Source organism: Mesotoga sp. Brook.08.105.5.1 (assembly GCF_002752635.1).
Lineage (GTDB): Bacteria > Thermotogota > Thermotogae > Petrotogales > Kosmotogaceae > Mesotoga.
Genome location: NZ_AYTW01000023.1, coordinates 1 through 48447, shown reverse-complemented (window position 1 = coordinate 48447; position 48447 = coordinate 1). Strand labels below are relative to the sequence as shown.

General features: G+C 46.7%; 41 protein-coding genes and 2 pseudogenes. 30 read left to right on the top strand and 13 right to left on the bottom strand.

Going from position 1 to position 48447, the window contains the following annotated elements; genetic code table 11:
* On the top strand, positions 1–800 hold an 800-nt coding region (locus V512_RS09145; RefSeq protein ID WP_243392347.1), incomplete at its 5' end, for a reverse transcriptase domain-containing protein.
* Positions 801–955: 155 nt separating this feature from the next.
* Positions 956–1264: a VOC family protein gene (locus V512_RS09140; protein ID WP_243392346.1), complete on the top strand. Its 309-nt coding sequence runs from the start codon at positions 956–958 to the stop codon at positions 1262–1264.
* Between the two features lie 109 nt (positions 1265–1373).
* On the opposite strand, the gene V512_RS15055 is transcribed toward V512_RS09140, so the two are convergent.
* Entirely contained in the window at positions 1374–3479 is a 2106-nt protein-coding gene (locus V512_RS15055) for an InlB B-repeat-containing protein (protein WP_243392345.1), read from the bottom strand.
* A gap of 1004 nt (positions 3480–4483) precedes the next feature.
* Between V512_RS15055 and V512_RS09130 the strand changes: the two genes are divergently transcribed.
* Positions 4484–6577: an SIR2 family protein gene (locus V512_RS09130; protein ID WP_099830174.1), complete on the top strand. Its 2094-nt coding sequence runs from the start codon at positions 4484–4486 to the stop codon at positions 6575–6577.
* Between the two features lie 284 nt (positions 6578–6861).
* Here V512_RS09130 and V512_RS14630 read toward each other — a convergent pair whose 3' ends face one another.
* Positions 6862–7032: a hypothetical protein gene (locus tag V512_RS14630; RefSeq protein ID WP_165775378.1), complete on the bottom strand. Its 171-nt coding sequence runs from the start codon at positions 7030–7032 to the stop codon at positions 6862–6864.
* Between the two features lie 228 nt (positions 7033–7260).
* On the opposite strand from V512_RS14630, the gene V512_RS09125 reads away from it, so the two are divergent.
* Positions 7261–8337, top strand: a complete 1077-nt coding sequence (locus tag V512_RS09125; protein WP_099830173.1) for a hypothetical protein — start codon at positions 7261–7263, stop codon at positions 8335–8337.
* 152 nt (positions 8338–8489) lie between these two features.
* Positions 8490–10103, top strand: coding sequence for a hypothetical protein (locus tag V512_RS09120; RefSeq protein WP_099830172.1), 1614 nt, complete (start codon positions 8490–8492; stop codon positions 10101–10103).
* Between the two features lie 257 nt (positions 10104–10360).
* On the opposite strand, the gene V512_RS09115 is transcribed toward V512_RS09120, so the two are convergent.
* On the bottom strand, positions 10361–11314 hold the full coding sequence (locus V512_RS09115) for a right-handed parallel beta-helix repeat-containing protein (RefSeq protein WP_099830171.1): 954 nt from the start codon (positions 11312–11314) through the stop codon (positions 10361–10363).
* 484 nt (positions 11315–11798) lie between these two features.
* Here V512_RS09115 and V512_RS09105 point away from each other — a divergent pair, with 484 nt between their 5' ends.
* Positions 11799–12224 (top strand): hypothetical protein, encoded by a 426-nt coding sequence (locus tag V512_RS09105; protein WP_099830169.1) that lies wholly within the window; start codon positions 11799–11801, stop codon positions 12222–12224.
* 850 nt (positions 12225–13074) lie between these two features.
* On the opposite strand, the gene V512_RS09095 is transcribed toward V512_RS09105, so the two are convergent.
* Complete coding sequence (locus V512_RS09095) at positions 13075–13692, bottom strand: fibronectin type III domain-containing protein (protein ID WP_099830167.1); 618 nt, start codon at positions 13690–13692, stop codon at positions 13075–13077.
* Positions 13693–14064: 372 nt separating this feature from the next.
* Between V512_RS09095 and V512_RS09090 the strand changes: the two genes are divergently transcribed.
* From V512_RS09090 to V512_RS09020, 14 genes and pseudogenes are all read left to right on the top strand, one after another.
* Positions 14065–15120 carry a tyrosine-protein phosphatase gene (locus V512_RS09090; protein WP_099830166.1) on the top strand — a complete coding sequence of 352 codons (1056 nt, stop codon included), beginning with the start codon at positions 14065–14067 and terminating at the stop codon, positions 15118–15120.
* A gap of 74 nt (positions 15121–15194) precedes the next feature.
* Positions 15195–15764: a phosphatase PAP2 family protein gene (locus V512_RS09085; protein WP_099830165.1), complete on the top strand. Its 570-nt coding sequence runs from the start codon at positions 15195–15197 to the stop codon at positions 15762–15764.
* Between the two features lie 428 nt (positions 15765–16192).
* A complete protein-coding gene (locus tag V512_RS09075; protein WP_099830163.1) occupies positions 16193–17290 on the top strand; it encodes an aminotransferase class I/II-fold pyridoxal phosphate-dependent enzyme in 1098 nt (365 codons plus the stop codon).
* A gap of 12 nt (positions 17291–17302) precedes the next feature.
* Positions 17303–18703 carry a dipeptidase PepV gene (gene pepV, locus V512_RS09070; RefSeq protein WP_099830162.1) on the top strand — a complete coding sequence of 467 codons (1401 nt, stop codon included), beginning with the start codon at positions 17303–17305 and terminating at the stop codon, positions 18701–18703.
* A gap of 1378 nt (positions 18704–20081) precedes the next feature.
* On the top strand, positions 20082–22112 hold the full coding sequence (locus V512_RS09065; RefSeq protein WP_099830161.1) for a 5'-nucleotidase C-terminal domain-containing protein: 2031 nt from the start codon (positions 20082–20084) through the stop codon (positions 22110–22112).
* A gap of 329 nt (positions 22113–22441) precedes the next feature.
* Positions 22442–24760 carry a penicillin acylase family protein gene (locus V512_RS09060; RefSeq protein WP_099830160.1) on the top strand — a complete coding sequence of 773 codons (2319 nt, stop codon included), beginning with the start codon at positions 22442–22444 and terminating at the stop codon, positions 24758–24760.
* Positions 24761–24762: 2 nt separating this feature from the next.
* Complete coding sequence (lipB, locus tag V512_RS09055) at positions 24763–25470, top strand: lipoyl(octanoyl) transferase LipB (protein WP_207759753.1); 708 nt, start codon at positions 24763–24765, stop codon at positions 25468–25470.
* Positions 25445–26302, top strand: coding sequence for a lipoyl synthase (gene lipA, locus V512_RS09050; protein WP_099830159.1), 858 nt, complete (start codon positions 25445–25447; stop codon positions 26300–26302). The genes lipB and lipA overlap by 26 nt, the downstream gene beginning before the upstream one ends.
* A gap of 229 nt (positions 26303–26531) precedes the next feature.
* Positions 26532–26975, top strand: coding sequence for a nuclear transport factor 2 family protein (locus V512_RS09045; protein ID WP_099830158.1), 444 nt, complete (start codon positions 26532–26534; stop codon positions 26973–26975).
* A gap of 9 nt (positions 26976–26984) precedes the next feature.
* Positions 26985–27956, top strand: coding sequence for an SDR family NAD(P)-dependent oxidoreductase (locus V512_RS09040; RefSeq protein WP_099830157.1), 972 nt, complete (start codon positions 26985–26987; stop codon positions 27954–27956).
* Positions 27943–29556 (top strand): NAD(P)/FAD-dependent oxidoreductase, encoded by a 1614-nt coding sequence (locus V512_RS09035; RefSeq protein ID WP_243392344.1) that lies wholly within the window; start codon positions 27943–27945, stop codon positions 29554–29556. The genes V512_RS09040 and V512_RS09035 overlap by 14 nt, the downstream gene beginning before the upstream one ends.
* 128 nt (positions 29557–29684) lie before the next feature.
* Positions 29685–30302, top strand: coding sequence for an NUDIX domain-containing protein (locus V512_RS09030; protein ID WP_243392343.1), 618 nt, complete (start codon positions 29685–29687; stop codon positions 30300–30302).
* Positions 30292–30839: pseudogene (locus V512_RS09025) on the top strand (peptide deformylase). Before V512_RS09030 ends, V512_RS09025 begins: the two are co-directional and overlap by 11 nt.
* Positions 30840–31140: 301 nt before the next feature.
* Positions 31141–31536, top strand: coding sequence for an IS4 family transposase (locus V512_RS09020; RefSeq protein WP_165775377.1), 396 nt, complete (start codon positions 31141–31143; stop codon positions 31534–31536).
* 284 nt (positions 31537–31820) lie between these two features.
* Here the strand turns inward: V512_RS09020 and V512_RS09015 are convergent, their stop codons facing one another.
* From V512_RS09015 to V512_RS09005, 3 genes are all read right to left on the bottom strand, one after another.
* On the bottom strand, positions 31821–32483 hold the full coding sequence (locus tag V512_RS09015; RefSeq protein ID WP_099830153.1) for a GDSL-type esterase/lipase family protein: 663 nt from the start codon (positions 32481–32483) through the stop codon (positions 31821–31823).
* Between the two features lie 192 nt (positions 32484–32675).
* Entirely contained in the window at positions 32676–33569 is an 894-nt protein-coding gene (locus V512_RS09010) for a carbohydrate kinase family protein (RefSeq protein WP_099830152.1), read from the bottom strand.
* 283 nt (positions 33570–33852) lie between these two features.
* The gene (locus tag V512_RS09005; RefSeq protein ID WP_099830151.1) at positions 33853–34056 is read right to left on the bottom strand and encodes a hypothetical protein; all 204 of its coding nucleotides are present in this window, start codon (positions 34054–34056) and stop codon (positions 33853–33855) included.
* Between the two features lie 204 nt (positions 34057–34260).
* Here V512_RS09005 and V512_RS09000 point away from each other — a divergent pair, with 204 nt between their 5' ends.
* From V512_RS09000 to V512_RS08985, 4 genes are all read left to right on the top strand, one after another.
* Positions 34261–35352 carry a glycerol dehydrogenase gene (locus V512_RS09000; RefSeq protein ID WP_099830150.1) on the top strand — a complete coding sequence of 364 codons (1092 nt, stop codon included), beginning with the start codon at positions 34261–34263 and terminating at the stop codon, positions 35350–35352.
* Between the two features lie 112 nt (positions 35353–35464).
* Positions 35465–35695: a hypothetical protein gene (locus V512_RS08995; protein WP_099830149.1), complete on the top strand. Its 231-nt coding sequence runs from the start codon at positions 35465–35467 to the stop codon at positions 35693–35695.
* A gap of 66 nt (positions 35696–35761) precedes the next feature.
* Positions 35762–36391 (top strand): GNAT family N-acetyltransferase, encoded by a 630-nt coding sequence (locus tag V512_RS08990; RefSeq protein ID WP_099830148.1) that lies wholly within the window; start codon positions 35762–35764, stop codon positions 36389–36391.
* A gap of 174 nt (positions 36392–36565) precedes the next feature.
* Positions 36566–38485 carry a bifunctional 2',3'-cyclic-nucleotide 2'-phosphodiesterase/3'-nucleotidase gene (locus V512_RS08985; protein WP_099830147.1) on the top strand — a complete coding sequence of 640 codons (1920 nt, stop codon included), beginning with the start codon at positions 36566–36568 and terminating at the stop codon, positions 38483–38485.
* Between the two features lie 103 nt (positions 38486–38588).
* On the opposite strand, the gene V512_RS08980 is transcribed toward V512_RS08985, so the two are convergent.
* Complete coding sequence (locus V512_RS08980; protein WP_099830146.1) at positions 38589–39050, bottom strand: hypothetical protein; 462 nt, start codon at positions 39048–39050, stop codon at positions 38589–38591.
* Positions 39051–39401: 351 nt separating this feature from the next.
* Positions 39402–40010: a DUF6305 family protein gene (locus tag V512_RS08975; protein ID WP_099830145.1), complete on the bottom strand. Its 609-nt coding sequence runs from the start codon at positions 40008–40010 to the stop codon at positions 39402–39404.
* A gap of 395 nt (positions 40011–40405) precedes the next feature.
* On the opposite strand from V512_RS08975, the gene V512_RS14625 reads away from it, so the two are divergent.
* The 3 genes from V512_RS14625 (at position 40406) to V512_RS08960 (ending at position 41896) form a co-directional block, all read left to right on the top strand.
* The gene (locus tag V512_RS14625; protein WP_165775374.1) at positions 40406–40609 is read left to right on the top strand and encodes a hypothetical protein; all 204 of its coding nucleotides are present in this window, start codon (positions 40406–40408) and stop codon (positions 40607–40609) included.
* Positions 40610–41047: 438 nt separating this feature from the next.
* Positions 41048–41488 (top strand): hypothetical protein, encoded by a 441-nt coding sequence (locus tag V512_RS08965; protein ID WP_099830144.1) that lies wholly within the window; start codon positions 41048–41050, stop codon positions 41486–41488.
* A 222-nt stretch (positions 41489–41710) separates the two neighbouring features.
* The gene (locus V512_RS08960) at positions 41711–41896 is read left to right on the top strand and encodes a transcription initiation factor TFIIIB (protein WP_099830143.1); all 186 of its coding nucleotides are present in this window, start codon (positions 41711–41713) and stop codon (positions 41894–41896) included.
* A gap of 54 nt (positions 41897–41950) precedes the next feature.
* Here V512_RS08960 and V512_RS08955 read toward each other — a convergent pair whose 3' ends face one another.
* From V512_RS08955 to V512_RS14620, 3 genes are all read right to left on the bottom strand, one after another.
* Positions 41951–43195 carry a hypothetical protein gene (locus V512_RS08955; protein WP_099830142.1) on the bottom strand — a complete coding sequence of 415 codons (1245 nt, stop codon included), beginning with the start codon at positions 43193–43195 and terminating at the stop codon, positions 41951–41953.
* 256 nt (positions 43196–43451) lie between these two features.
* Positions 43452–43664, bottom strand: a complete 213-nt coding sequence (locus V512_RS08950; RefSeq protein WP_099830141.1) for a hypothetical protein — start codon at positions 43662–43664, stop codon at positions 43452–43454.
* Positions 43665–44891: 1227 nt separating this feature from the next.
* On the bottom strand, positions 44892–45029 hold the full coding sequence (locus V512_RS14620) for a hypothetical protein (protein ID WP_165775376.1): 138 nt from the start codon (positions 45027–45029) through the stop codon (positions 44892–44894).
* 257 nt (positions 45030–45286) lie between these two features.
* On the opposite strand from V512_RS14620, the gene V512_RS08935 reads away from it, so the two are divergent.
* A complete protein-coding gene (locus V512_RS08935; protein WP_133117336.1) occupies positions 45287–46045 on the top strand; it encodes a class I SAM-dependent methyltransferase in 759 nt (252 codons plus the stop codon).
* Between the two features lie 216 nt (positions 46046–46261).
* Positions 46262–47356, top strand: coding sequence for a hypothetical protein (locus V512_RS08930; protein ID WP_099830138.1), 1095 nt, complete (start codon positions 46262–46264; stop codon positions 47354–47356).
* A 52-nt stretch (positions 47357–47408) separates the two neighbouring features.
* On the opposite strand, the gene V512_RS14615 is transcribed toward V512_RS08930, so the two are convergent.
* Positions 47409–47717: a citrate transporter gene (locus tag V512_RS14615; RefSeq protein WP_099830137.1), complete on the bottom strand. Its 309-nt coding sequence runs from the start codon at positions 47715–47717 to the stop codon at positions 47409–47411.
* Positions 47718–48070: 353 nt separating this feature from the next.
* Here V512_RS14615 and V512_RS08920 point away from each other — a divergent pair.
* Positions 48071–48447, top strand: a pseudogene (locus V512_RS08920) (IS1634 family transposase); the annotation flags it as partial.

The window sequence follows — 48447 nt, the reverse complement described above, 5'->3', positions numbered from 1 at the left end:
AACTACTAATGAGGGCAGTCAAGAAACATGTGAAGATTCCATGGCTAAAACTCTACATAGAGAGATGGCTGAAAGCACCCTTTCAGAAACCTAATGGAAGAGTCGAAGAGAGGAGCAAGGGAACGCCACAGGGAGGGGTAATAAGCCCTGTACTGGCTAACCTCTTCATGCATTACGCCTTCGACAAGTGGATGGAGAGGACTCATCCGGATAAGCCCTTTGCCAGATATGCAGATGATGGAGTGATACACTGTAGAACTCTGGAGGAAGCCCAGCTTCTTCTTGAAAGTCTCAAAGAAAGAATGGAAGAATGCAAACTGGAGCTTCATCCAGAGAAGACCCGTATTGTCTACTGCAAAGACGATAAGAGGAAGGACGAGTATCCAAATACAAGCTTTGACTTTCTAGGATACACCTTCAGAGTTCGTAGCTGCAAAGACAGAAATGGGAGGATCTTCTACAGCTTCACCCCTGCAGTGAGTGAACAGGCAAAGAAGGCGATGAGACAGAAGATCCGGAGAATGAGACTTCAAACCAAGTCATACCTGAGTATTGAAGAACTCTCAGAAAGGATCAACCCGGTAATAAGAGGTTGGATAAACTACTACGGACACTTTCGCAGATTTGAAATGTATACAGTACTGAGTCGGCTAAACAAAGCCTTAGTTCAGTGGGTAAGAAACAAGTACAAGAAAAGGAGAGGTCTTACAAAAGCGGGTAAATGGCTAGAAGCTCTTGCTCGCAGAGAGCCTCATCTATTTGTACACTGGACAATGGGGATATTCTATATGGCTGGATAATGGGAGCCGGATGAATCGAGAGGTTCAAGTCCGGTTCTGAGAGAGCCTGGGGGTGAAATCCCCCTGGGCTACTCACCAGAGACTAGTTCTTCTCTGAATCTTCCAGAGCGAGGATCTGTTCTTCTTGGTTGAGGCCAAAAATCAGGAGTGGGATGATGATTCTGGGTTCTTCATACCTCTATCCTCATACCTCTAAACTCTTCAGCGCCCACCACGCCAGGTGGCAGTCCTATAAACTCGATGGAACGGCCGGCTTTGGGATAATCGAAACTCCGGGATTGAAAAGAAACGGCAATTCAGACATCTTGAACTTCCGAATCACCGGTATCGAAGAGCTTTGGAACAGAATCAAAGACTCTGTGGAGATCGATACTCCACTTGAAACGACTCCTTATGGAATCCTGAAATTCGTAATCAAAGACCCAGAAGGTTTCAGAATCGGTTTTGTAGAGAAGAAAGCCTGAGGATTCGTTCCACAGGCTTTCTCAATTATCCGATACTCCTGTCTTCAGTTTATATGTCACGCTTCTCAAAATGAATCAACAAAGCTTCGCTTTCACGCGCAGAGAGGTTCTAGTTAAGCGGATGGAATGATGCAAACAGGCTAATGTTTTCCTGCAGATTGCTTATAGTAAGAGTCTGACTCTCACTGAAGACGCTCCCGCATGGATCGTAGCACCAGACACTAAATCCATATCCAGGATTCGGCATCGCACTTATAACCGTGCTCGACCCCTTTGGAAATTGACCTCCTCCGCTAACTTGACCACCTTCCGGTGGTTCAGATCTCAAGTTCACAGTAATTGTGTCGGGCACATCCAGGTCGAAATTGCCAACTATGGTAAATTCAGTGCAGCCGATACAAGTCGATCTAGCAAGGAAGAAGGTGGAATTCCCTTCCCATAATGGGTTATCGCTGAACTCAGCTCCCTCGAAAGTCCAGTTCCTGAATACGTAATTGTCATTAGGAACCGCACCCAGCGTCATCGGATCGCCGTATATGAATACACCACTTTCCATAACTTCCCCGCCTTCGGGAGGATTTGCAACTACGTTGAAATGATAGAAGACCGGCGGGAACCAAGCGACTATTGGAAGGGTATCGGTCACACCCTGTGTCGGCAGCCACTCCGATGTGTTAAATGTGTATGGAAGATCCTCACTCAACATTTCTCCGTCAGTGTACCAACCTCCGAAATCAAAGTGCTCAATCGGCGTTGCTCCAAGCGTGACATCTTCTCCATACGAATATTTGCCTGCGCCGCTCACCTCGCCTTTGTCCGTAGGTGAAGCATCGATCGTAATCAGTAGCCATCCCGGTGGCGGGGTCTGAGGTTGGAACTTCGCCGTAAAGATGAAGGTGTTTTCTGTACTGGTTACGGGAAGCGTATGAGTATCCAGAAAGCTGGCGGTGTCAAGGGTGAAGCTCGGGGATCCACTCATGTTTTCCTCACCGTAGTACCAACCCTCAAATGTGTACGACTCATTTGGTACGGCCAGGAATGAAACGTTGTCTCCATAAGCGGCAGTTCCTCCACCGGTTGCCGTTCCGCCTTCAGGAGGTTCTGCAACCGCATAGAATGAATATTGTATATCTTCAAATACTCCCTGTAAGGGAAGCGGGGTGTATGTGGCACCCTCAGTGTACCAGTAATTTGCCGGGAACGTGTAAGTAGCGCCTTCACTTAGCTGTACCCCGTCAAAGTACCACCCATCGAAATTGAAATGGTCTGAAGGTGTAGCCCCGACAGTTACGTAACTTCCGTAAGAATACAGTCCCGAACCCCAGGTTTCACCGCCATAAACCGGAGTCGCCTCAATCGTAACGTTGAGATGCCACTGTGGGGCCGAAGGATCGAATCTACCCTCTACTGTGAATTCCGTACAGGTTATGCATTCAGTATGCTCGAGGATTTCGATGGTGTTAACCATGTCAACGGCTTGATCACTAAACATATAGCTGTCAATCCACCATCCTGCAAAGCCATAGCCTTCATTAGACCATGCGCTCAGATTTAGAGAATCCCCATAATCTACAGCTCCTCCGCCGGCCACTTCTCCACCTTCAGGGGGAACAGGCACAAGATTGAAGGTATACTGCATTGGATTGAATCCTACCATCAGGCTAACATCCTTCAGAGCCTGAAAAGAAACAACTGGTTCAGTGTAAATAGGATCGTCACCGCTTTCCTCAAAACTCGCTTCTTCAGGTTCGTCGAGATACCAACCACTGAAAGTGTTATGAATGGATGGCGTGGCCATTATCGTAACGAGATCTCCGTAGATGTACTCGCCGTCTCCACTGAACTCTCCCCCATTTGGAGGATCTGCCGTGATTGAGATCACAACCTTAACTGTAAAGAAGATGCTATAGGTTAAACTCTCCTTTCCGTTAAGAGAGGTGACCAGTACCGTTGCAGTTCCTGGAAGGGTCTCGGCATCCGCTATAACTATATTCACTCCTTCAACTGCAGGAACGGCAGTAACGGTCGGCGGTTCAGTAGTGCCTGCCGGAAGCACAATCGAATAGTCAGTTTTCTTCGCGCTGAATTCCGGAACTTCAACTCCGTTGTACAAAAGCTCTTTAAGAGTCGCATCGGCCGCTTTCCAGAAAGCGGGACAACCGGTGATCATAACAAGAAGCAATGCAACGACAAGATACACATAAGCTCTTTTCATCTTCATCCCTCCTCCATGAACAACATTTGGTAATCCTTCACAAGATTCTATGAAACTTCCAATAGCCAGTTCATAAACTATCCAAGGAGCCTGAATGTGTAGAGAGAGTATGAGTGAGGAACAGAGAAGGGCGTATTTCTTTCTTTAATTCAGTCTAGCATCAGCGGAATGAAAAGCACTCGAACTCCAAGGGTTTAGAAATTGAGATTTCATGGTCATTTCATATCATTTCTCATCGATGAACTGTATACTTTTAGACACTGATCTCATAATCCGCCTCTGGAGAATTTTTTAGTGAGATTGCTTGCATTGATGACTCTCTGAAGGGACTTCGACAAAGCATTTCAATCCGACTCATTGCCGCAAAAGTTACATTATGTGTTGAATGCCAGATCTACCAAGGAAAAACAAAGTATATTTAGAATCCATATTAGTAATTTCGCATATATGTGACCATAACGCATACTCTCATTAACTTTCGAAAGCTTCCCGCACTTCTGAGGCCCTTTCCCCGGCAAACCGTTGGCCACTGACAGATGAGGATTATCTTCATGGGAACGTTCATTGTGCCCAGAATTGCCCAGCAGTGCAACAGTGCTTTTGTCGAACTGGGGAATGGGGAAAGCTTTTTATTCGAGTTCGGCTAAGGCGTTTGTCAAATTAAGTCGTCGGCATCCCACCCTAACGTTTGGACAAGGTGTTTTTGCTCATATGCATGGAGACCCTGTCGGGAATCCTATTACTCTTTATTGTTTTGGCCCGCCTCAAAATCGGAAGCCTCCGCTGTAACTCTATGGGCCCTCCGGCGATGCGTACTCTCTTTTCGAGCGGCTTAGGCAGGACTGCCTTCTTCGTCAGCTTCAGAGCAAGGCTTCTTCTCAGAAGCCACATATGAAACGCAGTCAGCTGAGAAGTAGTATCATTGCATCATAGAGATGTCTTGTGGAGGCAGATTCCGCGCCTTTGAAAAGTCGATCACATCGTGGAAGAAAGAGGGAAAGATCATGTTCATAACAGATAATGTGAACGTCCCCACCGAGCTTATCAGGGCCCAGGAGGAAGGCAGGCTCGTCGTCTTTGCTGGAGCCGGCGTTTCGATGGCCTCCCCCTCGAACATTCCCGGCTTTGTTGACCTTGCGAAAGCCGTCGCGAAGCGATACAAGCAGAAGTATTACGCGAGGCAGCAGAGAGTCCAGCCGCCCGACGTCTTTCTCGGAAGCCTGAACCCGAAACGGGAAGAAGAGGGCGTCCACGAAATCGTCAGGCAGATCATGAGTGAAGAGAGTTCCAAGCCATCGGAGCTTCACAGGCTGATCCCACTTCTATTCAAAGGGCCTCACGACCTGAAGATCGTTACGACCAACTACGATGCTCACTTTCTCACAACCATCAGGGAATACAAAGATAGATATGCGGGTTTTGAAACCTTCAGAGCTCCCGCACTTCCAAGAGGCGACGATTTCAGGGGAATCGTCTATTTGCACGGAAACGTAGAGCAGGACGCAAGATGGTTGGTAGTTACCAACAGAGACTTCGGAAGGGCATATCTCACAGAGGGCTGGGCTAGAGACTTCTTGCGCGATCTCTATCTCTCCGACTACACGATTTTGTTTATAGGTTACAGTCACAGGGACACCATTGTCGATTATCTGGCCAGAGGTTTGGACATAAGGCAGTCAAACAGATACGCTCTCGTCAGCGCTAGCGATGCAGAGAGATGGAAGGAAATCAACGTAATCCCCGTTTCATACCCACTCGTGCCCGAAGAAGCAACTGCCCATCTCGAGCTTCAAAAGGCACTCGAGAAGTGGACCTCTCTCGCAAGTTCTGACCTGAACTGTCATACCGAGAGAATCGGCAGGTTCGCATCCAAGAAGCCCGGCCAAGATAGGAAAGCAGACAGCTACCTGACATACTGCCTCAATCGTGAGGATCTCACGAGGGTCTTCTGCCGTTTTGCAAATGACTTCGACTGGGTGCGGTGGCTCGATTCAAGGGGACTTCTCGACAGCCTCTTCAATGAAGACGGCCCACTTGACGAGATTGAGAGAAACCTTGCCGACTGGTTCGTTAAGACAGCCTTCGAAAGTTCAGATCAGGAGCACCTTACCTTTCTGGTCTCAAGAAACTCTCTGCTGCACCCATATCTGGTCTCCTCAATCGTCCAGTATCTCGCTAATAATGAGATAGAGAAACCGGGCGACTGTCTGGCGGAATGGCTCAACCTGATTCTCAACAACTGGCACAAACGCGACACACCCGATCAAGCTATGCTCGAAGCTCTGAAGAAGGTCGAAATAACTGAAAGTCCCTGGATAATAACGAAGACAATTCAGAACTTCTTTTCTTTATCCCAGACGGGAAGAGAGGCGACGCTTTCTCTCTTCCACAGACAATACGACCTTGAACCCCTTGTAACGACTGATTGCCTGAAGAGGCTCTGGTCGGAACTGCTCGAACCGAACCTCGCCATCCTTTATGAAGACATACTGTCGATCCTTACCTCCCAGCTTATGAAAGCGGTCGCCGACATGTCTGTTTTGAACAGTACCTTGAGAGAGCACGACAGCATATGCGGCGCTAGGAAAGTAATCGAGGAGAGCGAAGGAGAGGCGGGGCCCGAATGGCTCCACATATTCATAGATATGATGAGAGACACTATCCTCTTCCTTATAAAAACCGATGACAAGAGCAGGGAGTTCTATTACGAATGGTGGCGGAGATCTAAAGCTCCCATCTTGTGGAGAATCCTGTTGTACGCCATATCGGAAGATCCATCATGCTCGGACGACTACCGTATCGGGGTCATTCTAGACAACGGGTGGCTGACTAATCCGGTACTGCGAGTGGAAATTGTAAAGATCATCAGAAACTCGCTTCGAGCAACTTCTATATCTCTCAAGAAAATGGTCGTTGAAACCATCGAAGCCGAAGCAAACAAAGTGAACAAAGGATCGGAACATATTGCTGGCCTGAGATTAAATCCTGTCATCGAAGAGATGCTTTCAATCGTTGAAGAGTCGGCAGTCGACTCCCCCGAAATAAGAAGGCTGATCGAAGCGCTTGAAGAGAAAAACAACGATCCCACCAGACAGTAATACGATAGCGCACTAACTGCAGCTTGAAACAAAATCCGACGAAGTATGAGGCATCAACTCCAAGCACAATCTGATGCCTGAGTTCTTTGTCGACGAGAGCGATAGTGAGGGTGACCGTTATGATGTACCCAACAGTACTTTGCAGACAGCCTCGGAAATCCTGAAAACATTGAAATTGAGGAGTTGAAACGCTTGTTGTCTGACTTCCGAATTACTGCGGAATCGAACGCGAAGAATAATCAGCCCGGAGAATACTCCCCGGGCCGGCAATCGACTGAGAACAGCTAGGTCTTCTTGCCCTTGTCCATATAAGCGACAAGGATCATTGCGGCGCCGCCGATCCACTTGAAGATGACGTGCCAGACGGGCTCTACAACGGTCGAGATGTTTAGTGAAGCTAGCAGAGCCATGACCAGTACCACAACACCGGCGAGCATCAATACCGTTCTTGACATAATGATCACCCCTCCTGTTTACAGGTATCTGGTAAAATCTTGACTCCATCTGCTATCGTGATTTTATCACAACTTCGCGCAAGAAAGACCGTTTCCGTAGAGAACATCTCTCTTTCGCTTTCCGGATAACGATTATAGGTGCCCATTCACTTGTATCTGTCACTTTCAGTGCTAAGATCTAGATCAGAGTATGCCAAGAAGGCTCTTGCCATTTTTTGGAGGCGAATCATGGAAGAGACTATAGAATGGCTCCTTGAAGGTTCTGCATGGGTTGAGTACAAGACCAGACTGGATCTCCTTATTAAGGATAAAGAGAACGAAGATGTCATTGAATCACGAAAGAGAATGCTCCACTGTCCGGAGATAAAATCGTTGATCGCCGAGCTACAAGACTGGCCAGGCTCTGTCCTAACTAGCCACAAGAATGCCGGACATTTGATTCACAAATTGACATTTCTAGCCGATCTTGGGATAAGAAACGATGCTCCTGGAGTTGGAGAAATTATCGGGAAGATATTTCGGCATCGCTCTCCGCAAGGTCCTTTCCAGGTCCTCATGAATATCCCTTCGAAATTCGGCGGTTTGGGAACGGATCAGTTTGCATGGGCGCTTTGTGATGCTCCGGTAACACTTTATTCGCTAGCAAGAATGGGATTTCAAGAGGATGCACGAGTGCTGATGGCTGTAGAATACCTTGCAAAACTGGTAAGAGACAACGGCTGGCCATGTGCCGCATCACCAGAACTCGGAAGCTTTCGCGGACCTGGAAGAAAGGAAGATCCTTGTCCCTACGCCACTCTCATAATGACAAAGCTCCTTCTCGAAATCCCCGAGTTCAGAAAAAGCAGTAATGTCTCACTCGGTGTGGAGTCTCTTCTTTCGCTCTGGGAAAGGAGAATAGATTATCATCCATACATATTCTACATGGGTACCGACTTCTCGAAGTTGAAGTGTCCGGAAGTCTGGTTCGATATACTCCATGTACTCGATGTTGTCTCAAGGTCATCCACAAAAGTTAATGACCATCGCATCAATGAAATGATAGAAATAGTGGAGTCAAAACGTACCTCTTCTGGGAGATTCATACCCGAATCAGTCTGGATGGCCTGGAAGAACTGGGATTTCGGTCAAAAAAAGGAACCTTCTCGCTGGCTTACACTCAAGGTACTCAAGATACTCGGGAGGTACAGAGCTGGTGGCCCGGATTTCTCACGCATATTGACGGACAACGATGAGGGCGGCTCAGCCGTTTCCGTCTTCCTCAATTTCGGCGAAATTCACCCTTTTGCAGTCATCTTTCCTTAGCTTTTGTTTGTTCAGTTACGATCTTCAATCCCCTTGCGAAAACCACCTCTCTTGTATGACCACCCACGGTGAATCACCTCTCTTGCAAACCGGAAAAACCGACTAACCCTTGGTGCTATACTCAGACGTATGACTTCAAAGGAGGTGTAAGCATGTTCAGAAAGATCCTGATTGCGGTAATCGTTTTGTCATCGGTATTGGTCTTTTCTACTCAGTTCAAGCGTACGGTAGAGGACAAAATCGTAATCGAACCAGGTGGTAACGCGGTAATTACCCGTACTGAATATGTCCCATCCTCTGATCTGGCAAAAGTATACATTAAGCACAGTGAAGCCCTTTCCGATCGCGAAGTGCGTGAAGAGGTTTTCAGTAACTTCTATGACGAAATCTCCAAGGGCTACTTCTTTCTCTACGCATCCGTACCTAACTTTGGAGACAGAGACATAGACATATCGGTCGATAAGAGTGGCAACTACAAGAGTGTTATTACTATGAAGGTAAGCGGGCTAATCAAGCAATCGAAGGAGTTCCCGGGAAGTTACGAGTTCTCGAGCAAGAATTTCTCTGAAGAGAAGATAATGCTCAAGTACTTCGAAGACCTGATAGACGGTAAAGCATTTGAAACTGCCTTCCTAGGCTCCTCCAAGAACTCGCTCGTTACTACAAAGACAACTATAATCGTTCTTCCGGAGGGATCGGAGATCTTCGAGTTACTATCCCCTCACGGCGACAAACCTCTAAAAGATTGGTCAATAGATCTGGGTGGGGGCACGAAGTTCAAGGCAAGTCTTACCTACGACAAAAATACGGTTACCATTAAGGAAGAGACCACTACCGGAGGCGGTTCGCCAAGCAACCTAGTAAAATCCGACAACGAAGATCTTATGGAGAAGCTGAGAGATTATGCTGCCTTCACCGTTGTTTTCAAGAGTTTGAAAACTCGGTCGTTGACCGAACCGAAACCTTATGACTTCAAAGAAGATTATTCCGGTTCGTGGAGCTTCTATGTTTCCCATACATTCTCGAACGAGTTCTCGTACCAAACCTTGACAGTCGAGCCCGGATTGACCGTCAGCTTAACATTCGGCGCATCACTTCTGTGGGAGCACGAATGGAAGAAAGTCAGCTGGTGGAAATACAAATACGTCTTGAAGAAATTCCAGACGACTGTAAGCTTAAGCCCTTCATTGACGCCGTTCATTGAGGTCTCATCCGGAGCGACGATCACAAAGAATTGGACAAAGAACATAACAACCAAGACCAAGTGGATAACCTTCTGGGTATCTTGTGTTCCGGTAACACTCGTCATGGAAGTCAAGTTCGATGCGAACGCTGAAGCTGGTATTTCCGGTGTAATAGGCTTCAATGCGTCGACAACACTCTCGGCAAACACAATGCTAACGGTCACGTATCAGAACGGTTGGAGCAAGAGCGTTTCGTACTCGGCAAACTACTCTGGCCTCCAATTCGACGCGAACGCAAAAGTGAATGCCTGGGCCAAAGGCTCTATCCCGCTAACTCTATCGGCATATGTCTACTATATCGCCGGTCCTTTTGTCCAGTTTGTTCCGTGGTTGAAAGGTGAAACCATTGCCTCGGCTGGAAGCACAACACAGGTAGGCTACAAAGTTACGGCAGGGTTCGACGTAAATGGCGGAGTGCACATGGCAGGCTGGTTGAAGGACCTCTGTGACGGGATTCCAGACGTAAGTTACACATTCTGGAACAAGAGCTGGACTATTGCCAATTCGACCATCACCTTCTAACTGAGAGTTGGCAAATAGGGGACATTCAAGATTCGAGAAGCGAAAGAGGCAGTACGCCGATGGTCTTTATTTCGCCAGTAACTCAACTTTGACAGCAACGAATCTGAAAGCAGCTAAACAAGGGGAAAAATGAAAAGAAAAACAGACGTACCACCACAGTGGTCACTTATGCAATCTCTTTGAGTAGATCCGGGGTCTTATTTTGAGTGCTTTGAAAGCGTCGTAAGCATTGCCGATGTCCTGGGGGTTTGTCGGGTTCAGTCTTCGTCCTCGCTCTTTCCCAGATCCTCGTCGAAACTGTAGAAGGTTTCGTCCCAGTAGTCGATCGGGCAGATCTCGTCTTCGGACTTGAATACATTCCCCGATCCAACGACCGTGCCGTTGAATTCTTCGCCCCCACACTCGCACTCGGTACATCTGTTGAGGTAAAGATCGAGTCCGTGCCAGATGTTGTCGTAGAAGAGGTTGTCTTTGAGTGTGGTTGTGGAAGATGAGTTTATCAGTATTCCGTTTTCGACGTTTTTCGTGACTATGTTTCCCACAAGAGAACCGGTTGCGTCTCCACCGAGCGAAACTCCTATCGTGTTTCCTGTGAATGTACAGTTCTGGATCTGGTACTTGATATCGTTGGTTAGGCTCATCCCTACTCCGTTTCTTTCGAATACGGAGTTCTCTGCAATCACTGTTGCGCTGCCATATGCGTAGATTCCTGCGAGTCTGGTTTCGAGATGATCTTCATTGTCCATTCCGAGATAGCAGGTTATATGTGAGTCGATTACTTCAAGGGTCATTCCGGTGCCGCTGAAAGAGATTCCGAATCTTCCGCCCGCAATGAAGGAGTCTACTATCTTGCCCGAGGATCTCGATACGTTGATTGCCGCGCCGCTCGAAATGACAGTGATGCTCTCGATCGAGAAATTTGCAGCGCCCCTGACAAATATCCCGAGATCCTTTCCTTCTTCGGGTGTTATTATAACCTCGTCTCTGGACGACCCTATAAGCTTGATCTCCTTGCTTACAGTCAGACCCTCTCTGTATGTTCCGGGGAGAATCATCACCGTATCTCCGGCCTTCGCGTCATCTATTGCTGCCTGTATGGTTGAGTACTGGCCGTCCGGGTCGCCGACCACCAAGATGCCGGCCGCGCCTTGTCCAAGGCTGATCGAGCTTATTACAAAGCATATTAGCAACACAAAGAGAAGCTTCTTCATGGTAACACCTCCGTCTACTTCTTATCTTTAGTCTAAACCATCCACATGAAATAAGAGAGAACTGTTACTAATAGGGTGTTAAGCATTGCTATCGAGGCGTGGGGTCTTCATCGAAGCGGTGTGTCGGAAAAGGGAATGAGTCCTTCCCGCGAGCCGATTTCGACAATGCAGGTGCTAGAATTTCTTGTCCTCTTCAATGCATGGATGAAGAAAGACTTTCGCTCCATTGTATTTGGGAGGAGAGCAGCGAACTGGAGATGGGGGTGCATCTCGCTCAGAACAGTCATCTGTGAGATCTAATGACATTACAGCGATAGGAGCTCTTCTCGTTGACTGGAACGCTTTGATGAGAGCATGGTTGCAGACGGGCATTCTTTCTAAAGCAAGGATCGAGATGAAACTTAAGCAAGGGACGAAAGTGAGAGGACAGGAGTTTCATGGAATGTGCTTCGGATGAAAGTTATTTTGCAGAGGGGGCGAAGAGATGAAAAAGATAATTCTGTCAATATTATCTTTGGTCGTTGTGTTGCTGTTGCTTTCGGGTTGTTTCATTTTAGGCCCGACGATCAAGGTGAGTGGACTTGTGAGCGATTTCGAGAAGTATTGGGAAGCGGAGAACTCTGTAGAGCTTGCGGGGCTGTACACAAATCCGGCCATAATAAACACGGCAACCAAATCGTACTCTCAGATCATCGATGCTTATTCAAGCAGATTTGAAGGAAGGAACGTCATTCACTTCGACAGGACGAGCAACGTTGACGTTGATTTCAACGAGGGAGTCACGGAAGCCAGAGTGGAATTCAGCGTAGAAATCAAATGGAATTCCGGACCGATTGACTACAGGACTTACATCTGGAGGATTAAGAACGAATCTGGCAAATGGCTCATTTCCAGATCCAACGAGTATTGATTTCGGCTTTCAAGAGAAACGTCCTTCTATAAGAGCCGCTTAACGCTGGAAAGAGCAAAATACGTTAACCGTCAGCGGTCCTCCGCTCTCCGATGGAGCCAGAGAAGACGCTTTGAGTTTTAGAAGAAGCTTCGCGCTAAGAGCCGTTATTGGTGATACGTAGTTGGTGGTTGGCCAAGAGCAAAGAGCTAAAGTTCCTATCGAGCAAAGAATGGTGGAATCTGGTTTGTCAAAACCAGCTCAGTTCGTCGGCCTGACAATTTCCTGGTCTGGGTGTGCCATGCTTAGGCAATATGACCTTGACCAAGAACAAAGAACAGATCCTCGCTCTGCTCTGGAACGAAGAACAGATCTTTCCTCTTGGACACCCAACGGAGAACTTCTTCTCTTCCAAGCGATAAGCGAACAGCGGTTCTTTGGAGCGTTCACCGGCTTTTAGCCCGCGAAGCGGACATTGCGTCCTGGCGCGATCTTTGCCAGCATTGCGACTTGGGATGTTCTTCCCAGCCTTGCGTCCGCCGATGCTTTCCGGCGCCTTGCGTCTTATTTCGCTCTTTCCTACAACCAACCTCTAGCCTCGTTTTTTGTTCTCACAACTCACAACTTGCAACCGATCCTTTGCTCTTTCCAGCGCACAGCGTCTTCTAGCAAGCGGATCTTTCAGCGTTCAGCGAAAAGCGGCTCTTACATTCGAGATCCCGATCAGTTGCATATCGGGATGACAAATGTTCTTTTTCGTGATTCTTACATGATCCCGGTCAGAATCTTGGTCTTCCCGTGAGCACAGCGAACATCTCGATTTTGGGGATTCTCCCCCTATATACAGTTTCATATTGCCCCTCGCTGGATTTCATTTCTTTGTTGTGAAGCTCCATATTGGGCCGGCTACGCCAGACGACCCCTCGTTTCTTGCAACTATCTTCCAGTAGTATGTTGTGTTGGGCGAGAGACCGCTCTTGGTATAGCTGTTGGTAGTTCGATTCGATATGAAAAGAGTGGGATTGTGAGCTGTAGAGAGGTAGAGATCATATAGTACCGGATCTCCGTCGGGGTCTCCGCCTTCCCAGGACAGGGTCACCTCGAAGTTCGTATCCTTTGCACCATTTGCCGGGAAAGGACTTGACGGGACGTTGGGGAACGACTTGACCGTTATCGTGAATGTCTTGTCAGTAGACAATCCCTTTTCATCCTCCGCCCTTACTATCACTGTGATGTTGCCGAGAGGCCCGCTGACTGTCCACTCGTAAAGGCTCCCTGTAACGGTTCCTGGTCCTCCTATTAGCTTGTACGATATAAGATGACCGTCCGGGTCTGAGCTGTACTCGGCAAGGTTGATCTGAAAGTGCTCTCCAATATTCTTGACAATCGTTTCTATAACTCCCCACTCTGGCTTGCCATTCTTGATAGGACAGCCTGTAAGAAAGAAAAAAACAAGTGCCAAAACCACTATCAGGCGAACATTCTTCATCTCATTCTCCTCCACGATCCGAATTAGGAGATGAAATCAATAGTTCGTCCGAAAAGTGAGTACTTATCTGCCAAACATCTCCCTATTGATTCTAGAACGGAGCTGGTCGATTCAGTCTCTAGCGGCCAGAGTCTCTTCTTGAGAATTCTTCGGAAAAGAGTGCGAACACTTCTTTGTTCGTTTCTGTACGTCTCCATGTGTGGTATAAACGGAGTAGCGGGAGTCGTAGTGCGTGACAACAGAACTATTCGGTTGTCTGATAATCGTATCATGCGGATAATGATGATTGGTCTCTTCGTGATTAAAAGTCGCTGGTGATATAATTATGGTGCAAATATCTTAACGTCTAAATAGGATAGGTGGAGGTGTTTTATGCTTAAGAAAGGGTTGTTACTGGGTGTTTTTGTGGTTCTGTCAGCTTTGATGCTTGCCGGAATCGTTGGTGCAGTAGCCGAGATTGATAAGTACGGTAACGTTCATACGAATATTCCGATGGAAGCAGTTGTTTATGCCGCCATTGAAGCTGGAGATCTTGTTTACGTGACTATGGGCACTACAACGATCATGGTTCCATTCGTAACTACATACGGCGATGTCGACAGGGGACAGCCGCTGGCAAGGTATTCCGGCGACCATGTTCTTCTTGCCATCAACTATGGCAATTTCGCTCAGACGTACGGACTTGCCGTTGGAGATCTTCTTAATATGGGGCTTATCGAGAAGGGGGCCTATAGGGACGAATTGGAGATCAGACACCTTGTAAGAACGGATGTAAGGGATGATTATGCTAGCGATGAGATCTTTGCAAACTTCAGGGAAGTAACGATGGGAGAGATCGCACCCGGTAAGCTATACAGATGTTCCCATCCTTCAATCAGCGATCCCAGGTCGCCTTACGCATCGGCCCTAATAGAGCAAGCGGGAATCAGGACTGTAATCAATCTCTCCGATTCAGACGAAGAGCTTGCATCGAACTGGGAGTACTCGGAGTATTACAAGGCAATCGGTGAAGCCGGAAACCTGATAAACCTAAATATGGGAGTAGATCCTCTTGCTGAAGATTTCGCGAAGAAACTTGGAGAGGGCCTGAGGTTCATGATCTCTCACGAGCCGCCGTATCTTATCCACTGCGTTGAAGGCAAGGACAGGGCCGGAATCGCCTCCGCTCTGCTTGGAGCGATTATGAACGCAAAGACCAACGAGATCTACGCGGACTATGTCAAATCCTATGAGAACTACTACAATGTGAAGCAGGGAACGGCAGCCTACGATGCAGTGAAGAAGATTATCGCCGATCTCTTTGTTCTTATGAACAATGGCAATCCAGTTGACGATGTCAACGTCAAGAGCGTTGCGCTTGACTACCTGACGAAGAGGGCCGGTCTCACTTACACAGAGATCGCCGCTATTCAAGATATTCTAAGATAATCGGATACTGAAGGTGTTATTATCAAGAGGCGGTGTTGAGCCGCCTCTTTTGATAGGATTTTGGTGGTGGCTGTATGTGGGATGCGTTGAATGAATTTGAGCTTTCGTTAATGAATTCGCTGAACTCGGCAATATCTGGAGAGGTAATGGATCTGTTCCTTTCTTTTATGCTGTTTCTCGAAAGGGGGGCCCTCGTATGGATACTACTGACGGTCCTTCTCCTCTTCGACAAGAGGTTCCGCAGGGCCGGCTACATGACTTCGCTTGGGCTAGCGATAAGTCTGCTTGTTGCCTTCGTTATCCTTAAGCCCATCTTCGGGAGGTTGAGGCCACTCGAGTTCATCGAGGGGTACGCGATAATCTTTCCGACTCCCGAAACTTACTCATTCCCATCTTCTCCGGTTACTATTGCATTTGCCTACACAGCCGTTCTCTGGAACAACGTCAAGATGCTCAGAGTTCCCCTTGTCCTTCTCTCTGCTTTCATAGCGCTTGCCGAAATATACGTCTATTTCAGTTACTTCTCGGACGTTATCACCGGGATTGTACTCGGAGCGCTATGCGGCATCATTACCGTCCGGCTTTTCGAGAAGTATACAATTATCAAACCTGAGAATAACGACAAATCCGGAAACTTGCAGTAGTCACTCCACTCTTTCATCGATGCTTACCATTCGACTATGGCTCTAAATAGGTCATTGTCGCCTGGAGCCAATCTCATCAGAGTGCCATGAAAGGTAAAAGCACAGGAAACGGCGACAACCTTGCCTCCGTTAACACTGGAAGCGGCGACGAGCGGAATCGGGGCTGGCGCCTGTAAAACAGGAACCTGTTCCTCCCCGGCCGGAATATACGTTGTGAAAATCGCTGTCGTTTCTGCCCACATTACAACAGAAGCATTGTCCCTCCACGGTTAGCTTCGTTGAGTTCATCATCGCGATTTTCTGTGAAAGCGAAGAAGAAGAAATAGAATGAGCGGCGAAGTTGTCTGAGGGTATCATGAGTTTGTTTCCGCCGAGGTTATTGACGGTATCCGTTACAAGCCCCCATACGAAGCTTTGCCGGTGCCGAGATGGACTTCAAGACCGCTCCGGCAATAATCGACGCCCTTGTAAAACGAGCGAAGATTGGGTTTATGGGATTCACTCTTGCCGATGATAAGTATCTCTCCAGCATACGCTGGTGGATGAAGAACATGCGAGACTGGGAGATAGAGAAAGACTGGATAGTGCCTACCTACGGCACGATTCACTCAGTCGCAACGACAATAAGGGCATTCACAGAAGAGGGAGACGGCGTTATCGTACAGCCTCCTGTCTACAACAGGTATGAACAGGCAGTCAGAAGGACGAATCGAGAGATAGTAAGCAATCCTCTGATCTACAAAGACGGAAAGTACTCGATGGATTTCGACGACCTTGAGAGATGCATGAAGGTTGATAAGAACAGGCTTTTCGTATTGTGCAATCCTCACAACCCCATTGCGAAAGTGTGGCGGCCTTCAGATCTAGAGATAATCTCCTCACTTGCTCAAAGATATAACGTCCTTGTCTTCAGTGACGAGATATTCGGAGAGATAACCTTCAACGGCAATTCGGCAGTTCCTTACGCTAAGGTCGCTGGAAACGAAAGCCACTCGATAGTTGCGACCTCGCTGGGAAAGGTCTTCAATTTCACGGGCGTTAACAATGCAAATATGATTATCCCCGATTCCGAAACAAGAGATAAGTTCAGGGTTCAGCGGGATGCCGATCATTACGGAAGCATTGATCCTTTGACCCACGCGGCGGTATGTGCCGGATACGGACCGAAAGGCTCTGACTGGGTACGGGAGATGAAGAAATATGTTGCTGAGAACATAAACATGATCAGGAATTTCTTTAGAAGCAACATTCCAGATGTTAGAGCATCCGAAGTAGAAGGGTCCTTCGTGATATGGATAGATTGGCGTGGCCTTCGGTTAGATGATGACGAGCTGCAATCCTTTCTGCTTAATGAGGCATACCTCGACCTAGACCGTGGTATAAACTATGGAATAGGGGGAAAGGGATTCACACGGATGAACGTTGCTGCACCTAGAGGCAAGATAGAGGAATCACTAGGTTACCTTTTCGATGCAGCTGCAAGACGCGGATACGCATTATCTGAGACTTATAACAGGTGGAGGTGAAGACTAATTCTTATGAAGAAACTGATTGAAGACTACTTCGAGCAAAACAAAGGACTCATGATAAGAGACATTATGAGACTGGTAAGAATAAAGAGCGACAGGGAAGAAGCGAAAGAGGGTAGACCGTATGGCGATGGACCGGCGGAAGTACTGGCTGCAGCTCTGGAAATGGCATCGAAAATGGGTTTTAAAACCAAAAACTACGACAACTACGTTGGTGCTGTCGATTTCAATGAACTTGAAAACAAGCTGGACATCCTGGCCCATCTCGATGTAGTACCTGGGGGAGACGGCTGGTCTGTTACGGAGCCTTTCGACCCAGTCGTCAAGGACGGAAAGCTTTACGGTCGCGGAACGATCGACGACAAAGGTCCTGCAGTAGCTGCTCTATACGCCATGAAGGCTGTAAGGGATCTTGACATCCCCCTGAAAGCCGGCGTCAGACTTATTTTAGGAACAGATGAGGAGTGTGGATCATCCGACATACGCTACTACTATGGAATCGAAAAGGAGGCTCCTGTGACCTTCTCGCCGGATGCGAGTTTCCCGGTTGTGAATATAGAAAAGGGAGGGCTCCAGGGAAAGTTCGAATCCAGGTTTGAAGAGTCAACCGAGACTCCAAGGGTCGTAAGCTTCAAGGCAGGCATCAAGAGCAATGTCGTTCCCGGAGAAGCATCTGCGGTGGTCGAAGGAATCGATCCTGAAGAGATCAGAGATTACTGTGATGCCGTAAGCGAACTGAGTGGCATCTCGTTCAACTTAACCACTGAGGGGGAAAAGACTTCAATCACGGCTAAAGGACTTCAAGGCCATGCTTCGACTCCAGATAAGGGGATAAATGCTTTGACGGGTTTGCTGGAGGTCATCTCAAGACTCCCGGTTTCTCATAGTACCGGCTTTGAACGGCTGAAAGCTCTGAACTCAGTATTTCCTCACGGAGATTGGCTAGGTGAGGCTGCTGGCGTTGCGATGAGCGATGAACTCTCCGGCAAGCTTACAATAAGCCTTAATATGATGGATTACGATGGTTCAAGCCTCAACGGGACTTTCGATTGCAGGGCTCCTTTATGCGCAATGAAAGAGAACCTCCTTGACGTAATTAAGGCAAAACTGGCCGAGTATGGCATAGTTCTGCAAAACGATGATATAAAACCTCCTCACCACGTTCCAGGTGACTCGGAATTCGTCAAGACACTTCTTAGATGTTACGAAAGCTACACCGGAAAGAAGGGATACTGCATCTCGATGGGAGGTGGAACGTACGTTCATCGACTGAAGAACGGTGTGGCATTTGGTTGTACTATGCCTGGAAGCGAGAACAATATGCACGGCCCCGATGAATTTGCAGTGATTGAAGATCTGCTGACCAGTGCGAAGATATTCACACAGGCGATAATCGAGCTTTGCGGGTGAAGAGCAAAGGATCGGTTCCAAGTTGCAAGTTGTGAGAACAAAAAACGAGGTTAGAGGTTGGCTGCAGGAAAGAGCGGAATAAGACGCAAGGCTGGCTTCGCCAGGAAGTGATGCTGCTTCGCAGGAGGCCTTCTCAGGTCCACCGTCAGCGGTTCTCCGTCCTTAGAGAAGACCAAGACCAAGAGCAGAAGTAATGCTGCTTCGCAGGAGGCCTTCTCAGGTCCACCGTCAGCGGTTCTCCGTCCTTAGAGAAGACCAAGACCAAGAGCAGAAGTAATGCTGCTGCGCAGTAATTGATGCCGCTTTCAGCGGGAGAAATTCAGAAGCCAGTCTTTGCTTCGCAAAGCCCAGTTCCGACTTCGCCGGGCGGAAGAGCCTAGTATAGGAACGGGTTAAGAAATTCGGGTTCTTAGGGGCGGTTTATCAGAAACGGGTTATGAAGATCGGGTGTATTAAGTGCAAAGGCTAGTTCCGGCTTCGTGGGCTAAGATCCGCTGAAAGCTAGGCGAGAGAGATCGATGAGACGAAACCCAGATCCCGTGCAAAACCATCACGGGATGACCCTGAACAGGAGCATCTCAGGGCAGGCTAAGTGAGTGGATTTAAGGGAAGGTTCTACGTGGATGACAGTCTTTTCTTGCTTTTCGTCATTCTGACGAAGGTCCTGGTCAGAATCTCGATCCACGCGGCGAAAAACGCGAACACTTGCAAGTTGCAAGTTGTAAGGGAAAGCAAAAGGCCGGGGTTGGGGGTAGCGGGTTCGTGGTAGGAAAGAGCAAGAGAACCTGAGGACCGTGACGGACAACGTTGTTTTGAACAGCGTTCAGCGGGTTCTTGTTCTTAAGCGCGCAGCGGCTCTTTCGAAGGACGAGTTCATGATCTGAGGAGAATAACCAGGGACGTCTCTGGCTTCAGCATTACGGAATCTTGGACCAATAACGAAGAACCTGGACGCACAGCATCGGAACAAACAGCCGCTCTTCCAAGAACAGCTTCTAATGCTCTTACCAGACCCTATACCCCCCGCTTCGCCCCTTGGCTGTGGCCTACGCTTATGGAGATTGTGCGGATAGATGAATTCTCATTCTTGAAACACTACATGATATTTGCTAGAAAACAATCTCAACGCATTAGATACCTGGAATTCCAAGGATTACAGAGGAGATATGGGAGTTTTCGAACAAGTTATGAGTATCGTTATGTAAGGCTGTTATAATCGCTGAAACAGTTACTGATGAGTGACTGAACTTGAGCTTGATATATCGTTTCGCGGCATTATACTATTCTTAGCATTGCTTCGCGGTCCGTGGGTGGAATCAATTTTGGAGATTTATGATTTCTTTTATTATTACAGCACCTTACAAAGAGGAGGGATATCATGTTGAGGAGTAAGTTCGTATTGATTGCGCTGATTCTGGTTTGTGTTCTATCCTTTGCAACCTTCAAAGATATCGCGGGCAGTCCGTATTCTGCTGCGATCGAAAAACTTCATGCCTCGGGAATAGTTGAGGCATTTGATGGGTATTTCTATCCAGCTGAGGCTCTTTCAAGAGCTGACGCGGCCGAGTGGATTGTCAAGACATTCAAATTGTCAACGATTCATTCGATGAAGATCGAAGAAGAGGTTGAGAAGAAGTTCGTCTACACCGATCCACTTGGTGTTATTGATGAGGCTTTCGTTGTTCCGTCTGCCAAAGATATCGTCGATATCGAAGGAGAGGAATACATCGAGGGGCTTATAAAGATCCGTGCAGAAGAGGTGGTCAACGGAGAATATAGGCCGTTTGAACCAATAACCGCAGCTGAATTCGGACTTGCTGTAGCAAAGGTTCTTTTCGGAGTAGATGAGCCTGTAGATTATGAAGCAAAACTTAGAGAGCTAGTTTACGCACCTGCCGAGCTGCTTTCTCTTGACAGACCACTGAGAAGAGAGGAAGCTGCGCAAATCCTTTCCAACTTCGTAGAAAACCCAGACTTCACGATTATCACCATTCTGGCGACCGCAGATATTCATGGTCACATCGAGCCATACTTCCCCAGTGGGGCGAAATATCCCGTCGGAGCGGTTGAGAAAATGGCATACTTTGTCAACACCGAACGCGCAATGCAGCCCAACCTTCTCCTTCTCGACGTAGGAGATGCTCCCTATAACACAAATGTTGCCAATCTTTTCGAAGGTGAACCTGTAATAAAGATAATGAACATGATGGGTTACGATGCGATGGTACTCGGCAACCACGACTTCGATTTCCCATTCAACGTTATGGAAAGAAATAGCCAGCTTGCGAATTTCCCATTCCTTGGCGCCAATACTTTATACCTGGGAGAATCCCCATACTTTCTTGAGCCATACATAATCAAGGAGATTGCGGGTCTCAAGATAGCGATTGTGGGGCTTACCGATGACAGCAGCGCCTGGTATACACACCCCAGAAATGTTGCCGGAATAACATTTGAAGAGCAGTATTCGGCCGCGCAGAGAGTCCTGGATGAAGTGTCTCCCCAGGTAGATCTGGTTTTCGCCCTTGCACACTTGCATGGTGGAAACAGAGTACTACCGATAAAGGTCTCCGGATACGATCTGATATTTGAAGGCGGAAGAGACGTTGTCGCTTTCCCGGAGAAGATAAACGGAAGCTGGGTAATCTCTTCAGGTAAACATGCAGAGCTGATCTCAAAGACTAATCTAAATATCTACAGAGGCGAGGTAATCGGAATCAACTTTGCTCACGTCTTCATGAGCCAAAATCTGCCGCAGGATGAGGCCGTGGTTGAAGTGGTAGAGAGTTATGTCTCGCAGCTCGACGATAGGCTCGGTACAGTAATTGGAAGGACCGAAGTCGATCTCGATGGAGAACGAGGAACTGTGCGCCTCAAAGAATCCAATCTGGCCAACGCTATAGCCGACAGTCTGAGAGAGATGACGGGGACTGATTTCGCAATCCAGAACGGAGGCGGAGTTCGAGCAAGTGTTCCCGCGGGAGATATAACAATAAAGGACGTATATACCGTTCTCCCCTTCGACAACCTCGTAGTTGCCGTAAAGGCAACGGGAAAACAGATATGGGACATCCTTGAACACGGCATTTCGGCCTACCCGGCCGCCGCCGGTCAGTTCTTACAGGTATCGGGGCTTGAATACACATTCGACGCTTCTAAACCACCGTATGAGCGATTGATATCCGTGACATCCAACGGCGTACCTCTCGACCTCGAAAAGACCTATACCCTTACGGCTAACGACTTCCTCACGGGCGGAGGAGACAAGTTCACAATGTTCCTCGAAATGGAGAAGACTATTGTGACAAAGTCTTTCCTGAGAGACGCCTTCGCGGAATACGTTGAAAGGCATGGAACGATCGCTCCTGTGAATGAGGGAAGAATAGTAATAATTAATCCTGCCAATTGATCTGAATCACTAGATGAAGCGGAGAGGGAAACCTCTCCGCTTATTCTGCCCAACAAAGCCCATATGAACCTATTCCACTGTGGAAGACTTATCACGTAGCTCTTTCGCTGTCATAAATTCTTTCAGGCAATTCGCGGATGAAATGAGTCTTTGAATTCCTGCATATTAATCCTGCAAAGGTCACAGGAAAGGTATGCTAAGTCAACAATGAGATCCCTTTTACTATTTCGACTGCCACAAAAAGAGCGATACTCGCCTCAAATTCATCCAGAGGATGGAGTGCTCTATAATTGGAAGGTCATTCCAGATGATGAATCTAGGGGGTGAACATGAGAAAAGAAACTGGATTTTTGATACTAACATTCTTCATGCTTGCAGCTCTTTTAACTTCCCCTATGACGTTGTTTGCAAGTCAGATAGAGATAATTCGTGATTACTGGGGAGTTGCCCACGTCTATGCAGATACGGATTCGGAGCTCTTTTTTGGAGCAGGTTATGCAACGGCAGAAGACCGAATGTTCCAAATGGAGCTCTCACGCAGAAAAGTCTCGGGAAAGCTGTCAGAGATCTACGGCAAGGACTGGCTAGAGTCGGACAAGCTTATGCGTACGCTCGGGCTTTACAAACACGCGCAAGAGATCGCCAATCATCTGGACGGTGAGACGAAGTCTATACTCGAAGCCTATGCTGAAGGAGTAAACTACTATCTTGAGACTAATCTCGATAACCTGAATCCTGTCTTCGATGAGATTGGAATCGTCCCGGATCCATGGACGGTTGCCGATAGTATTGCTGTGTGGATGCGCCTATCAGAGAGATTCGATCGGTCGTGGCAAAACGAAGTCACGGCCCTTCGAAACTACGAGCAGCGGTTGCGGAGCGGCGTAACTCAAGACCCGATCGTTACAGACAATTCAGCTGCGATTGTAACTGAATCCGACTTCCTTCGAACCGACCCCGACGCATACCGACGGCTTATGGAAAGCGAACAGCACGAATCAAGTGAATGGATGGAATGGGACTCATTGAAGGCCAGCCACGCATGGACGGTATCGGGAAGCAAGACTCTCACAGGGAGTCCTCTCCTTGAGAGCGACCCGCAGATTGCCGTTACTCTTCCTTCTCTCTGGTATGAAATACACCTCAGCGGCGGCAACTACAATGTGAGAGGAATCTGTGTTGCAGGTTCGCCTGGCTTTCTCATTGGCTGGAACGAAGACCTTGCATGGGGTGCAACCGCGCTCGGTTCTGACAATGGAGACCTCTTTCAGGAGAAACTAAGTGAAGATAGATCCGAATTTCTCTTCAAAGATGTCTGGTATCCTGTGCAGTCTACCACAGAGGTCATTTACGTTCGTGATGAAGAACCGGTTGAAATCACAGTTAGTAAGACTATTCATGGTCCCCTCGTAGACTTGTTTCTAAAAGGAGCAGGGCGTGCAGAAAACTTCTCACTGAAATACGTTGCTATTGACGAGATGAAGACACCGATAACGGGTATGTTATCCATGATGAGATCAAGGAACTGGGAAGAATTCACCGGCGGATTGAGCGATTACATGTTCCCTGGGATACATGTTGTGTATGCCGACGTGTCGGGAAATATCGGATACCATACGGCTGCGGCAATTCCGATCCGTTCCGGAAGACTTGGCCTTCCCCAGATAGGCTGGACGGGCAACAAGGAATGGATTGGATACGTGCCCTTTGAAGATCTTCCCCATGTTTTGAATCCGTCTTTGGGGTTCGTTGCCAGCGCAAATCACCTGCCCGTTGGCGACTGGTATCCGTATTCCCTAACGATAGGCACCGGAGGGACCGGACATAACCCTAGAAGCATGAGACTTTACGAGCTTCTCGATAATCAAAATGACTTCACTTTTTCAAGCTTTTCTGAAATACATCGAGATAATGTTTCGTCAATAGCCCGAGACTTTCTCGATCTGGCAGACCTCTTGCTTCAAAGGAATCTGTTGTCTCAAAGCTCATCGAGGCTTCTAAACGTTTTCAGTGATTGGGACTATCGCCTGGTTGAGAACAGCGGGGCAGCAGATATTGCTGAGACTCTTGTCCAAACAATGCATCGCAGTTTGAGGGTCGATTCTTCTACTGCCACTCTAGCCTCAAAATACGGCGGAGGCCATGCGGGAAACATTTTTCTCCTTCGTTCCGTCTTGAGCGAAAATGAGATCTACGGCATGCTGACGGATGAGGAGGAACTCGCGGTTTGGGTCAATCAGGTTATTGAGACTGCAACAGCCAACATCCGAGAAGGCACTTCTCAAGTCAGATCACTAGTGATGGTCTATCAGGCTAATTTAGAGGGTTTTCCCTCAATACTTCCGAATGCAAATAGAATCATGCCGTCTCTCACGACAACCTCAGCAAATACCATCTGGTCTCAGCTGGGAAATTCTTATACTCAGGTAGTGGACCTTTCGAACATCGACAACTCTCGAGCGTTTCTGCCGCCCGGGATATCCGAAGATCCGAGAAGTCCTCATTTCTTTGATCAGGTAGCGTTGTGGGTCGCTGGAGAAACCCGCCCCGCTCCCTTAAGTCGAGAAGAAGTCATGAAATATGCGGAATTCGTTAGAATATTACCTTCTTCAGTTACCGAAAAATCAGATAAGGTTGGAGCTGAGTGACCTTGGAAAATCGAACTTGCTATTCAATAAGTCTTAATGGGCTCACAAACTACCTTGACGGGCTGAATATACAGCATAGAGCGCTTGAAAAAGTAATGGCGGGAAAAGCGGACTGCATACTGATTCTTCTTGAACACGAACCGGTGCTGACTATAGGTAGGTCGGGAGGAAGAGAGAATCTTCTGGTTGACGAGAGTGAGCTCAAACGCCTGGGGGTCGCGCTCCAAGACACCGACAGGGGAGGTAATATAACCTATCACGGCCCGGGTCAGCTTGTTGCATATCCGATTCTGAATCTTGGAAAATGGAAGAAGAATCTTCCCTGGTACGTGAATTCTCTTGAAGAGGTAGTAATAACGTTGTTGCAAGATTACGGTATAGAAGCAGGAAGAAAACCGGAATACAGGGGCGTATGGGTCAAAGAGGAGAAGATAGCCGCCGTCGGTATAGCGGTAAAGAGATGGTACACAATGCACGGATTTGCTCTGAATGTTCAGGTGAACAAAGGTCACTTCAAACTGATAAATCCATGCGGAATAAAGGACTATGCAGTTGTTTCGATGGATGATCTTACAGTCAGTTTTGACTTCCGAGAGATCATTGAGAAAGTGAAAGAGAAGTTCGCACTTATCTTTGAAAGCAAGATAGTGGAGATTTCGAGAGAATGTCTGGAGAGTGTTCAAAGTGATAGAGAAACCAAAATGGCTTAAGGAAAAGCTTAACACTGACAGAAGTAAACTGAGTGACATAAAAGTCATGTTGCGAAGCCTACGGCTTCACACCGTTTGCGAAGAAGCGAGGTGTCCCAATGTAGGTGAGTGTTTCGCTTCCAGAACCGCAACCTTCATGATACTAGGCAACGTATGCACAAGGCGCTGTCGATTCTGCGCCGTTTCGAAAGGAATACCCGGCTCTCCAGACCCAAAGGAGCCGGAGAACATTTCTAACGCCGTTCATATTCTTCAACTGAGGCACGCTGTAATCACCTCGGTTACAAGGGACGATCTGGATGATGGTGGCGCTTCTCAGTTTGTCGATGTGGTCCGTGAATTGAGAAAGAACTGTCCTGATACGACCGTAGAGCTACTGATCCCTGATCTGAATGGTAACTGGAAGGCACTAGAAAAAATCGTCAGAGAGCATCCGGACGTGCTGAATCACAACGTGGAGACGGTACCTTCCTTGTACGACAAGGTCAGACCCGGAGCGGCTTATGGCCGCTCAATTGAGCTTCTGAGAAGAGTAAAGGAAATCGATTCTACAATAGTAACCAAGTCTGGAATAATAGTTGGACTGGGCGAAAACGAAGAGGAAGTTAGATACGTAATAGACGACCTGCTTGATGCCGGCTGCAGCATGTTGACGATTGGGCAGTACCTTCAGCCCTCTCATGAACACCTACCGGTCGTCGATTACGTTACGCCGGAGAAGTTTGAAAGTTTCAAGACCTTCGCTCTGGAAATGGGGTTCTTGTTCGTGGCATCTGGTCCTCTCGTTCGAAGCTCTTATCATGCCGCAATGGGTTTCTCTAGTTTGCGGTAGCGAGACGTTCATCGGACGTACTGTATTGAGAAAACTCCTTCTCTCAAGCTTCCTGTTCACAATTCATTAGGAGGAAGGAGAGCTTGCTATTTTGTTATCCTCCAAATATACTTTCTTAAGGGGCGCCGTGATACGATTTTCTTAAGATGTTTTTTGCGAGCTAATTGCTGGAAGCACATGCAGGATTTTGGAAGCTTTCTCCTCCTGTCTGCTTTAAGGAGTAGTGATTGTGGATACGTTTTGTATAACAAGTGCGGATCAAATAAGAGAACTTTGGTCAAAGACCTACAACACCGAAGGGAAACCGGACTGGTCTCACATTCTTCCTTACTACGACGACAACATTCTCTTTAAAGACACGATCCAGGAAATCCGGGGGATCGAAGAATTCAAGAAAATGACAGAAAGACTCGCCGAGAGATCTAAAGAGCTGAAGATGGCTGTTCTAAGAGTCATTAAGGAAGATAAAGTTGTCTTTGTCGAATGGGAGATGACGATACTCTTCAAGAAAACGAGGACTTCCGTGATTTACGGTGCGAGCCGTCTATCTATTAGTGAAGAGGGAAAGATAATTGAGCAGCGAGATTACTATGACCTTTGGGGTACTATCTTCGACAACATACCCTCATTCAGAAAGCCTTACAGGCGTTTCATGAAAAAACACTTCGGGTAGGTGCTGTATATGGAGAGAGGCAGGAACCCCATCCGCAAATACTGGAAACAATACAAGTGGTCAAACATTCGCGCGATGATAAAGAACAACAAGTCTGATCCAAAGATTTGCAGTGATGATTTCGAGGATCGCCTGGTGGTTGTTACCGGAGGCACTTCGGGTATTGGATACTATACATGCAGGAAGTATGCCAGCCATGGGGCAAGGATCCTTTCCATAAACCGAAACAAAGAGAAATCGGAAAGCCTGTGCGAAGAGCTCAGACGGGACTTCGGAGTTGAACCTTCATATATGATAGCCGATTTCAGCAGCCTAGAAGACAGCAAGAGGGTTGGGGAAGAGCTATCTAAGATTGGAGATCCCATAGATGTCCTCATACACAATGCCGGAGTCTTCCTTAAGCAAAAGGAACTGACTGTCGACGGCCTTGAAACTACATTTGCCGTGAACTATCTCTCTTCTTTCGTTATAAACTACATCTTAAGAGACAAGCTTAAGGCACAGGAGAAGTCGCGGGTATTACTTGTGAATTCAGAAGGTCATCGCTTTGCTGTGTGGGGAATTAAGACAGATGAACTTAACTGGCAGAAGAGACACTACAGTGGCCTTAAAGCCTACGGTTTCGCTAAGACCGCCCAACTTCTCAGTATGAAAATATTCAACGAATACTTCAAGGGGAGTGGTGTAACAATCAACGCTATGCACCCCGGTGCAGTTAGAACGGGTACAGGAAAAGAAAACGGGGCATTTTACAAATGGTACAAGAAAAATTTCGTCGACAGATTTTCCCGCTCACCGGAGATTTCAGCTGAATCTCTTTACTATCTGGGTGTTTCACGCGATTTAGAAGGCATAAGTGGAAGATTCTTCAATTTGACTACCGAGGAGATTCCAGCCCCGCCGGCCCTTGATACCGAAACAGCTGAAGAACTCTGGCAGGAAAGCCTGCGGATAGGGGGCCTCAATCATGGAGACCTATGACGTTATAGTCGTTGGCGGAGGAATAGCTGGAATGACCAGCGCCGCATATATCGCAAAAGCAGGGGCCAAAGTCCTCCTGCTGGAAAAGAACGAGAAGTGTGGTGGTCTGATCAACTCTTTCTGGAGGGATGGGTTTCAATTTGACGGAGGAGTTAGAGCACTTGAAAGCGCCGGTATCATTCTGCCGATGCTCAGGGAACTCGGAATAGAAATCGAAATAGTCAAGAGTCCCGTATCGGTGGGAATTGAAGACACTGTCATACGTGTGACCTCAAAGGAGAGTCTTAAGGAGTATTCAGATCTTCTGAGGAAGATGTATCCCGGAAGCGATGAAGAGATCGAGAGAGTGATTTCATTCATCAAGAGGATCATGAAGGATATGGAGATCCTTTACGGAGTCGATAATCCTCTTTTCATGGACTTCAAGAACAACAAATCATATTTTTTGAAAGTATACTTCCCGTGGCTCTTCAAGTTCCTCTTCACCCTCAGAAGAATCGGGAAATTCCAAATGCCCGTAGAGGATTTTCTTGAGAAGATTGTTGAAGATAGGTCTTTGAGAGACATAATAGACCAGCATTTCTTCAAGAACACCCCGACTTTTTTCGCCATGAGTTATTTCTACCTTTATCAGGATTACTTCTACCCAAAAGGTGGAGTTGGAACTATGGCCGAACGCGTAAGAGAAAAGATAGTCCAATTTGGCGGGGAAATCGAGACAGGTAGGGAAGTAACAGAGGTCAATGCTGGAAGAAAAGTAATCGTCGATACCGGTGGAAGATCCTACAAATACAGAAAACTAGTTTGGGCTGCCGACCTAAAGAAGCTTTACTCAATTGTGAAAACAGACAATCTGCCCGAAACCTCAGTAAAAACGCTTAACAAATTTAGGTCCGAGATTTCGAAGAAACACGGTACCGATTCTATTTTCAGCATCTTCATCGCGGTGGATGAACCTCCCGAAAAATTTGAAGCGATAGCCAGCGGTCACTTCTTCTATACTCCTTCGAGGAAAGGATTGGGAGAAATTCATCGCAGCGAAATGAAGGCTCTTCTGGAGAACTGGTCGAAGAGTTCGAAAGAGAAGGTTTTGAGCTGGCTGGACAGATTCTGCGAACTGAGCACTTACGAGATTTCGATCCCGGCGCTTAAAGACAAGAACCTGGCTCCTCAAGGAAAGACCGGCCTGATTGTAAGCACTCTCTTCGAATACGAGATCGTGAAAAGAGCGTATGAAGCCGGCTGGTACGAGGAGCTGAAAGGTGAGATCGAAAAAAGAATGATCGGAGTTCTCTCGAATTCAATCTATCCGATGCTGAAAGATAGGGTTGTCTTCGCATTTTCCAGCAGTCCGCTTTCAATAGAGAGTTATGTCGGCAGCTCAGAGGGATCGATCGTAGGCTGGTCGTTCGAAGAACCGATACCTGTGGTCTCCAGCATGATGAAAGTAAACAGCTCAGTCAAGACGCATATACCGGATGTTCTTCAGGCAGGCCAGTGGACTTACAGTCCTTCTGGCGTACCGATAAGCATACTTACGGGAAAGCTGGCGGCCGATTCCGTCATAAAGAACGTTAAGAACGCTCGATTTGAAGGCTAACGAGCTCTATGTATCTGTAGACCAGTGTTTTCGGTTTTCGAGCAAATCAACAATCGAACCCTTAAATAAGCAAATGATTGGCTCAATAATCGAGTATCGAAGGATAGAATATTACGAGTATCAACAGTTTGATTCCAGATAATTCCGAAAAGGGCACCGGACTAATTCTAGAATACCGGGACCAATACCTCTTTCATGTTTCCGGAAGGAAGCACCGAACAGAGCCGGGGGAAAGGTTCTTCGCAGGAATAGGCGGCCATTGTGAAGAAAACGAGAGCTTCATCCAGGCAGCAAAACGCGAAGCAGTCGAAGAGACAGGAAAGTCTGTAAAGGTAAGTAACTCGGCAAGAACCGATCTAGTGGATTCCGATGGAAGGGTTCTCGACACTATTGTGCTCCCCACTCCAGCTCCAAGAATCATCTACAGGATGCTGGATCGGCGAGAAGATTTGCCTAAAGCGAAACCGTATGTTATAGCCTGCTTTGAAGCGGAATTCGTTGACGACTCGCCCTTCATACTTGATCCCGAAGAGGTTAGCGCGCTGATCGCTCTACCGAAAAGCATGCTTGTTAAAAGCCTTGAACGCAAGATAGGGCTTGATGACATACTCTCGTCAGGAGGAGAGATTGTCGCAGGTTACCTGGAAGCAAGCACAATGCTATTTCCGCTCGGAACGGCTGTGGCCCTCGCAAATCTTTTGAAAAGAGACAGCGAGAACGATCGGGAGGTAAGCCATGACGCGTGATGTATTAGTTCTAGGAAACTTCTTGCTTCGGGAGAAGTGTTCCCCGGTCAGTGACTTTCAGAGCGAGGAAACAACAAGACAGATCGTTATGCTGAAACAGACACTAGATGAATTCAGAAAGGATAATGGCTTCGGTAGAGGCATTGCGGCACCACAGATCGGCATCCTAAAGAGGATGATCGCTCTCAACTAGGACAGGAGAGTTTTGCCATTATTAACCCCCGAATTACTGGCGTAAGTGATTCTAGATTCACTATGTGGGACGACTGCATGTCCTTTCCACATCTGCTTATTAGGCTCGAGAGAAGTCTTTCGATAGATATCGTGTATGAAGATGAAAGGGGAATCGAACACGAGTGGAAGGGAGTCGATCAGGCAAAATCGGAGCTGCTTCAACATGAGATAGATCACCTTGATGGCATTCTCGCAATAGATCACGCATTGGATTCCAAAAGCATCATATACCGCTCGGAATACGAAAGGAATCGCGAATACTACGATCACCTTGTAGACTACAGTATCAAGCCGACAATTTAACACCAAGAAGCGGAATCAAGAAACGATATTCATTGCCTGAAGCCAGTGAAAAGCAATTAGAGTGTGCCCTTCTCGAGCGCTCTTCATTACCCATAAGTTACGGAGCTAAATAGAAATCATATTATGCTTCTTCTCCATTGGTAGTATATGCTGTATTTGGCTCCTGATGATCCTGATCTTAAGTCCTCCCTTGAGGGAGCTCATCATTACCCACAAGTATTGGAGAAAATGCAAGAGAAGTGATAGATTAAGAGGATAGATCGATCAATATTGTGAATACTTCTTTTTATGGGGTATGGAGGTGATAATAGAGAGATTCCATTACACACTAAAGAGTGGATGCAAGGTAGAGAACCTTCAGCTGGAGGAGAGGAAAAGACTAGAGGTTGCAATAGCCATATATAATGTTGTTGCATGGTTCCTCTTATGGCTTACATATCTTGGAAGAGAGTTCAACGAAAAGCGGTCATTGTTCTTTCTCGATGAAAATGAATGGAAGGTCCTGTACAAGATGGCAAACAAAGACAAACCTTTGCCAAATGAACCACCGACAATAAACGAGATAGTCTACATGCTGGGAAGAATTGGCGGCTTCATTGGAAGAAAGAGCGATGGATATCCAGGGGTAAAGACCGTCTGGCAGGGTCTCATAAAGCTGCTCATTGTCCTTGAATATGCAGACACTTTTTCTACCTGACTTATGGGTAATGATGAGCTTGAGGGAGGAGGGCCAAGAAGTGGCGGAGGGTGTTGGTCTTTGAGGACTGGAAAAGCCGCTGCCCTGGAATACTCCTGAGAGAGCGGTTGTTGGTTCCTGGCAAGAACATATAGCACAGACAGACCAATCACGTGAAGAGTTATACATCCGATAAAACTCGGCCAGTCGGATCGATGTGAGACGCGCTTCAAAGAGCACACACCCCACCGCAAGCGGTCCCCCCCGCTCGAGCGGGGATTTAAGATCAAGAGCAGAAGAGCGGTTCATCGTTGACACTCCGCGTCCAGGGTCTTAGTTAAAAACCAGGAGATGATGAGATGGCTTCCAGAGAACATCATGTGGGTAATGATGAGCTCTCGAGAGGGATGGACACCATCTTCTGCCCAGAAACCCTGCTCTCTCATTGTTGCCGCAGAAGCAAAAATCCCGTCAAGCGGGATGTAAATGGCCTCATATTCCCTCGCAAGTCTTCTGATTATCTGAATCTTCGGTCCAAGGTCTTCTGCCCAGAACTCCATCTCGCCTCTTAACGGGAGAAAGAACGGTTCCATAATTATTGAAGACGCCCCGATAGCGGTAACTGGTTCGAGCAGATACCTATAATCTCTTTCGAAGATGACTGGTTCGGTCTTGTTATTGCTGTCATAGAACCGCCAGCAGTCATTTACCCCGACAAGTATTGAAATCCAGTCTGGCGATAAATCAATACAGTCGGCTTTCCAGCGTTCTCGAAGATCCTTCACCCTATCGCCTCCGACACCCCTGTTTAGAAAATCTATTCTTAACCCGGGATATGCGGCTCCGACAAGCCCAGAAATAATAGCGGGGTAACCGTTTCCCAGACCAAAGAAGTCTTCTCTGTCTCTGCCGGCATCTGTTGCGCTGTCTCCTTGAAAGAGAACTCTTTGCCCTTCTTTAAGAAGCACTCTTCTCAACCCCTCCATTCAATCCAAATGCAGATTATCTCTCAACCCTCTGGCAAAAGAGAAGCAGGAGAACTGATCCGTTATGTGGAACCCTTCCGATAATAGTAACCCTCCTCTATACTACGAGCAGGAATGTCGGAGCCGCTTCCTACCGACCGTTGCGTTAACATCGAGCAACATAACTGCTATTCTCTAGATCATGATCTTACTTCTGTATCGCCCCTCAATCCAATCTCTAGCTACTCTGTGCGCAAAGTTAATATCTGGCTCACCATTCGACGAATTAGAGTATATGAACCCAGCGTTGAAAGAATCTCCAGCACCTATTGTATCTACAACATTCTTGGATTCCGCTGTGGGATAGAGTCTTGAATTCTCTCTTCCAATCATAAGAGAACCTTTGGAACCCATCTTGACCATTGCCTGACCTTCATAGTCCTCGAGGTACGTTTCAGTTGCAGCCTCTATCGTTGACTGGTTAGTAGCTTCCATGAGCTCCGCTTCATTGGGCATAAACCAGTCCACCGAATCTAGCAGTCTCTGAATCTGAATTCTGAAAAGACTCCAGCCATCCGGTGGCCATCCGGGATCGAGATAGATTGTGTTTTCTTTTCTGAGAGCTTCCAGCAATGTCTGCAGGTTGCTTTCTCTTAGACCGTTAAGAACATTTATCCCGCAGAACAAAATGTGCGCTCCCTTAACACCAGTGAGTTTGCTTTTTACGAAGTCAACATCTAGATGGTGCATTATCGTCTCGTTACTGATGAAACTCCTCTCGCTGTCTATATGGGTAACCGCAATTGTATATGGTGTTCTGCCCTGGATAAGATCAAACCCTTCTACCGACACTCCCATATCTTTGAATCTCTCCTTGAACGTCTTCCCGAAGAGATCATTTCCCGCTACCGTCACAATATCCACCGGTACTCCGAGATCGGCAAGCACAACAGCCGTGTTAGCCGCCTGGCCGCCAATACGCATTTCGATTGAATCAACGCCGATCTCCGTGCCCCATTCGGGCCAGTCATCCACCGCACCTGCTATTATATCTACATCGATATTCCCAACCACAATTACTCTATCCATTTGATCACTCTCTTCTTCAATCTCTTCAACAGTGTTTTCTCGAAACCTTCACAGATTATAGCATTCGTGGAACGATGGAGAAGTTCCGTCGGGCGACACAACGACCCCAGTTCGAGAACAAGTATTCCATGCGGAAATCTTGCACGCGAGCTCTGCAGTTACAACAGAAAATCGATCGATAAAAAGAACAGCCTTCAAGGCTGTTCAGATAATAAGATATAAGACATTTGTTGTGAACTCATCGATAGATTGTCGAGTTAGGGTGTAGCAAGTTGTACATGTGTCAGTCCTTATGACATTCGCTACAGCAGTAAGCACAGCCGTCAACATTCTGGTAAAGCTCGCGAGCCTTCTGAAGCGCTCCAAAGCAGTTCACGAAATCTCCCAGCATTGTCTTCGACTTCACTTCTCTCAGTCTCTCACAGTGTTCGGTATGAATCTCGTGTTCTCCGGCCGGCTTTGCGCTGTCATCTACGTAGTAAATCACTTCACAACACCTCCTTCAAACAATTGCATAGATTGTCTCGGTAGATAGTCCGCACTAAGGACATCCTATTTGAAATTATAGCATCCGGAGCTGCTTACAAGAATATTCAGTGATCAAGGGAAAAAGCACAGTAAATATTGATCTTTATTTCACAAACTTAGTCGGCTTTTTCGTTATAATTATTTAGATAAGGAGGTGTTGTCCATGATAAAAGCTACGATCTTCCCTGGGAGATACGTTCAGGGAGCCTATGCGCTGAATTCTCTGGGAAAGGAACTGAAAAGATTCGGTGAAAACGCCTTTTTTATAACCGATCCGTTCGTGTACGAGAACATAATTCCTTCTATCAAGGATTCATTGCTTGAAGAAGTCTCTGCCGAGATCATTGAATTCAGCGGAGAGTGTTCCGACGAAGAGATCGATCGGCTTTCCGACAAAGCCACAGGCAAGGCCGACGTGCTTGTCGGAATTGGAGGAGGAAAGACACTGGACACAGCCAAGGCCGTTGCTCACAACCTTAAGATTCCCGTGGCCGTTGTTCCAACCATTGCTTCAACGGATGCGCCTTGCAGCGCGCTATCTGTAATATATACACCTGAAGGAGAGTTCAAGAGATATCTCTTCCTCCCGAAAAACCCCGATCTTGTTCTGGTAGATTCCAAGGTTATCGCATCCGCACCCGCAAGATTTCTTGTTTCTGGAATGGGCGATGCTCTTGCAACCTGGTTTGAAGCAAGATCTTGCGAGATCGGAAACGCCAAGAACATGACGGGTAATCCTGGTTCGATGACGGCTTACTCCCTTGCAAGACTTTGCTACGAAACTCTATTGAAGTATGGAGAGCAGGCAAAGAACGCCTGCCAGGCACAGGTGGTAACTTCGGCTCTCGAGAAAGTCATCGAGGCCAATACTCTGCTGAGCGGCCTTGGATTCGAAAGTGGAGGACTTGCCGCGGCTCACGCGATTCACAATGGACTCACCATCTTGGAAGAGACTCACGAGTTTTTCCACGGAGAAAAAGTAGCCTTCGGAACGCTTGCGTCGCTGTTCCTTACTGAAAAGGATCCCGCTGTAATCGATGAAGTGTTCTGCTTCTGTGAAACAGTCGGACTTCCAACAACGCTTGAAGGTATCGGGCTGGGGAACGCTACATACGAACAGCTGATGAAAGTCGCGGAGACTTCCTCCGCAGAAGGCGAGACGATTCATAACGAACTGGTTGAGGTAAGGCCCGAAACAGTATTCTCTGCTCTCAAGGCAGCGGACGCGTATGGGAAGTACCGCTTGCAGGAATAGAGACAAGTTTACATCTCATTAAGCCAAAGTCGCCGGGCCGATAAATCAGCCCGGCTTTAACAATTAAATATTAGAACTGAACGTTGAAAATTACTGAGGTGGAGAGGCGAAAATGGAGTACAGAATGCCGAGATATGAGAGTGAAGAGGATTACTGTAAGCTGAGAGAGTTCCTTAGGAAGGTTTTTACGGACAATGGACTGCGCGAGTACTCCTGGCATGTTGCTAGACTCCACTACTGGCGTTGGCATGTGATGGAAAACTGTTTGAAAGTCTATTCACTGAATGAGCATATTATATTCTGGGAAGACGGCAACAAGAAGATTGTGACGGCCGTCAACTGAGAGGGGTTCGGCGAGGTCCATTCTCAAGTACATCCGTCTTTTGACTGCGAAGAGCTGGAAGAAGAGATGCTTGAAGTCTCGGAGAAGCACCTTTTTAGCGAGAAAGACGGAGTCAAGAGGCTCTGGGTGTTCGCCGATTCTCAGGAAAGAAGAAGGATAGAGATTTTGAAGAGAAGAGGTTATTCGCGAGGAGATTGGCCAGAACATCAGCATCGACGAGACTTGAAAGGTCAAATTGTAGAGGTCTCGATCTCAAAAGGTTTCGAGATCCGCTCTCTTGGAAATGCAGAAGAACTACCTTCCAGAAGCTGGGCTTCCTGGAGGGCCTTTCATCCTGACGAGCCGGACGAAGATTACGAGGGCTGGGAATGGTATCTCAATATCCAGAAGCAACCCCTGTACAGGAGAGATCTAGATATTGTCGCAGTTGCTCCCGGCGGCGAGATAGCCGGCTTCTGCACGATATGGTATGATGACGTCACCAGAACCGGATATTATGAGCCGGTTGGGGTTGTGCCGGAGTACCACAATAGAGGTCTGGGAAAGGCAATGTTAACAGAAGGACTCCGCAGGTTAAAGAGAATGGGTGCGGTGAGAACATTTGTTGGGGGATATTCAGAGGCAGCAAATGCACTTTATGACTCGGCAATCTCGACGATCTGCGACTTAAACGTACCCTGGTTCAAAGCGTTATGAGACTTCTCCACTGCAATACTCTCTATTTCCTGCCAATATTCTAGAGCACTTTAGAACAGGTAATGTACTTCTTTGCCTACAGTCAGGTCTGGTTGTATAATAATAATCCAAAACGGTTGCTGCATTAACTCACATAGTAGAAAGCAACCAGTATAGTGAAGGAGGAGTGGTTAGATGCCTGATAGAAGAAAGGTTCTGTCACTGGTTCTGCTGATTCTGGTAGCTTTTTCGAGTGCGTTGTTTTCTGCTGCTGGCAAGACTGCCCATACCCTTGTCATAATGGGTACAACAGACATGCATCAATACATAATGCCCTACGACTACATGGGGGACAAACCGAATGAGAGTATTGGTCTTGCAAAGGTTTTCACGCTCATCGAAAAAGTGAGAGACGAAAACGCAAACACTCTGCTCTTCGACACAGGCGACTTCATTCAGGGAAGCCTTGTCGGAGATTACGAGGCCGATGTGAATCCTCTTAAGGGATTCGACTTCCAGACCATCGTCCGTGCCTACAACTACATAGGTTACGATGCAGTCTCCGTCGGAAATCACGATGTTACTGACTTTGGCCTGCAATTCTTTGAACGCGCGAAAAGCAATTCGATTTTTCCCTGGGTATCAGCAAACATAAGGCTTGCAGATGATCCCAAGGGATTCTTGACCGACCCATACGTAATTCTCGAGAGAGAAGTCGATGGAATCCCGATCAAGATCGGTGTGATCGGCTTCACGCCGCCACAGATTATGAGCTGGGGAAGACGTCATCTTGAAGGCAACGTCTTCACACAGGGTATTGTCGAACAAGCAGAAAAGTACATTCCTATCCTCAGAGACCAGGCAGACCTCGTAATTGCAGTTGCCCACACGGGAATCTCCACAGATGAAATAACCAGTTATGACGCTCAGGAGAACGCCGGCTATTATCTCGCTCAGATCGAAGGTATTGACGCAATGATTCTTGGTCACCAACATTCTCATTTCCCTGGGGATTTTGCAGACATCGAGAGCATCGATAACGACAAGGGCCTAATCTTCGGTGTTCCTACTGTACTTCCGGGCTCTTGGGGTTCACACTTAGGTGTAATAAGTCTCGACCTCGCCTATGACTGGAATACGGGAGAGTGGGAAGTGTTAGATGGTTCGGCAGCTCTTGTTCCCGTTGACGCCGATGTCGAAACTCATCCGCTTCTGGCTGAACTCGTTTGGCCGAAGCACGAAGCGACGATTGAGTATGTAAGAACTCCCATCGGCTGGACCGATACTGAGATAACGTCTTACTTCTCAAGAATAATGGACAATCCTGTCACTCAGATCATAAACGAAGCTCAAATATGGTGGGCGGAGCGTGAATTTGCCGGTTCCGAATACGAATGGCTCCCAATTCTCAGCGCTGCTGCTCCATTCATTGCCGGCAGACAGGGCCCGACATATTTCACACACGTTCAAGGAGACATCTCGATCGGCTCAATTACTGACATCTACATTTACCCGAATACTATTTATGTGGCAAAACTTAACGGCGAACAGATAAAAGACTGGCTCGAGGCGGCCGCAAGTAACTTCAATCAGATTGACCCGTCGTCTGCAGAGCCGCAACATATAGTCAACTACGATTTCAGGGAATACAACTTCGATGTGATTGAAGGAATAGAATACGTTTACGACATAACCAGGCCTGCCGGCCAGCGACTGATTTCTGCGACCTTTGAAGGCAATCCGCTTGATGCGTCAATGGAGTTCCTGGTAGTGACAAACAACTACCGAGGGAGTGGAGGAGGAAATTTCCCACATGTAGCCGATAACGTTATACTTGCCACAACGGAGATAAACCGGGAGGCAATAATAAAGTACATACAATATATTGGCGAAGTAGATCCCGCCCCCACGAACAACTGGAAGATTCTTCCCATCGAGACCGCCGGACCTCTTCTCTATCGATCTTCTCCAGAAGGTCAAGGATACGTTGAGAGAAATGCAATTCGCGGAATAGATTTCTTAGAGGTTGATGAGGCAGGATGGGGAGTCTACAAAGTAGACCTGTTTGAACTCGCTGAATACCTTGAAGAGGCAGCTCTGCAGGAAGTCAATTAGCTTGCTTTCTGAATAAAGGGCCCCGCGAAAGGGGCCCTTCTTATTTGTCTTTCTGCTGCGTTTGGTTCGGAATCATTTTCAGTCAGCCGGCTATCAATTTCTGCTAAAGAGAGATGCTTTCCAGCTCCGAAAGAAAGTAGTTCTTGTCCTGCTCTTCGTCGATTAAATCGGCTGCTTCTCTTGCCAGCTTTATGTACTCATCCATACGGTCACGTTTTCCTGCAATCATGTAGGCTCTAGCAACGGCTTCATAGCCAAAGGCAAGATCGAAACCACTTATGGCATTGTCGGTGCAATATTTCAGCGAAAGCTCACCATGATACAAAGCTGACTCTGCCATGTTAAGCAAAGAATAAACCCTGGACACTTGCCACTCCCCCCTCGCAAATTCAATCGGGGTACCCACCACACCCCAGTGAAAGCGTGATGCGTGAGCGGTGTGTATCATAAGAAGGTCATCTTCTGCAGTTCTGTCTTTCTTGTCAATAAGGTCCCATGTAAGGTTGAAGTTCTCTATCGCCTGCTTTTTGTGCCATTCGTGCTCCGTAAGCTTTTCAGAATCCATAGATAACCATCCTTTCCGGGGTTATTTTTCCTTCCTCCCGCATGTCAATTCTATCACTGGCAAAAAGGTGAGCAATGAGCTGGAGCAACTCACGAAGAATTCAAAGTACCTGAAGAGGCAAATTTGTATCGATAACCATTTGGCGAATTGGAAAGCCCTTATCGTTCAGTCAATAAACAGTGAGAGTGTCTTAATATACTTGAATATTTCAACACCCAGAAACCATCAATGGAAGGAACTTCAATCTTTGATCCTTAAAAAAGAAGAAGACTCATGAGGACTCTCATTCTATCCGAAGCTATCAAAGAGATTTAAAGACTGATTATGTGAGACTATGTTTCGAGCGTTACATCAAGATCCACCCATTGAGAATAAGAGATCAAGAGCATCGATAATTCTTTCAGCTTTGTCGACCACTATCACCTGAACGTCGGTTTCCTCCGAGAGCGCGGAGAAATACTCACTCGGTCCTCCCGGTGATACCAGAATTATGTAGTCGGCTTTCGGCATAAGCAAGTCGAAGGACTGCCTCGGATCGTTGTCTGGTGAAGTGAAGCCACCTTCAATATGAATGGCTACAACAGGAACTCCTCGCGCTTTCGCTATCGATACGAGCTCCTCTATTCTGGAGACCTCCTGACCGACATCGATTTCCTCAACGCCGCATACAGTATATAGATCCCCCTCGACCATGGCACCAGGGGCAATAAAAAGTGTTCCGGGCGCGTTCTTCGAGTCGAGTCTCTCGGTGAAGTCTTCGGGTTTCAACTGAAGGATGTTCTCGTAATCAATTCCGTGCATTTCACAGACTAGGGCGAGAACGTCTGATGCAGCACCGTCGCCTATCGCCGTTGCAATAATCGGGGCTCTTGCTAGAGGTTCCAGATTTCCTGCAGAAAGCGGTGATATAAGAAACGCAACTAGTATGGCTGTAAATAGCACCGATATTTTTGGTTTCATAGATTTCCCTCCATAACATTTAAGAGCCGTGACCAGATCGATCTTAAGAACTGTTCCTTCCGATATCTAAAACAAAGTTCTTAATATGACCAATTTTATCAAATTTAATCCTTCTTTGCACGAGAACACAACTCCTATCTAGGTCTATATACTGTTCGTCTTCGCCAAAGATTCTCTGCCCATTCACTCTAGAGAGTTTGTTAATCTTCTCTAGGAAAAATGAGAATTTGTATAATAGAACAACTTTTATCGGATTTGTCTAACGATTTTAGGAGGTCTATATGATATAAGAGTTTGATAGTATTGTTAGCATTTGCCTTATTTGCGACGGCACCAGTTTGCGCTCTTGAGAAGAGTTCGGATTACTACACCACACAGAACGAAACAAAGTCAAAATGGAATTCTCAGTTACATTCGATGAGACCAGAGACACAATCCGTATATACTACCCTCAGATAAATACAGGTGAGAAACTCTACGAATATATTGAAGAAATAGACATTCAAAGAAAGTTCGTGGACTGCGTAGAGATGTTCTTCACTGGCTTTGAAAGCAATCTCTTATACAGAGATCTCGATCTGGTGGAGCAGAATCTATAAGGATTTCTACTTCGGGAACCTTGATCAGCTGAGAATTGTAGTTCAGAATTCAGTCCACATGATGCCAGAAGAAAGTCCGAAGGATGTTTAGCCTCTGGAGAAGGTAATGCAGTTCCCGTTTGTGGAGAGCGAATTCGGAAACGAAACCCTTGAAGTCGCGATCTGATAACCGACATTTTCACAATCAGGGCTCTCCCGATGAGATCGTAATGCATCATAATTAAATCTACTCAAGAGAGAGTTGATGCATCAAAATAGAATCTATTCAAAATCGAATTGAAGGAGATTAAGAACACCTCCCTTTGAGTTAGATTTAGACTTCATTATCTGTATATCGGAGATAAGACATCCAACACCTTGGAATGGTATTCTGATATTATTGGCCGAGGCTAGATAAAAGTCTAATACTCGTTGAACATCAGAAAAGAGGTGGAGATTGTGAAAAAGAGCATCTTTCTCGCTGTTATTGGAGCGGCAATGATTATAGCTGGTTTGTTCCTGCCGATAGTACGTTTCCCCGGAGGAAGCGAAGCGACCTTTTTCAACGGCGGAGATCTGTATGGCTCACTAACACTAGCAATTGCTATCTTTGCAGGTATCATGGGAATCGTGAAAGTGAGATCGATGGTCTTTCTTTCCGGGCTTGCTTCGATTGGGGTTGTAGTAGCGAGGTTGATTACCGTAATTAAGGACCTGCCCGACGAGAACTCCTTGAGAACTCAGTTTAAAGAGCTTATCCAGAGCAATGTTCCCGGTAGTTCTGGAGAGGAAATAGCGAATATAATCGGCGGACCGCAAGTTCACTGGCTTGGGTGGACAATCCTGCTTGCAGGAGGAGTTGTGGTTCTTTTCGCCGCCTTCATTTCTTCAAAAAGATGAAGGACTTATCTTTCGCTTTGGTCATGATTTTCAAGCTCCAACTATCTATGCGGCGTTCATGACATAAGCGAAATGCTTACTGTTGAGCTGAGTACTGAGTACCAAAATGGTTCTAGAGTCGACTGATGGTTGACAGCAAAGCAAGATTACCTATTCGTTCTAGATTTGCTTTAATGGAATACTGGATCATTTCAATTTTGAAATGACTACTGGAGGTATTCGATGATTCGAACAGACAAGTGCCCAAACTGTGGCTCACTGGACATAGGAAAGGGTTACTGGTCAGGCTATGCAGCACTTATGCCTTTAGGAAAGCCTCTTTCGATGGGCTCTAAGGTGATCGTGCGCGTTTGCAGAGAATGCGGACATATCTTCGATCTCCATGCAGAAAAGCCTGAGAAGTTCTGATTTTTCCTTTGGGAACTCCATGTAAGCTTCAGATCAAATACCTATTCACAATCCTTAATAAGCTTCCCGGAGATAACCAGATATCTTTGACCAAATCCCTTTAGCTCTTTCAAATTGTTCGTAGTGTTTCTCAACGGACTTATGGTACTTATTCAGCTCTCTGGAAATGTTGTAGAATGAATCGGTACCAAAGTACGATGAAATGCAAGGTAATGTTTCCCTAAGGTCGATTTTCATCTCTTCGATTTTCTCTGAATAGTTATCGCGATCAGTTATGTAGAGAAGCAGAGGCTTGTATCTTATCCAGCCTATACATGATCTGTAGAAACGCCTTACTATCTCTCTCGAGTCGGCTCTTATTGGGCTGAGACTGGTGGGGAGAACACCCATCAAAATATGGTTGTATGTCGAGAAAGCGTTGTGAAAGGCGTAACGTGGAACTTTCAGCACCTTCCTGTCACTCAGGCAGGTACTCAAGAAAGTATCTTCACCTCGTGCTCCAGGGGGATTATAGAAGGGAAATAGTCTGCTCGGGTCCTTAAGATTCAAACAGAGGTTCGATCCTGAGATAAACTTCGCATGATTTACCTCTTCAACTTCAATGACTTCACCACTGTTCAGTATGCCCGGATCGGCGTACGAGACTCCTCCGGCTACTATAAGTCTTCTAAGAGTCTCCCACTTAACTATGTCATTGCTTATCGCCTCAATAAACAGTCTGAACGTATCTTCCGGTAGCGCTGGCGAAAACTCTATGAATGGGATCGGTGAAATGTAACCACAGTGATAACCGTAGGTGATGTCGGCCCGGTCAATATAATTCAAATGCGTTTTCAAAACATGCTGGCCTATCCACGAAACGGAACCCATGTTGTTCAAAACGGCAAATGGATACTCATCATCATCAAGATAGAGAAGGCAATCTATGTGATTCTTCAGAGCAGTGTAAAGAACGATGTTTCTCTGGGAAGCGTATCCTTTTCCAAAAACCAACGAAGCTTCTTCCGAATCAACAATCCCACTCTTGATTAGCAATCTCTTTTCTTCTTCTAGTTCCTTCTGACCTATGAAATGTTTGGAGAACAGTAATTCGTTCACACTGGAACTGATCCTGGTGTAATTTGCCTTCTGTGTATTCTTGTAGTTCAGATCATACGCAACAAATAGATTCAGGGTAAGCTCTTTGCTGTCAACCAGTTCAGATTCTTTCCAGTTGTAGACGTAGCTGCGCAAAACCCTCTGAAAGTGCTTTCTCCCAGTTGCAAAACCGATTCCGACCTTCATTCTTTCGTCTTTCAAATAGCTTTCTCCTCCAAGAGTCCACAATTGTCTCTTAGAACCCAAGAGCAATTTAGATCCAAACGATTCTAGCATGAGTAGCATTCTCGAATAGAGGATAACGCAGTCATTAAGTCGGAAAATCAGGCATGTGAAATTAGACCAAAACTCAGCTTAACGAGATCCCTTGAGGCATTCAATCTTGTTATTGACGTAACCAGCTCATTCAACTAACCAAACCCATAATTACTCTGCTGCTTCCTCGCAGTTGCGATGGCTACCTCCTGTGACACCCGGGAGAGCAGTACTTGCATCCACACACATTGGGATAGATATCACTTGCCTTCCTAACTGCATCCTGACAGTTGTCAAAATAGCCAAGGTAAGTCCTCGACTTTATCCTCACCATCTCAACGCAGTCCCTTGTGTGAACCTCGTAGTCACCAGAGAGCATAGCGCTGTCACCAACATAATAGTGTTTATAAGACATATTTCATTCCTCCTTATTCGAGTTACGGAAAGAGCCAGAAGAAAGAATGGAAGGCTGTGATTACTAAATGAGAACCGTGCTTTAACGATCCGGCCTTGTGAGAAATTGTCCCGTGGCTTTCATATAAAGTTTAGCACAAATTCATGTTTATGTTATCACAATTCACTACTTCATCTCTGTTGGTCAATAAGTTCTCTTTATGACTTAACGAATCAATGCCTAAGCTGAAGTTCAATTGCCAGGGTAAGTCAAGATACTGATCCTTCTATGGCCGACTTGGAAAACTAACCGGGTACAGATACTATGAGCCTTTCGTCAAATTCAAAAAGAGACTCTTGTAATGTACAGGATCCGAGAATCCGATCTTCTCTGCTACCCCAATTGAGGCTGGGTTGCTCTCCCTGCAGTGCCATTCAGGTCTAAGCCCTTTATCAACGCAATCTCTTACGCAGAGCGCTGACGTAAGAGAGCCGAGACCGAGCCCCCGAAAATCCCCTGGGTCTCAAGCCCCAATTTCCGACGCTCTCCAGAGTATATCGTGATACACCAAGCGACTATCTGGTTGTTCTTCACCACGCAGTATCCTATGCCCGAGCGCAGAAAGGAGCAAGTATCCGGCCAGAAGGCATTGAACCAGCCGGTCTGCCCTTTGAGTGATCTTTCTTCCAGCGCTGTTTTCACAGTCATGATCTCAAAACCGGTAGGTGGCCGGTTTCTCTCCCTCAGCTTCACTGAAATATAATATCTCCTAGGCATCTCGTCTATTTTGTCTCCCAAGAGATTAGCGAGCTCGTATTTCCACTCTGAAGATTGATCAAAAGTGATTATCAGACCTGGAGTACCCCATTTCTTGAAGCCGGGATGATTTCCTTCTGTAGAAATTCGGACAGCTCAAGTGATTTGAGTAATCACCTGCTACGTATAGAACATTTGTGAGAGGCCATATGACTGCAAGATTTGGATTTGTGAAATCATTCGAATATATGCGACCGATTGGATATTTCCTTCTAAAACAGACCTTACAGCCAAATGGGATTCAAAAGAGTTAAAGCGGGCAGCCACAATAGAGTAGTCGGGTTTTTCGAGCAGGAACAATCCATCACCCCGTTTTCGGAACACTTCTCTATTCGATTATGCAACAACCTATGAGACGGATTTGTTACCAGGACATTGCAACCAGTGAGGTGGGATAATTCAGAGGCGTAAGAAGTGTCGTCTTGCCATTGTCTATGCTGTAACTGAAAAGCCCGTTTCCATTAGGTATTTAAGAACCGTATCCTGTCCGTTTGTCGAAAGAACAAACGTTCTTTCGTCGAGAAAAATACCGTACATATTCTGAAGGAGGTTGTCCGCATCGTGAAGCATACCAAACTCGCCTGCAGATTTTCTTTCATATCATAATTATAATGAAGACACAAATAACCTCTTCTATTTGCCACCAAGGAGGTGCCAAGATGAACATCAAGAGGCTTCTGCAGTGCACTGGGTGTGGTTCTTCTATCATAAGTAATGAAGATGTTTTTGAATGAACCTCCTGCTATCGGAGATTTCAAAAGCGAATGGGAGTATTGGATTTCCTTCTGTCGGGTGAGGATCAATAAGCTTTGGTCGGAAAGCGTTTTATGAACGGTCAGGAGGAGCTTGAAAGGCGTTTCTTTGAGCCTTCTGAGGATGAGCTTTCTCCGGCTGACAGTTTCATAAAGGCTACCGCTCTCTGGTATCGAGGAGAATTCGACGACTTCCAGAGACTTCTCCGACCGTCGAGAGAGGCCCTTTACACAGAAGAATGCAACCACACGATGACCGAGAGCCTTAATCGTACCGTTGAACTGATCAAGAAGGAACAGGGCTTGGTCCTCGATCTGGCAACCGGAATGGGCGGACTGCTTGAAGAACTACTGTCTTCTACCGAAAAAGAATACTTGTCTGTCGATATTAGTCCTTCGAGCAGCTTCGGGCTTCTCCAGTACTTGCGTTACAGAGGCTGGGGAGAGAGAGTTGTTCAAATCAATGCTGATGCAGCAAATCTCCCGCTCAAAGATGACTCAATAGATGTCATCGTAAGTGCCGCAGGGTTTCAAAACATGCAAGATTCCAAGAAAGTCTTCAAAGAGGTAAGAAGAGTCTCGAAAAAGCTGATAGCGCTTTGCATCTTCTTTGAAGACGGTGATCTAAACCTTGCTTATGTGAGTGACAGAGGCCTTCACGTCTCGAAAGAATTCGTAAGAGGCCTTGAAGAGGCCGGCTGGAACTCGAGGGTTGAAAACTCCGTTCGGGTAAGAGCCGAACCGACACCGCAGTCGGAAATTCTTGGCATAAGACCGGATATGCTTCCGATAACTTCTACAACAATTGAATTCACCACTGTCATTGCGAAGTAATGCACTCTTGCTCGATGAGTCAACTGTTAAAAGCATTAGGTGACCATAGTATCGAATCTTGGCATCTCTTAGGCTAGTTCTGGTTGCTCGGAATTGGCTGTTGCAAACGAATTGTTGAAGATGCTTCCGCGGTTCTCCCTACTATCTCCTGCCTTCTTCCCTGCCGCTTTTCGAACCTTTACTGTTGTACAATCTAATAAGCAGGAGGTGGGTCGAATGACCAGAAAAATCACAAGCATACTATTCGTGGCGTTTTTTGCGTTTTCCTTGGTTTTTGCGAATAGCGTCTGGCTAGCTATCTTTCCCGAATACTCGGATAGTCCCCTTGAATGGATGGCTCCCGGACTTAGGCTCAGCTACAGGGCAAGCACTGCCGTGATGAAACCCGGGGGAGGGTTGTCGGATACCGGCGGTTCCGGCGTAGGCCTCTATCAGATGGATGTTGTGGCATTGGAAGAAGGATCCTTAGCGCTCTTACAAACTTATTTTATGGAGATGAGGGGCGGCTATTATCCCAGTCTTTCATTTGGAACTATAGAGAAACCGGGTGTTTCCGACTTGTGGTTAAATCCAGCGGTTTTCAACGACTTGTCGAAATTCAACAGCGATAATACGACTGCTGCGGAGATGCCTATTCAATACGGCGGGCAGACGGTGCAAGCCGTCAGGATTGAATCGAGAGGAATAAATACTAAACACGTCTATACTTATGACCGAGCCTCAGGTATTCTTCTTTATCTTCTGACTCAAGCTCAGTCGGGGACAGATATACATCAAAACATAATGGAGTTTCTTTCTGCTAGATATGTTGATCTCCCCTGGTTCAACTCTCAAAGGCCCTCCTGGAAATTGACGACCACGTCATATTCAGGAACTTACACGATCAACATACCCGGCTCATATACCACTCCCGCACAGACTCAGGCTACGATAACTCCGGTAACGTCCTCGCTTTCCTGGGATTACGTAAAAATGACAATCATGCAGTACGGAAACCTTCCGGGGGAATTTCACACCGTAACCGGTGTGGCTCAGTTGAACGGCCCGATATGGCTTCCTGCTCAAGCCCTTAATTCGCTCACAAAGGTACAGGACATCGATCGAGACCCCATCACGAATGTTGTAACCAGTGTGAGCTACATTGGCAAGCTTCAAGATGGAACTGAAGTTATAATGCTTCAACAGACAAACGGAACGTACGCGAATCAACACGTTTACGATCGAAAAACCGGTCGTCTTCTTTATACAAAGCAGATGAGCCCAAACAGTCTTGACTACAATGTGACCGAACTCTCAATTGCAGGCTATTGAAATCCAACAAGTTTGAGCCTTAGAAAGCCGAAAATGGGGCTTAGGAAAAGTGTTATGGAACTCGAAATCGTGAATACTGCAGGTATCTGAGGTTTCTGCCCCTATCTTTCACGTAGATTCTAAAAGCTATCAGATTAGCCAGAGAGGCTATGATAGTGCCGCTACCTCCAATGTTCACGCTCATAAAAAGTCCTTTGTTGCTCTCGGTAAACGAGGAAAAGGGGATTGCAGCAGGCACGTTGCTGATAAACTGTGGTATAAGAGCGGTGCTTGTCATTGTCCTTATTTCATCATTTGTTGGAGACTTCATCAGCGTGGCTATTACATCCATTCTGGAGATATTGTCTCTTGAGTTTATCACTTTAACCCATAAAGCAGAGAAGATAGCTTCTCAAACCCGCATGGTTTCGTAGGCGCTATTTTTTTGTCTATATTTTGTAGTGGCAACTGATTATAAGTTGGAGTTGGCTATTAATTATACTAGTACTTGCTTATAGGAGTATTCTATTGTGTTGTATAATGTAGTCATGTTTATAAAGCCCACGAAATCTAAGAACTTTACGTATGCTCAGTTAGTTGAATCTTACCGTGACGAAGAAGGAAAGAGTCGTCACAGGGTTATCTTTAACCTTGGAAGAGTAGAGGACAATCCTTCTTTGCTCAGAATTGGACAAAGGTTGGTAGAGCTTGCTAGTGGAAAGAAGGTTTGTTCTATTGAAGATTTACAAGGAGAAGAGATCCTTGGTTGGGGACATGTCATATACAGTGAAGATCGATGCCGCGAACAAGCGTGGAGGAAAGAAATATCTCAAACAGATAAACGCAGACAATGCCAGGTGGGTTCTGGATAAAGATGCGATAGAGAAATCCAGCAGGCTAGACGGATACTATGCTATCCAGACAAGTGAGAAGAAGGTTGATCCAAGAACGATCCTATCCAAGCATCATGATTTATGGAAGATAGAAGAATCCTTTAGGATAATGAAGAGCAATCTTGAAGTGAGACCGATGTTCCACTGGACACCAAGAAGGATAAAGGGTCATTTCGTTGTATGTTTCCTTGCATTCTTGGTGCAAAGAGAGCTTGAGTT

What these genes read in the sequence shown, in the direction of transcription:
- V512_RS09140 (WP_243392346.1), top strand. Translation starts at nt 956, where the DNA reads ATGATTCTGGGTTCTTCATACCTCTATCCTCATACCTCTAAACTCTTC.
- V512_RS15055 (WP_243392345.1), bottom strand. Translation starts at nt 3,479, where the DNA reads ATGAAAAGAGCTTATGTGTATCTTGTCGTTGCATTGCTTCTTGTTATG.
- V512_RS09130 (WP_099830174.1), top strand. Translation starts at nt 4,484, where the DNA reads ATGTTCATAACAGATAATGTGAACGTCCCCACCGAGCTTATCAGGGCC.
- V512_RS14630 (WP_165775378.1), bottom strand. Translation starts at nt 7,032, where the DNA reads ATGTCAAGAACGGTATTGATGCTCGCCGGTGTTGTGGTACTGGTCATG.
- V512_RS09125 (WP_099830173.1), top strand. Translation starts at nt 7,261, where the DNA reads ATGGAAGAGACTATAGAATGGCTCCTTGAAGGTTCTGCATGGGTTGAG.
- V512_RS09120 (WP_099830172.1), top strand. Translation starts at nt 8,490, where the DNA reads ATGTTCAGAAAGATCCTGATTGCGGTAATCGTTTTGTCATCGGTATTG.
- V512_RS09115 (WP_099830171.1), bottom strand. Translation starts at nt 11,314, where the DNA reads ATGAAGAAGCTTCTCTTTGTGTTGCTAATATGCTTTGTAATAAGCTCG.
- V512_RS09105 (WP_099830169.1), top strand. Translation starts at nt 11,799, where the DNA reads ATGAAAAAGATAATTCTGTCAATATTATCTTTGGTCGTTGTGTTGCTG.
- V512_RS09095 (WP_099830167.1), bottom strand. Translation starts at nt 13,692, where the DNA reads ATGAAGAATGTTCGCCTGATAGTGGTTTTGGCACTTGTTTTTTTCTTT.
- V512_RS09090 (WP_099830166.1), top strand. Translation starts at nt 14,065, where the DNA reads ATGCTTAAGAAAGGGTTGTTACTGGGTGTTTTTGTGGTTCTGTCAGCT.
- V512_RS09085 (WP_099830165.1), top strand. Translation starts at nt 15,195, where the DNA reads ATGTGGGATGCGTTGAATGAATTTGAGCTTTCGTTAATGAATTCGCTG.
- V512_RS09075 (WP_099830163.1), top strand. Translation starts at nt 16,193, where the DNA reads ATGGACTTCAAGACCGCTCCGGCAATAATCGACGCCCTTGTAAAACGA.
- pepV (WP_099830162.1), top strand. Translation starts at nt 17,303, where the DNA reads ATGAAGAAACTGATTGAAGACTACTTCGAGCAAAACAAAGGACTCATG.
- V512_RS09065 (WP_099830161.1), top strand. Translation starts at nt 20,082, where the DNA reads ATGTTGAGGAGTAAGTTCGTATTGATTGCGCTGATTCTGGTTTGTGTT.
- V512_RS09060 (WP_099830160.1), top strand. Translation starts at nt 22,442, where the DNA reads ATGAGAAAAGAAACTGGATTTTTGATACTAACATTCTTCATGCTTGCA.
- V512_RS09040 (WP_099830157.1), top strand. Translation starts at nt 26,985, where the DNA reads ATGGAGAGAGGCAGGAACCCCATCCGCAAATACTGGAAACAATACAAG.
- V512_RS09035 (WP_243392344.1), top strand. Translation starts at nt 27,943, where the DNA reads ATGGAGACCTATGACGTTATAGTCGTTGGCGGAGGAATAGCTGGAATG.
- V512_RS09010 (WP_099830152.1), bottom strand. Translation starts at nt 33,569, where the DNA reads ATGGATAGAGTAATTGTGGTTGGGAATATCGATGTAGATATAATAGCA.
- V512_RS09000 (WP_099830150.1), top strand. Translation starts at nt 34,261, where the DNA reads ATGATAAAAGCTACGATCTTCCCTGGGAGATACGTTCAGGGAGCCTAT.
- V512_RS08995 (WP_099830149.1), top strand. Translation starts at nt 35,465, where the DNA reads ATGGAGTACAGAATGCCGAGATATGAGAGTGAAGAGGATTACTGTAAG.
- V512_RS08990 (WP_099830148.1), top strand. Translation starts at nt 35,762, where the DNA reads ATGCTTGAAGTCTCGGAGAAGCACCTTTTTAGCGAGAAAGACGGAGTC.
- V512_RS08985 (WP_099830147.1), top strand. Translation starts at nt 36,566, where the DNA reads ATGCCTGATAGAAGAAAGGTTCTGTCACTGGTTCTGCTGATTCTGGTA.
- V512_RS08980 (WP_099830146.1), bottom strand. Translation starts at nt 39,050, where the DNA reads ATGGATTCTGAAAAGCTTACGGAGCACGAATGGCACAAAAAGCAGGCG.
- V512_RS08975 (WP_099830145.1), bottom strand. Translation starts at nt 40,010, where the DNA reads ATGAAACCAAAAATATCGGTGCTATTTACAGCCATACTAGTTGCGTTT.
- V512_RS14625 (WP_165775374.1), top strand. Translation starts at nt 40,406, where the DNA reads ATGGAATTCTCAGTTACATTCGATGAGACCAGAGACACAATCCGTATA.
- V512_RS08960 (WP_099830143.1), top strand. Translation starts at nt 41,711, where the DNA reads ATGATTCGAACAGACAAGTGCCCAAACTGTGGCTCACTGGACATAGGA.
- V512_RS08950 (WP_099830141.1), bottom strand. Translation starts at nt 43,664, where the DNA reads ATGTCTTATAAACACTATTATGTTGGTGACAGCGCTATGCTCTCTGGT.
- V512_RS14620 (WP_165775376.1), bottom strand. Translation starts at nt 45,029, where the DNA reads ATGCTTCACGATGCGGACAACCTCCTTCAGAATATGTACGGTATTTTT.
- V512_RS08935 (WP_133117336.1), top strand. Translation starts at nt 45,287, where the DNA reads ATGAACGGTCAGGAGGAGCTTGAAAGGCGTTTCTTTGAGCCTTCTGAG.
- V512_RS08930 (WP_099830138.1), top strand. Translation starts at nt 46,262, where the DNA reads ATGACCAGAAAAATCACAAGCATACTATTCGTGGCGTTTTTTGCGTTT.